This window comes from Pedobacter sp. BG31 (assembly GCF_042464845.1).
Taxonomy (GTDB): Bacteria; Bacteroidota; Bacteroidia; order Sphingobacteriales; family Sphingobacteriaceae; genus Pedobacter; species Pedobacter suwonensis.
Genome location: NZ_JBHNZK010000015.1, coordinates 114,378 through 157,638, shown reverse-complemented (window position 1 = coordinate 157,638; position 43,261 = coordinate 114,378). Strand labels below are relative to the sequence as shown.

Genomic DNA, 43,261 nt, shown 5'->3' with positions numbered 1-43,261 from the left:
TTAAACCTGATGGAAGCGGCAGCCCCGAAGTATGAGGGCTACAGCGCACAGCAGGACTACAGCAAGCGAAACGCACTAAACGTTCATTTCCAAAAAACCTTAATTAATGAACCAACATTATGACATTCAAGTATTAAACCAACTTCTTTATAATAAACAAATCAACCACCCCCCATGCGGGCACCCCTCCTTATTAAAGGAGGGGTGTAAATCGCTTCCGGAATAAAGATCTCCAAAAAAGACCTGATTGATGAGTCCAACATCATGACGTTTAAGTATTAAGCCAAATTCTTTATAATAAACCAATCAACCACCCCCCATGCGGGCACCCCTACTTATTAAGGAGGGGAGTAAATCGCTTCTGGAATGAAGCCACCCAGGTAGCACCAGCCTGGGTCTTTAAACCTGATGGAAGCGGCAGCCCCGAAGTATGAGGGCTACAGCGCACAGCAGGACTACAGCAAGCGAAACGCACTAAACGTTCATTTCCAAAAAACCTTAATTAATGAACCAACATTATGACATTTAACTATTAAGCAACCTTCTTTAGAATAAACCCATCAACCACCCCGCCCTACGGGCACCCCTACTTATTAAGGAGGGGAGTAAATCACTTCCGGAATGAAGATCTCCAAAAAAACTGATTGATGAAACCAACATCATGACGTTTAAGTATTAAGCCAAATTCTTTATAATAAACCAATCAACCACCCCGACCTGCGGCCACACCTCTTCATCAAGGAGTGGAGTAAACCGCTTCCGGAATGAAGCCCCCCAACTAGCACCAGCCTTTGTTATTAAACCTGATGGAAGCGGCAGCCCCGAAGTATGAGGGCTACAGCGCACAGCAGGACTACAGTAAGCGAAACGCACTAAACGTTCATTTCCAAAAAACCTTGATTGATGAACCAATATCACGACATTTAACTATTAAGTCAACTTCTTTATAACAAACTAATCAACCACCCCGCCCTACGGGCACCCCTCCTTATTAAGGAGGGGAGTAAATCACTTCCGGAATGAAGATCTCCAAAAAAACTGATTGATGAAACCAACATCATGACATTTAAGCAATAAGCCAACTTCTTTATAATAAAACAATTAACCACCCCGCCCTACGGGCACCCCTCCTTATTAAGGAGGGGAGTAAATCACTTCCGGAATGAAGATCTCCAAAAAAACTGATTGATCAAACCAAAATCACGACGTTTAAATATTAAGCCACCTTCTTTAGAATAAACCAATTAACCACCCCGCCCATCGGACACCCCTCCTCAATCAAGAGCGGAGTAAACCGACGCCAGAAAGGGCAGAACTTGATTAACCATCATCATAATGGCACCAAATCTTACAATAACCCAACATGCTAAAACCACCCATCAAACGTTATTTTAACGTATACAGGTTTTGGAAACCTGTAAGGTTTGACTAACTTAGCGGCCTAACCAAAAATTCATAAAATTTACTATACATGAAAGAAGTTGTAATTGTATCAGCTGTACGTACACCTATTGGCAGTTTTGGAGGCTCATTAGCTCAATTCTCTGCTACCCAGCTCGGAGGCTTCGCTATTAAGGCTGCTATTGAAAAAGCCGGATTAAAACCCGAACAGATTCAGGAAATATACATGGGCAACGTTTTGTCGGCCAATTTAGGACAGGCACCGGCTACACAAGCCGCAAAATTTGCCGGCTTACCAGATTTACCTTCCACCACTATCAATAAAGTATGTGCTTCCGGCACCAAAGCCATTATGCTGGCCGCACAAAGTATTACAAACGGCGACAATGAAATTATTGTAGCAGGTGGCATGGAAAGCATGAGTAATGTTCCCTATTATCTGGACAAGGCAAGAAATGGTTATCGCCTGGGCCACGGACAGATTACAGACGGCTTGGTAAAAGATGGCCTTTGGGATGTATACAATGACTACCACATGGGCTCTGCGGCCGAACTTTGTGCTACTGAATGCCAAATCAGTCGCGAAGCGCAGGATAATTTTGCCATCGAATCGTACAAGAGGGCGCAAGCCGCACAGCGTTCGGGTAAATTTACAGATGAAATTGTGGCTATTGAGGTTAAAGACCGCAAAGGAGAAATTACCCTGGTGGACACTGACGATGAACCTACATCGGTTAAATTTGATAAAATACCTTCACTGAAACCTGTTTTCAAAAAAGATGGAACGGTAACTGCTGCAAATGCCTCTACTTTAAACGATGGTGCAGCAGCATTGGTTTTGATGAGCGCTGACAAAGCAAAGGAACTGGGCTTAACGCCTTTAGCTAAAATTTTAGGTTATGCTGATGCACAACAAGCACCAGAATGGTTTACAACGGCGCCTTCAAAAGCAATTCCCTTGGCTTTACACAAAGCCAATGTAAATGTAAAAGATGTAGATTATTTTGAAATCAATGAAGCTTTCTCTGTCGTTTCCATCGCCAATAACCAACTATTAGAATTGAACGATAACCAGGTTAATGTTAATGGAGGTGCGGTTTCATTGGGTCATCCGCTGGGTGCATCGGGTGCTCGGATTGTAGTTACCTTACTTTCGGTATTGGCACAAAATAACGGCAAAATCGGTGTGGCAGGAATCTGTAACGGTGGCGGGGGCGCAAGCGCAATCGTTATTGAGAAACTATAATTTTTTGCAGCGTTTTTGTGCATTTAATGATATGAAAGTGATCAGGTTTTGTATTCTTTTCATCTGCGGAACGCTAAGCCTGGGCTTAAAGGCGCAGCAAACCCCGGGCGCGTTAAATGTGTTTCAGGATAGCTTGATTAAAATATCGGCAAGGGTTACTGCTGCGCAAAGCGATGCCCAAAAACTAGAGACAAATGGCAGTTTTGTAAAAACACTGGTGGAGGCTTTAAAAATGCCTCATTCTTTTTCTTACCCTTTCGACTCACTTAAAAATGTATCGGTAATTCAATCACCCGATCAGGCTTTTAGGATTTTAAGTTGGTATGTACTGCTCGAAAACGGTACTTACCGCTATTATGGTGCTGTGCAGATGAACACCAAGAGCGGACCGTTGAAACTTTATCCTTTGATTGATCAAACCGATAATATTAACGACCCTAATGGCATTACCAACAACCAGAAATGGTTCGGTGCCAGGTATTATGAAATTATTCCGGTAACCAGCGGGAGCCGTTTGCCTTATTACGTGCTTTTGGGATGGAAAGGCAATACGCAGATGACTACAAAGAAAGTAATCGAAATTCTTGCTTTTGACAAAGACAAGCTCAGCTTTGGGGCGCCTGTTTTCGATGGCAAAGCGCTTAAAGGAAAAAACAGGGTCATATTTGAGTATGCCAAATCCAACGCCATGACCTTAAAAACAGATATGAAAGCTGGCCTGATTGTTTTTGATCATCTGGCTTCATTTGATCCGGAAATTAAGGGAAAATTTGAGTATTATGGGTCGGATGGTACTTTTGATGGTTTCAAAATTATAGGCGGAAGACTAAAGCTGCAGGAGGATATCATGCTCAATAATGATCCAGATGAGAATGATGCACTTTATGCAGACCCAAAGAAAAATATTAAACCGATCAGGAAGTTTTGATTTTTAACAAATCATTTACCTTACTCCTCACTCAAAAACTTGTGAGTTTGCCAATCGCTCACTATATTGCGCCCTGCTAAACTAACTTAAACAACACACAAATTCTGAATTCATAAACTAAAACCAACAAATGTTTTATGCAAGCATCTAATGAAACCATTAGTATAGACCATGATAAGGAACTCGACCTTCATTTAGAAAGTCAGGGCGTATCCAAAGAAAAACTATTTAGCCACCCTGTTGGCCTTTTTGTGCTCTTTTTCACCGAGATGTGGGAAAGATTTAGCTATTACGGTATGCGGGCCATATTGGTTCTTTTCCTGATTAGTGACCTGAGTAAAAACGGTTGGGGCTGGCCACGGCCAGAAGCTTTACAGCTTTATGCCATTTACACAGGTTTAGTATATTTTACCCCAATATTGGGTGGTTTAATTGCCGATAGATTTACAGGTTATAGAAAAGCTGTTATCATCGGCGCTTTTGTTATGACGCTCGGCCATGCAGCTATGGCACTTGAAGGTTTCAGCAATAACTTTTTCTATGCCGGCTTGCTATTATTGATTATAGGAAACGGATTTTTTAAACCAAATATCTCTTCCATTGTAGGTAAGCTTTATCCCCCTATCAGCGATAAAAAAGACAGCGCCTATGCCATTTTCTACATGGGTATTAACTCTGGAGCCTTCATCGGGATGTTAATGTGTGGTTACATTGGCGAAAAAGTTGGCTGGCACTACGGTTTCGGTCTTGCCGGTATTTTTATGCTCTTCGGTATGTTGCAATTTTACTTTGGACAAAAAATTTTCGGCGTAATAGGCGCTTCGGTAGATAGAGCAAAAGAAGTTGAAAAAGCAGACCCAACAGTAGAAGAAATTCCTAAAAAAGTAAGGAGCCAGCGTTTATGGGTTATTGCCATCTTATCTGTCTTTACCATTTTCTTCTGGATGGTATTCGAACAAGCCGGTGGTTCGATGACTATTTTCGCTAAAGATTATACGCTTAGAAATTTAACCGGCGGTGCGGCAACCACTTTTAAGTGGGTAGACAGCGTTCTTACAATATTTCCACTGGTAGCCGTAACTTTTGTATTATTCTCATTAGCCAGAAAAATATTTAAAAAATATCCGGCAACCATTTTATTTACCTTATTAAGCTTTGCCATTATCTGGGTATTAGCCATCTGGAAAGTAAGTCGGGAACTGGGTTCGGTAAGCACCGAAGTACCTGCGTCATGGTTCAGCGTCCTTAACTCATTCTTTATTGTTTCTTTAGCGCCAATTGTTTCTAAAATCTGGGAAACTAAATTTAACCCAAGCGGTCCTGTAAAATTTGGTTTTGGTCTTATCTTCGTAGGTATTGGCTTCGCAGGATTGGCTTACGGAGGTTCTGCTATTCCACAGGGAGCTACATCGGCTCAAGTAAGTCTGTTCTGGCTTGTATTCGCTTATTTCTTTCATACTGTTGGCGAACTTTGCATTTCTCCGGTTGGTTTATCTTACGTAAGTAAACTTGCACCATCCAATTTAGTAGGTTTAATGTTTGGTGTATTTTTCACCTGTACCGCCATCGGTAATTACCTTGCAGGTGCCACCGGATCGCTGATTGATAAAATCAGTTCGGCTTATTCCATCTCAACCTTCTTTTTAATCTTCACCATCATTCCTATTGTAGCAGGCTTTATTATGTTCGCCATAAGTCCATTGTTGCGCAAATGGATGCATGGAGTTCACTAATTTAAAAAATACTTTTACTCAAAAGCCCGATATTTGTCGGGCTTTTCATTTTTAAACCTATTTAATGGAAAAAATAGTTTCAATAGAAGAAATTCAAAATTTTAAAGGCAAGTACCCAAAACAGCTCTGGCACTTGTCATTGGTTGAGATGTGGGAGCGTTTCTGCTTTTATGGAATGCGTGGCGTATTGGCTTTCTTCATGGTAGAGCAACTGGGTTTAAGCGATCAGAAATCTAACCTGCAGTACGGAGCTATACAGGCTTTTGTTTATGCATTTACCTTTATAGGTGGCATTTTCGCCGATAAGATTTTAGGCTTTAAAAAATCGTTGTTTTGGGGCGGTACTTTAATGATTATCGGGAACCTGATCCTGGCTTTCTCTCCACACGATCTGTTTTATGCAGGCATTACCTTATCTATTATAGGAACCGGTTTTTTCAAGCCCAACGTTTCATCAATGGTTGGCGAATTGTACCATGAGACAGACAATCGAAGAGACGCGGGCTACGGGCTTTTTTATGCCGGTATTAATGTTGGTGGCTTACTGGGCGGCGCCATGTGTATCTACCTTGGTAAATATTACAACTGGCATTTGTGTTTCTTATCGGCCGCATTGGTGATGATGTTTGGTTTAGGCACATTCATTTTTACTAAAAAACACCTCGGACCAATCGGTAGTTCTCCATTGCTGCACCTTAAAAAATCAAAACAGCAGCTGTATGAAACAGCCGTTTATGTAGGTTCGGTGTTGTGTATTCCATTGATTTACATCATGGTGAAAAATACCGATTTTACTGATTATTTTATGTATACGATCGGCATTATTGCCCTGGTATATTTCTTATACGAAACCTTTAAAATAAAAGATAAAAAAGTCCAGTATAAATTGTTGGCCGCTTTTGTATTCATCTTCTGTTACTTCATTTTTATGGCCATATCTGAGCAGAGCGGTGGTTCGCTTTCGTTATTTGCAAAGGACAACCTGGATCATAAAATCCTCTTCTTTAATATTGATCCTAATGTGGTAAACAACAGCGTTAACTCATTTTTTGTGATCGTTTTCAGTCCGGTTGTAGGTATTTTATGGCTCGGTCTGTATAAGCGTAAAATTGAACCTAATACGGTAGTGAAATTTGGATTGGGCTTCCTCCTGTTGGCTTTAAGTTTTTATGTCTTTTACGCCACCAGATTCTTTGCCAACGCCCAGGGGATTAGCTCCCTAAACGTATTTACCTTCGCTTATTTATTATTGACACTAGGCGAACTCTGTTTGGGACCGATAGGGATGTCGATCATTACCAAATTATCGCCAAAGAAGATGTTCGGCATGATGATGGGACTTTGGTTTTTATCAAGTGCTTTCGGGCAATTGGCTGCCGGTAAACTCGGTGCAGAAATGTCGAGTATTGATAATGCAACATTAACCACTAAATTGATGGCTTATACTGAAGGTTATAAAACGCTGGCATTATATTCTTTAATCGCGGGTTTGGCATTAATTATTTTTTCGCAACTGGTTAAAAAGTTAATGCAGGAGGTGAGGTAAGAAAGACATCGTTTCGAGCAGAGTGGAGAAATTTATCCGATAAATGATTGGCTATTGAGATATGTGGAGATTTGAAAATGAAGGGACAGTATTTCTTGGAGGCCTGATGCCCCGCTCTTTGTTTCAAGTCCTCGCCCTCATACTTCGGCCTCCGGGCTTCACACGCCGATCGGGTTTAGAAACAATAGTTTAGCAAATAAAATCTAATCTGTGCCAGAGCGCTGAAATTAGCGGGAAACCATAGAGGCTAAAATATACGGGAAATAATGGTATTAAAATAAATCCTGAGACAAGCCCAGAATAACGATCGAGGGGGACAAATCACCTGAATTCATGAAAATTCATGATGATTTCATATTAAATATTTACTTTCGCACGTTAAAAGCTAAGAAACGGTAAACCAAACAAAGGCCAAAGCTTATTTTATTTAAAAACCACAACACACGTGTCAGATAGTTTAGTCATCATTCCCACCTACAACGAAAAGGAAAACATCGAAAAAATCATTAGAAAGGTTTTTTCTTTAACACAGCCTTTTCATGTTTTAATTATTGATGACGGTTCTCCTGATGGAACTGCTGAAATTGTAAAATCATTAAAAAGAGAATACGAGGGGCACTTATTTATTGAAGAACGGGCAGGCAAACAAGGTTTAGGCACCGCATATATTTATGGCTTCAATTGGGCATTGCAACATGATTATGCCTATATTTTTGAAATGGATGCCGATTTTTCTCATAACCCTGAAGATTTACCGCGTTTGCGCGAAGCCTGTGTAAACGGCGCAGATGTAGCCATTGGCTCGAGGTATGTTAAAGGTGTGAATGTGGTAAACTGGCCAATGGGCAGGGTTTTAATGTCGTATTTTGCTTCCATGTACGTGCGTATCATTACCCGGATCAACATTCAGGATGCTACTGCCGGTTTTAAATGTTACCGCAGGATTGTGCTCGAAACTATCCCGCTAAACAAGATCAGGTTTGTAGGTTACGCCTTCCAGATCGAAATGAAATTTACCGCCATTAAATTTGGCTTTAAGGTAGTTGAAGTTCCGATCATCTTTACCGATCGTACTGAAGGAACATCAAAAATGAGTACCCGCATTTTTAGGGAGGCTTTTTTAGGTGTAATCCAGATGAAAGTTTCGAGTTGGTTCAGAAACTATAGCCGGAAAGCTTAAGTTTGAAGCTGGAAGTTTGGAGTTTAGCACTAAATTCAGGACTTTCCTTTAGACTCCCGTATCATTGTACCAAAATCCTGTCCTTTATCCATTGCCTTGACAGTCATTACTATTCTCTTGGTACGCGTAGCTTCTGTTTTAGCCTGGTTAATCCAATTGATATAATAGTTTTGGTGCGATTTAGGTTGTTTTAAAAAGTTTTGGATTAAATGCGCTTCTTCTGAAAGGCAGATTTCAAGATCTTCAGGCATTTCAATTTTAAAATCTTTATCTTCTTCCAAAGATAATTCTACAACTGCCCCGGCTTCTTTTTTAAGTTTTTTTCGTACATCGCTTTTTAAAGCTATAATAAAATCGCCCTCTCCCATTGGCAGAACTGCCATACCGATAATTTCCAACTGATCTATCTTTCCCTTCACCCTGAAACTCTTTTTACAGTTGGGTTTAATTCCGTTGGCTAAAGCAGCCGGAATAAATACATAACTCCAGCCCGTTTTTTCGCCCATGGTTTCGAAACGTTCTATTTCTGCTTTGAAATGGATCATGAGTTTAAATATAGAAATTCTATTGAAGAAAAAACATTAACGATACAATCGTTTAGCTATTACGCACGCGTTTAGATACGCGCGCAAACGAAAAGATTCTTTCGACTCCGCTTATCAGAATGACAAGAAAATAAACAACCCAATGAAATTGCTTTACTAAAAAGTCGGGGCAAGCTTTTGTTCCTGCCCCGACAATGATCTCAACTAATAGTTTCCTGTAACACCAATCTCTAATCCTCTGAGTTCGGCAAGACCTCTTAATCGCCCTATAGCCGAATAACCCGGATTGCTTACTTTGGCCAGGTCATCCAACATCTGGTGACCATGATCGGGCCGGAAAGGGATGGCCTGATCGCGTATTGCGTTTTCTTCAGTGAGCGCTTTCATGATCTCGTACATATTTACATCGCCACCTAAATGGTCGGCTTCATAAAAACTGCCGTCTTCATCTTTTTTGACGTTACGCAAATGTGCAAAATATACCCTTTCTTTAACCGCATTAAAAATTTCCAAGGTATTATTCCCCATACCGGCACCTAAGGAACCTGTACAAAAACAAACACCGTTAAAAGCCTGGTCCACTTCTTTAATAATGTAATTAAAATCTTCGAGTGTACTTGCTATTCTTGGTAAGCCTAAAATGGCATAAGGTGGATCATCCGGATGGATGGTCATTTTGATGCCTTCTTCGGTACAAACCCCGGCAATAGATGATAAGAAAAACTTCAGATTCTCTTTCAAACCCTGTGTTCCAATCGCTTTATACTCATTAATGCTGTTGCGCAGGGTTTCCAGTTCAATTTCTTTTTCGTTCGGGATGCCCATTAACACATTGATGCGGAGATCAACCAGATCCTGTTCAGTCAAACTGGCAAATTTAGCGGCAGCCCGATCTAAAACAGATTTTGAATAATCTGCCTCCGCCCCTTCGCGCTTTAAGATATAGAGATCAAAAATGGCCAGATCGATCCAGTTGAAATAAAGTGCCTTTGATCCATCGGTCATTTCGAGATCGAGCTGTGTACGTGTCCAATCTAATACCGGCATGAAATTATAACAAACGATCTTAATACCGCAGGCCGACAGGTTGCGCAAAGAACTTTTATAATTTTCGATATACTGCCCGGCATCGGCCCTTCGGGTTTTAATGGCTTCGTGTACGGGAACGCTTTCTACTACCGACCAGGTTAAACCTGCAGCCTCAATAATAGCTTTTCTTTCCCGGATATCTTCCAAAGGCCAAACTTCGCCATGCGGAATATGATGTAATGCTGTTACAATTCCTGTAGCACCTGCCTGTTTAACATCTTGCAGGCTAACCGGATCATTAGGGCCATACCAACGCCAGGTTTGTTCTAATTTTTTCATGATATATGATTACACTGATTTATATGATTGCACTGATGAGCTGATTTTAAAAATTTTCACGGTAAATCCATTCTTAAACGCCGGAGAATGCGGTAAATCCACCATCTACTTTAATATTTTCACCGTTTACAAATTTAGCGGCGTCACTCAGCAGGTATACCAATGCTCCGATTAACTCTTCGGGTGCACCAAAGCGTTTAAATGGGGTTTTTGCAATGATGGCCTTCCCCCTTGCGGTTAAAGAACCATCATTATTGGTTAATAATACCCTGTTCTGGTTGGTGATAAAAAAGCCAGGCACAATGGAATTTATCCTGATTTTATCCTGGTAACGGTTGGCCAGCTCAACAGCCATCCATTTGGTAAAACAATCTATTGAAGTTTTGGCGAGTGAGTAACCCAATACGCGTGTAACGGCCTGATTAGCGGAAACCGATGAAATATTGACGATACTTCCTCCATTTTTTGCGATTTCTCTTCCGAAAATCTGCGTAGGTAAAATGGTTCCGAATAAATTGAGGTCAAATGCCTGTTTCAGGGCTGAAATATTAAGGTCAAAAATATCGCTTCCGGGCTGGATTACTGCCTCGGCAATATTACCACCTGCTGCATTCACCAATGCATCTATCCGCCCGTATGTTTTGATGATTGTTGTATTCGCATCTATCAGTTGCTGTTCATCCAGTACATCGGCAATAATATAAATCGCTTTACCGCCTGTATCAATTACCTCTGCTACCCTTTGTTTAGCCACCTCTTCGTTTCTCCCGATCACCACGATGGTGGCTCCGGCTGCGCACAAACCATTAACAAATGCCTCACCCAAAACACCTGTAGCCCCGGTAACAACTACTACCTTATTTTCCAGTGAGAACAGGCCTCTAATTTCTTTTATCATATTTAATGTCTTATAATATTATATTCAATTCTGATCTATCTCTTCAATACTGCACAAGCATATATCATTCTTTCAAACAACCACCGCCGGGACTGGATTTTATTTTTTACTTCTAAGCAAAGCTTCCAGATAATAATAATCGGCATAATTGATCGGTACATCTATCTCGGATTTGGCCGGACGATGCCCCGTACTATGGGTTAAAATGAAACCATAGTTTGAACCAATTTTACCCGTATATTTTGTTGTGAGTGAGTGTAAGATCTTATCGGCTGCCGCTTTATATTTTTTAGCGTGGGCCCTGTACTTTGCCAGCTCATAAAGTGCAGAAGCGGTAATGGAAGCAGCAGATGCATCTCTTGATGTTTCAGGGATTTTCGGATCATTGTAATCCCAATAAGGAATTCCGTCAACAGGGGTAATTTTATTGTTCAGGATAAAATCTGCAATTCCATCAGCCTGAGTTAAATAAACCCTATTTTTAGTTTCGCGATAACACATGGTATAACCATATAACGCCCATGCCTGTCCCCTGGCCCAGGCGGATTCGTTTGCATAACCCTGTGCCGTTACTTTCTGAAGCACTTTACCTGTCAGGGTATCGTAATCGATAACGTGGTAAGAACTAAAGTCAGGTCTGAAATGGTTTTTTAAAGTGGTATTGGCATGCGTTACCGCAATTTTGTAAAAAGATGAATCGCCCGTTAACCTTGTGGCTTCGAACAAAAGTTCAAGGTTCATCATATTATCGATAATTACCGGATATTTCCATTTATCGCCATTATGATCCCAGGATTTGATCACGCCTGCGGTAGCATTAAACCTGGTTGATAAGGATTTTGCGGCCTGGATAATTACCGCACTGTAAGCCGGATCGCCTGTTAAGCGGTAGCCATTACCAAACGGGCAATAGATCATGAAACCCAGATCGTGTGTTCCTTTATTAAACTGCTCCGGCTTGATGTCTTCAGTATACTTTTTAGCCAATTGCAGCCATCTTTTATCCTTTGTATATTGATAGAAATACCAGAGTTCAGCCGGGAAAAATCCGCTGGTCCAGTCTCCGGATCCCACCATTTTAAACTGTCCGTTTTCTACCGTACGTGGCGAAACCAGGTTAGGCTTCACTTTCCGTGCCGAATCTACATTTTTGATCAATACATCGGTTTGTTTGGCAGCAGCTGCAAAAGCCTTTGCTACATTTAATTGCTGAGCCTTTACTATACTGAAAGACAGCATACTTAATGCGATTGTTATTAATTTCATCTTCATGTTACAACCAGATTAATAACTTACGGATAGTAAAGGGCTGCCTACTGCTTCCAATGGTATGCTTTGATCTCATTTTACCCTCCATAACTTTTTAAAACGGCCTGACACCTATTTGTATTTTACCTGCATCTGATCATAAAAATCCTTCAGCACAAAAAATGCTTTCTTTTTCTGACCTGTTTCACTAATCAACCCTTTACGGTTCCAAAAATTCTGATAGATCGGGTGCTGTCTCCGTGGCGACCTGAAATCGGTTAAGATCCATGGCGTCATGCCGCGCAAGGCACCGATTTTGCTCAACATCGTTATCTGGTTTTTATATAAGGCCTCCTGGTATTCTTCACTCCAGCGGGTATTTTCATCGGCATGGAAACCAGCCAAAGCGCCACCACCGAATTCTGAAATCACAACCGGCTTTTTATATTTGATATCGAAATTGTATTTGACAATTTCGGATGGGTTACCACCAGAGTACCAGCCAGCATATTCATTAAAACTAACCAGATCTATTTTTTCGCCCAGAGGATCATTTAATACCATATTATTTCCTTCGCGGTGTACCTCTAAAGCAGCGGCAATCAAACGGGTATCATCCAATGCCCGGGCAGCTTCAGCCAAATTGCTCATAAAACTCAAACGGGCATCGCTTAGCGGCGTTTCATTCCCGATCGACCAGACAATTACACTTGCCCTGTTTTTATCGCGTACAATTAAATCAGTCAGTTGCTTTTTGGCGTTAGCATAGGTTGCGGGATTGGTCCAGCTGATGGTCCAGTAAACAGGCACTTCGGCCCAAACCAGTAAGCCCATTTCATCAGCAAGGCGGATCATCTCTTCATTATGCGGATAATGCGCCAATCGCACATAATTACAATTCAGGTCTTTAGCCCATTGTAACATCATACGCATATCTCCTTCTGAGCGTAGACGCCCGGCTAAAAGCGGATTCTCATCATGGAGTGATATCCCTCTTAAAAAAACAGATTTACCGTTCAGCAGAATGCTATCGCCGTTGACCTGAATGGTTCTGAAACCAATTTTATCATTGATATTTTCTTTATCACTTTTAATATTTACCTCATATAATTTCGGTGTTTCCGGCGACCATAAACTTAAATTGTTCCAGATAAATTCGTCAGCTATTTTACCTTCGCTATCTGTTTTATATTTCCTTTCAAGCTTAAGTTCGGGGATGGACAGCGTAATTTCCTGACCGGCGGTTGCATCAGCCAGTTTTGCCGAGAAATTTAACAGGTTATTATTTCCCTTTACCAACTGCAGTTTGTAATCACTGATAAAATGCTCCGGAAACTCAGCTAAAAAAACATCGCGGGTAATGCCTCCATAATTCCACCAATCGGTATTTACCGTTGGGATTTCATCCTGCCTGCGGATATTATCGACCTTAAGTACAATGGAGTTTTCGCCAGTTTTTAAAGTATTTGTTACATCAAACTGGAACGGGGTAAAACCGCCTTTGTGCACGCCAAGTTTTTTCCCGTTAAGGTAAACATGTGCTTCGTAGTTTACCGCTCCAAAGTAGACGAAATATTTTTTTCCTTTTTCGGGTTTTGCCTCAAACTTTCTGCGCAGCCAGATATTACCTTCGTAAAGTTCTAATTTTTCTGATTGCGAATTCCAATCGCCCGGAACGTTCATTTGTGGCGAATGGTCAAAATCATATTCAATCAGTTCTGATTTGTCTTTCTGCACTTTATCATCATAAAAACCTCCGGATCCACTTTTAGACTGATCAAAAGGATCATGACGATAATCGTAATAACCATTTTCGTACGGATCTATAATATAATTCCATTTCCCATTAAGACTCTGTATTTTCCGGCCCTTAATGTTCTGTATAGCCGTAACCTGACCGTAACTGAATGAGGAAAGAAGCGAAAAGCAGATTAAAAATACGCTATAGGTTGTTTTTAGCATAACTTAAATTTTAATATGATTAATTGATCGTTTCAAAACTAACAATTAATTGCGGACGGTTTCGCTTACGCTGGCCTAAATTTGAGCATTATTATGTTTTTGCCTGGTTGTATTGCGCTAACGAATTTAGAAAAGCTAAATAGATTAATTGATTTCAAGTGAACCAAAACAGGCCAAAAACACATTGAAATCCTATTTCAAACGTTTGAAATAATGGCATTTTTTCTTAATTATGCATAGCGATCGGAAAAGATAATGAACAATACACCCATAACCCTGAAATTCTTGGCTGAAAAGTTAAAGATGTCAGTTTCTACGGTATCAAAAGCCCTTAATAATTACCCCACCATAAATGCATACACGAAGCAGCGTGTTCAGGAAATGGCACGCGAGCTACATTTTACGCCCAATAAATCTGCCATCAACTTAAAGGAAAAGAAATCACGTATTATTGGAGTAGTCCTGCCCAACCTTTTAGACCACTTTTTCACCAGAAGTATTGATGGCATAGAACAAGTAGCAACACAAAATGGATACAATGTGATCATCAGTCAATCGCATGATGAGCTGGCAAAGGAGATACAATCGGCAAATATGCTGTTAAGGAGTCGTGTTGACGGTTTAATTGTGGCCATTTCGAAACAAACACAGGATTTTGCACACCTTAATCAGTTTGAAAATATGGGCATTCCGGTAGTTTATTACACACGCAACCCGAGTTTTAATTTAAGCTGCCACAAGGTTTTGGGCAACACTTTTCAGGGTTGCTATGAGGCCACCAAATTTTTGATCGACAGGGGGCATACCAAAATTGCTTATCTGGGCGGCCCAAAAATGACCAATTTTACACACGACCGTTTTAATGGCTATATTCATGCCTTAAAAGATAATAATGTCCCTTTTTCAGCAAAATTTGTTGCTTATACTGATTTTGACAAGGAAAATACCATCGCTGCAATTAAGAATTTATTTGCCGATCCAGACCATATGCCTACTGCACTTGTGGCTTTTAAAGAACCCATTCTTTTTGATGCCATAAAATACCTGAAATCATCAAACCATCCTAACTTTGATAAAATTGAAAGCATAGGTTTTGGAAACAATGCATTTATCAATTACCTCGATTCGCCCCCTATCGCCTCGATTGAAGAGAACCCCGAATCGGTAGGTGAAAATGCCATTAAACTCCTGCTCCGGTTAATCAATAAGGAAATCGATATGAAAAACCATCAGAAGGTGATGGTGGACTGTAAGTTAGTGGTGCACGGGTAAGCGTTTGGTAAAAGGCGTTTGCCGTTTTGTTCGCAGCTTCTGTGCTTTCTGTACTGTCAGGTGTTACCATCTGACTGTTTTTTGCTTTCCTTTACACCTGATCTATTTATACAGTGTAAGATGGAAACATCTTACACCACTTAACAATACTAATTAAACGATATCGTACTGCTATTCACTTGACTTCTGTGCCGCTCGTTATACACAAATGCTACAACAATTAATAGCCCTGCAATTCCTTCAAAAGCAACCACCACCTGCGTACCGAAAAGATGAGCCAGATAACCCATCAACAAGCTGCCAATTGGCAACACGCCCTGATACGCCATAATATAGTAACTCATGGTCCTTCCCCTCATTGCATCATCGGCATGGGTTTGTAAATAAGTGTTAATAGATGAATTTTGGGCCATCAAACCCAGAGCAGCTAAACTGGTACAAACTAATGCGAGAATAAGTGATGGTGATATGGCGAGTGCCACAACGGAAACAGCCAGCAAAACACCCGACAACATGACAATTTTCTGCAGATTCTGACCTGCTTTTAATGTAGCCATATAAATGGCCCCAAAGAAAGCCCCAAATCCGGCAGCACTTTCGAACCAGCCAAATGTTGTAGCATTTCCGCTGAAAATATCTTTTGCAAAAACGGGTAACAAAGTAGTAAAGGGGATGACCAGTAAACTTGATGCAGCCATTGTTAATACCATGGCAGCCAGGTCCGGCGATGATTTAAGGTAATCATATCCTTTTTTAAGGTCAACCCAGATATTTTCCGTTGACTTTTGATGCTCGGTAAGTTTAAGCTTCATCATCACCATGCATGCTAATACTGCGATAAAACTGATAAAATTGATGATAAAACAGATATCCTCTCCTAAGGTACTTAAAATCACTCCTGCCAGCGCCGGACCAATTAGCCTGGCCGCATTAAACATAGAAGAGTTAAGCGCAATGGCATTGGGCAAATCTTCTTTATCATCAATTAAATTTACCATTAACGATTGGCGTGCCGTCACATCAAAAGCATTTACCAGGCCCTGAACCAGCGAAAGTGCTGCAATCCAGAACATATCGTACACTTTAAACCAGATCATTAACGCCAGGGCGCCAGCCTGCAACATCAGAATTACCTGGGTAATCACCAATATTTTATATTTATTGTGCCTGTCTACATAACTTCCTGCGTAGGGCGCCAACACCAGAGAAGGAATTAAACTTAAAAAAGTAATCAATCCCAATAAAAAAGCTGACCCTGTTAAACGGTAGACCAGCCAGCTAATGGCAACACGCTGCATCCATGTACCAATTAATGAAATGGCCTGACCTGTAAAAAACAGCCTGTAATTATAATGCCTTAACGAACGAAAAATACCCATGATTAAAATAGTAAAGTAACTTTACAAAAATACAAAACATGAAAACAATACTGAAGCCAAAAAATACAATTTTTATCATTTTAAAATCAAAAATTGAGCATTATAAAAAGCCGCCGCCATTTATGATTAAAAATAAAGCGCTATCTTTGTAAAGTATATTTACCAACAGAATGCCAACTCAAACACAAGAAATTGCTGCAAAGTTAAGAAGCACGGTTACCCGCTTAACCAGGGCGTTACGCAAACAGAACGTAAGTTCAGAATTTAGCAATGCAGAAATATTAACCATGTCGCTATTGGAGCAACATGGCAAATTGCTGTCTACGGAACTGGCTGACATGGAAAGGGTATCTAAACAGGCCGTTTCTCAGATCATCAACCGACTTTTCGATGCCAAATGTGTAGCACGATTCCCCAGCGAGGAAGATAAGCGAAAAGTTTTTATCGGATTAACCGAACTTGGAGAAAAACATCTTATTGCCACCCGAAAGATAAAAGAAGAGTGGCTGGTTCAAACTATGGAAAAAATCTTTTCTTCAGAAGAAATCAATTTGATACAGGCTTTCTTGCCATTACTTTCGCGACTGGTAGAACACAATGATGCAAAGACATAGTTTTTCTTTTTCCCGTTCGCTAAATAAGCCTTATCTTGCAACCTTAAATGGCACTGTATTTCACCTCAATTAATTCAGGCAGCAATGGCAATTGTTACTACATTGGTAATGATCATGAGGCTGTTTTGGTTGATATTGGCCTGACCTGCAAAGAGGTTGAAATCCGCATGAACCGTTTAGGGCTGTCTATCAGTAAAGTAAAAGCAATCTTTATCTCGCACGAGCATAGCGATCACATCAAGGGCTTAGCCGTTTTTGCTAAAAAATACAAACTCCCCGTTTACATTAGTACACCAACTTTAAGAAACAGCAGGCTTCTGCTCGACGCGAACAACACCTTTTCCCTTAGTCACCAGCAACATATTCAGATCGGCAGTTTAAAAGTTGCTGCTTTTTCTAAATTCCACGATGCAGCCGACCCCTACAGCTTTACGATTGAATGTAACGAAGTACGTGTTGGTGTTTTTACAGATATAGGCTCAGTATGCGATCGCCTGATTGCACATTTTAAAAATTGCCATGCCGCTTTTTTAGAGGCTAATTATGATGCACAAATGCTTGAAAACGGCAGCTATCCTTATTTTTTGAAGAGAAGGATTACAAACGGCCACGGCCACCTAAGCAATACGCAGGCTTTAGAACTGTTCATCAATCATAAAGCGCCGTACATGAGCCACTTATTATTGAGCCATTTATCAAAAGACAATAATGATGCAGCCCTTGTGGAAAAACTTTTCAAAAATGTAGCAGGCAATACTTTTATCAAGGTAGCTTCAAGACATGAAGAAACGGAGCTTTATTACGTTAGCAATAGCCAAAACACGCCGGAACCTTATTCTTTCGATCCAAGTCTTTACCAGCCGGCACAGCTCAACCTGTTTTAACATCTCGAATCAAAAACAACTGCACTTTTTTATAAATGATTAGACGGCTTCGACTATCTGAGATAGTCAACCACTATTCGACAATAAAACACCAATAAACCGTCAATAAATTTATTTTTTTCAAAAACTTTTTATCCGGGCAGGCGTTATATATATACTTCATAAATAGTTTGTTTGGTTTATTTGGGGCTTATGGATTTAAGCCCCTTTCTTTTTTTAACCGTCACATTACAGGCTAGCCATGGTTTCATGCTGAGTTTATTTTACAAGTATAAATCGTGGTTTCAATTGCCCTGTAGCTACCTCGCGGTCAGCATCTTAATTACAGCTAAGACTCTGAAATAAATCTGACAGTTATCGAATCGGGGTGACCACCAGCTTAAGCAAATATTAACCTAGAAGCTGCAAATACTAATTGAACTTCGGTTAATAAACAAAAAAAGGCAAAATGGCTATTTACCACTTTACCTTTTAATTATTTGTTGAACGAAAGATCAAATCAATCTTTCCCTTTTACATCATCCATTTTTCATCCCTTTATAGGAATTTGGTAATGGCTTCATCAGTAGGTTTTGTTTTTGAACGGAAACGGTGTACCAACTCACCTTTTTCGTTGATTAAGAACTTCTCAAAATTCCACTTGATATCGCCCTGCTCTTCGGTATTGGTCTGAGATGTTAAATATTTAAATAATGGACTGATATCATTGCCTTTCACGCTGCTTTTTTCGGCCAGCAAAAAGGAAACATTGTACTTTCCGGTACAAAATTCTTTAATTTCTGCATTGGTAGAAAATTCCTGACCGCCAAAGTTACCTGCAGGGAAACCGATTAGTACTACTTTTTTACCATATTGTTTCTGAAGTTTTTCTAAATCTTCATACTGCGGTGTGAAACCACATTTAGATGCGGTATTAACAATCAAGATTTTTTTGCCTTTAAATTTAGAAAGTTTAATTTCCTTGCCATCAATGGTTTTGAAGCTGAAATCGTAAACATTTTTTGGTGGCGACACCAATAAGTTTAATAGGATTAGAATAGTGCTGATCATCGTTTTTTTTAATTTTATATACGAATATAGCCACAAATAGTTTTTACAAGTGTGATTTGCATGTAAATTAATGTATTAGCTACCAATTATGTCAAATTCTTGCCACTATTGAGCTATTATATTATCGAACATTATTCCTGATGCGGAAATGGAAGTGCGGGTGTTCTGGTGGTAATTGGTCTTGCTACCGCTTATTTCCCCGTTGCGCAAAGGACTATTCCGCTATTATCAGACTAGTTAATAACAGGTTATTGTCTTTTGTAACCCAAGTTTGGCACAAAGCTGATAAAACCGCAATAGTAGTAAAAACCAGGCCACCTAAACCCAGTGGAGCGGAAAACCACGAGACCGGGGAATGGCGGTAGCGGATTTGAAGCAACAGCCGGGAGTAAGCCTTAGCTACCCACCACCGAAACTGCTTTTCAAAAAGAATTAAAATCAGATTAAAACCGACTGATAATCCTATATATTTTACCAACATTTAAGATTTTTTTTGTATTAAATTCTCATCGGGTTTGGATTTGTGCCCTAATTATAGCTTTATTTGCACAAAAACGTATTTCATGGCCAAAAATTTATTAATCGTCGAGTCACCCGCAAAAGCTAAAACTATTGAAGGCTATCTAGGTAAAGATTTCCTGGTGAAATCTAGCTATGGCCATATCCGTGATTTAGTTAAAGGTGATATGGCGATTGATATCAAGAATAATTTTGCCCAAACCTACGAGGTGCCTGCCGATAAGAAAAACGTGGTTTCTGAACTAAAAAAGCTAGCTAAAGAAGCCGAAATGGTATGGCTAGCATCCGATGAGGACCGCGAGGGAGAGGCCATTTCGTGGCACTTATTCGAAACTTTAGGTCTGAAAGTGGAGAAAACAAAACGTATCGTTTTTCATGAAATTACCAAACCGGCCATTTTAAAAGCAATTGATAGTCCGAGGGGAATTGATTATAACCTGGTAAACGCTCAACAGGCACGCCGTGTGTTAGATCGTTTAGTGGGTTTCGAACTTTCTCCTGTTCTATGGAAAAAAGTAAAACCATCACTTTCTGCAGGCCGCGTACAATCGGTAGCGGTACGTTTAATAGTAGATAGAGAGCGTGAAGTTTTAAACTTTAATGCTACTGCTGCCTATAAAATTACCGCTCAGTTCTCAACCGGAAAAGGAAAAGAAATGGTAAAGGCAGAACTTCCACAGCGTTTTGAAAATGAGGCTGAGGCAGAAAAGTTTCTGCACGACTGTGTAAATGCTAAATTCGATATCACCAGTTTGGAAACAAGGCCTGCCAAACGCAATCCTGCAGCTCCATTTACCACTTCTACCCTACAGCAAGAGGCCTCCAGAAAATTAGGTTTTTCGGTAGCACGAACCATGCAGGTAGCGCAAAGATTATATGAGGCCGGTAAGATTACCTACATGAGAACAGATTCGGTCAACTTATCAGAAACTGCTGTTAATGCCGCTGCCGCCGAAATTAAATCAGCTTATGGCGAAAAATATCATCAGCCAAGGGTATATAAAACCAAATCGGCAGGTGCACAGGAAGCGCACGAAGCCATCCGCCCTACTTATTTCGACAGACATACGGTAGATGGTGATATTTCAGAAAAGCGTTTGTACGATCTGATCTGGAAACGTTCTATTGCATCGCAGATGAGCGAAGCATTATTCGAAAAAACCACAGCCCAGATTACTGCATCAACCAGAAAAGAACACCTGGTAGCTGAAGGTGAAGTATTAAAGTTCGACGGCTTTTTAAAAGTTTACCTGGAATCTACGGACGATGATGAAAACGAAGAAAAAGAAGGTGGTGCCATTTTACCTCCTTTAGCAAAAGGTCAGGAATTATTTTTAAAAGAAATGCAGGCTACGGAGCGTTATTCCCGCCCGCCAGCCAGATATACTGAGGCCAGCTTGGTTAAAAAACTGGAAGAACTTGGTATTGGCCGTCCATCTACCTACGCTCCAACTATTTCTACGGTACAAAACCGTGGTTATGTAGTAAAAGAAGATAGAGATGGCAAAAAGCGCAATTTTACGGCTATTGTTTTAGCAGATGGAAAAGTAAAAAAAGAAATTAAATCAGAAATTACCGGTGCTGAGAAATCAAAACTCTTCCCAACTGATATTGGTGAAGTAGTAAACGATTTTTTAGTGGAGCATTTTAAAGGAATCGTCGACTTCAACTTCACCGCAAAGGTGGAGAAAGAATTTGATGAGATTGCACAGGGGTTACAGGAATGGACCAAAATGCTGCACTCGTTTTATAACCCCTTTCATACCGAGGTAGAAACAACACTCGAAACTGCAGAACGTGCCACCGGCGAGCGATTGCTGGGGGTAGATCCGGCAACTGGTAAAAATGTATATACCAAGGTTGGGAAATTTGGCCCTTTGGTTCAGATCGGAGAATTGGATGATGAGGAAAAGCCGCGATATGCCAGCTTAATGCGCACGCAGTCTGTCGCAACCATTACTTTAGAGGAAGCGCTGGAACTGTTTAAACTTCCTTTCCAGCTCCCTGATTTCGAAGGCAAAGAGGTAATGGTTGGGGTTGGCCGTTTTGGTCCATACGTTAAATGGGGCGAAAGCTTTATTTCTCTTCCTAAAAACGAAGAACCCTTATCGGTAACTTATGAACGCGCAGTTGAAATTATCAAAGAAAAAATGGATGCCGATGCACCTATTGCTTTTTACGAAGGTTTAGGCGTAACAAAAGGAAAAGGCCGCTTTGGTCCCTTTATTAAATGGAACGATCTCTTTATTAATATCCCTGCAAAAGGATACGATTTCGATAATTTAAGCCAGGAGGATATCAATACCTTAATTAGCAAAAAAGTAGAAAAAGAGGCCAATAGGTACATCAAAACCTGGGATGCCGAAAAAATTTCTATTGAAAATGGCCGTTGGGGCCCGTTTATCCGTTTTGGTAAACAGATGCTTAAATTACGGAATAATGAGGCAACCAAGCAAAAATATACACCGGAAGAACTGGCCGATATCGATTTGGAAACAGTTAAGAAAATGATTGTGGAACAAGTGCCAAACGCTTTTGAAACGAAGAAAAAAGCACCGGCAAAGAAAAAAGCGGCACCGGCAAAAAAGGCAGTTGCAAAGAAAAAATAGGCCAGGATTAAATGATTTTAGGATTCTCTCATCCAAAATAAATTATACAATTAACCAGTTTAAACAGTTAACCCAGTTGAAAGCAGATTTACCTGAAAATATAGTTGAAGATATTGCCATGGCCGTTGTTTTGATGGGTGAAACACCCGAAGTAAAAAACTGGACGGTTTATCTTGTTAATCTTAAAAACGAGCCCTTAACCAATGTATTGATCAGCTCTAAAGGTTATGGTGAAAAAGATGGCAAGCAGGTAAAAACTTCCATGTTAAGACACTTTATTGGCGATATGGAAGCCAATTCTTTTGCAGGAGTAGAAGCCATTGATCCGGAAGTTTTTGGCTTAACTAACGAATATTGGTTAAGTTATTACATCGGCAATACCATTTACGATAAAAAATTTATATTTCTGCCTGAAAGCATTATCGATTCTAATCTGATCAAAATACCTTTAGTGAATAAACCTGGAGTGATGATTAAATAGTTTGGGGTTTGGAGTTTCGACTCCCCAGTCAAATTCAGTAAAAAATTATTCTTATACACGCTTAAGTCGCTAGTAAATGACTTAGGTCTTAAGACTATTGACTAAATACTTCCAAACTATCCTAGGGTACCTTAACCGCCTGCCTTCCAAGCAGCTTCCATCCAGCCTTTTCCTTGCTCCAGATAAGGAGGATGTACAAATTTACGCTCCCTCTAATACCCTTATCATTGGTTTGAGCCATTAATTTATGTCTTACCAATGCTGTATTTCCCTGAATAATTGTTTTAGGATCGCCCAGAACAACATCATCTAAAAAATCAGATTCACCGGAAAGCAGCGAATGCATAAACTCTTGCTTAGTTTGTACTTTCCCGCTTGAATGACCATAACTTAAATTATTAAGTAATAACTTATCTAAGCCTGAGCTATCCGGATGGATCATTAAGTTTATAAGTTGATCTACCGCTTTGTTAACTTCCTTTTCTGCATTTGTCTTCTGCGCAAAACAAAAAGTTGTAGAAATTAGTAAACACGAAAAAATAAAGAGTTTTTTGATCATACCTGGTCATTTAAAGTTGAAGTTGTAAACATATCCAAAAGCCTTTACACGAGCAACATATTCGTTATAATTTTCCACATTATTCTGTTTAACGTTGAATTTAGTTAATTTTCTGATGAAATATGGTTTTAACGGTCAAAACAGATTAATTACGGCATAGCAATTGCTCCAACCGCAAGATTATATCTCATGTATCTTAACGAATTTCATTTATGGAACAACCATCTACCTACCAATCGTCCTCAAAAAAGAAATTTATTTTTATTGGCTTGCTTGCTGTTTCGATAGCGTCAATTGTATTTATTTATTTCAATAAAAAGAAGAAAAGCAACGAAGAAAACCAGGCTTACGCAAAATACATCGAAGCCTACACTTCTGGTACCATCTCTAAAAAGAGTTTCATCCGCGTACACCTGGCAAATGCTGCAACGGGTATGCAGGATCTGGGAAAAGCAGACACAAGGGAGCTTTTCGACTTCTCACCATCCATCTCTGGAAAGACCTATTGGATAGACCCTCAAACCGTTGAGTTCAGACCTGATGAAAACCTTAAACCAGGCAAAAATTATGAAGCCACCTTTAAACTTTCAGAAGTTTCTGATACAGAAAAAGGTCTGGAAGATTTCGATTTCGAATTCAAAGTCATTACTCCAGGGTTAATAATTTCTCAAAACGGATTGGTTTCCCAGAATAATACTTCAATGGATTACATGAAACTCACCGGTGAAGTGGCCACTGCTGATGTGGAAGAAACCAGTAAAATAGAAAAAACACTCTCACTGGATTTTGATCAGAAATTAAAAATTAAATGGCAACATGATCCAGCTAAAAATAGTTCGAAATTCACCATTGATAGCATTAAAAAGATAGGTAACGACCAAACATTAAAAATAGAATGGGATGGTGATGCCATTGATGCAGATCAAAAAGGTGAAGTAGAAGTTCGCGTTCCGGCAATCAACAAATTCGAAATCCTGGACATGAAGGCTATCCAGGGTGAAGAGGATTATGCCCTGGTTCAGTTTTCTGAACCGATTGGGCTTGGTCAGGATTTAACCGGTATGATTACCCTGGGCAATTTGGGTGATTTGAGGTATACCATTGATGCCAGTCAGGTTAAAGTCTATGCTGCAGAAGAGCTGAAAGGCAATTATGCACTTAACGTAAACGCCGGGGTTGAAAATATCAATGGGAAAAAATTGTCTGATGGCAAAATGGCGAATCTTGTTTTTGAAGATAAATTACCAGCGGTGACCATTGCGGGTGCCGGTACCATTTTACCGAACTCCGGAAAGCTGGTTTTACCTTTTGAAGCGATTAATCTAAAAGCCGTTGATGTTACGGTGATTAAGATTTATGAAAATAATATCCCCCAGTTTTTCCAGACCAATAGTTATAAGGATGGTAACGAGTTGCGACGGGTGGCTAAACCCATCCTGCAGAAAACGGTGCGTTTAGATGAAGACAAGGCACTTAACCTTCATAAAAAGAACCGTTTTACACTTGATCTGGATAAAATGATCCGTACGGAGCCCGGAGCTATGTACAGGGTTACAATTGCGTTCAGACAGGAGTATAATGCCTACAATTGTAAAGCCGGGGAAGATAAATCCGATGGTAGCGATGAAGAAAGCGAATACAGTGATGATGAAGGCTACGGTGAAAAAATTGATGAGGATGATGATTTCTGGCAGCGTTACAACAATTATTACCCGTCTGATTACAGATGGAATGATAAAGATAATCCATGTACACCATCATTTTATACCAGCCAGCGCTGGGCGAGCAGAAACTTAATTGCTTCAAACATAGGTTTGGTGGCTAAACGTGGTAATGATAACAGCATGCTGATTGTAGCAACCGATTTATTAACAGCCAAACCATTAAGTGGTGTAAACCTGGAATTAATGGACTACCAGAAACAGATTATTTTCACCACCAAAACTGATGGCGATGGTTTTGCCAGGTTTGACCTGAAACGCCAGCCTTTTTTATTGATTGCCAAAAATGGTTCGGAACGTGGCTACCTTAAATTAGACGACGGCAGCTCGCTGCCTCTAAGCAGATTCGATGTAGGTGGTGATGTTGTTCAAAGCGGATTAAAGGGTTTCATTTATGGAGAACGGGGAGTCTGGCGACCAGGCGATAGTTTATTTGTTTCCTTTGTTCTGGAAGATAAGCTCAAAAAACTTCCCGCTAATTATCCGGTAACCATGGAATTTTACAACCCTAAAGGTCAGCTTTACAAAAGGTTGATTAATGGCAAGCCATTAAACGGGTTTTATACCTTTAAAACTGCTACAGAAAGTACTGCACCAACAGGAAACTGGTTGGCCAAGGTAAAAGCAGGCGGTGCTACATTCACCAAAACTTTAAAAATTGAAACCGTAATGCCAAACCGTTTGAAAATTGATTTCAATATTGGCAACAGAACATATTTAAGTGCAGGAACGTCAGCCGCTACCCTATCGGCCAGGTGGCTTTTTGGTGCTGTTGCACAAAACTTAAGAGCAAAGGTGGATGTAAACTTAAATACTACCGAAACCAAATTTAAAGGTTTTGATGGTTTTAGCTTTGATAATCCAACGGTTAACTTCGAATCGCAGGTAAAAACCATTTTCGAAGGCACTTTAAACCAAAACGGCACTGCTCAGGTCAACACCAACCTGAATGAGAATAATACCGCGCCTGGTGTGTTAAGGGCAAATTTTACCACAAAGGTTTTCGAACCCGGCGGTAATTTCAGCATCGATAATTTTAGCATTCCTTATCATGTGTACAACAGTTACTTAGGTATCCGTACCGAAAAAGGCGACCGCCTAAGTGGTATGTTGGTTACAGGTAAAGATCATAAAGTGGAAATTGTTAATGTAAATACCGATGGAAAATTATTGACCGGAACCAAAACAGTTACCGTAGAATTATATAAAACCCAATGGCGCTGGTGGTGGGAACAGGATGACCAGTATACTTACGCCAACTTTACCCAAAATCAATACAACAAATTAGTTGAAAGTCATCAGGTAAATTTATTTAATGGCAAAGGAAGCTGGAATTTACGCGTTGATGAACCGGAATGGGGCCGTTATCTGATTCTGGTACGCGATGTAAACGGCGGACATATTACCGGAAAATCAGTTTATATCGATTGGCCGGGTTGGGCACAGCGAGAACAAGGCAGTAATCCAACAGAAGCCTCCATGTTATCGTTCACCGCTGATAAAGAAAAATTCACCGTTGGAGAGGATATTACTTTAACCATACCAACGGGTAAAAATGGAAGAGCGCTCATTTCAATTGAAAATGGAAGCCATGTGTTAAAAACGTTCTGGGTAGATACCAAAGCCGGCCAAACACAATTTAAATTCAAGGCAGAAAAAGAAATGGCACCTAACGTTTTTGCCAACATTACTTTATTGCAACCGCACGCACAAACGGTTAACGATTTACCGATCAGAATGTATGGCGCTATTCCGCTTGCTATAGAAGATCCGCAAACAATTTTAAAACCGACCATTAAAATGGCCGATAAGATTAAACCGGAAACCGAAAATAACATTACTGTGGGCGAAGAGAATGGCAAAGCCATGACCTATACCATTGCACTGGTTGATGAAGGTTTGCTTGACTTAACCCGGTTTAAAACGCCTGATCCACATGGTGTGTTTTATGCCCGCGAAGGTTTAGGCGTTAAAACATGGGATTTATTCGACTATGTGCTTGGCGCCTGGGGTGGGAATTTAGAACGAATTTTAAGTATCGGCGGTGATGGAAGCATCAACAAAAATTTAAACCCGGCAAAAGCCAACCGTTTTAAAGCGGTGGTTAAATTTATGGGGCCATTTGCTATTGGTAAAGGCGAAAGTAAAACCCACAAGTTTAAATTGCCACAATATATTGGCGCCGTAAGGGCTATGGTAGTTGCCGGACAGGATGCGGCATATGGTTTTGCAGAAAAATCAGTTCAGGTTAAAAAACCTTTAATGGTTTTGGCCACCCTGCCAAGGGTTATTGGCCCTGGAGAAAGTTTCACTTTACCGGTAACCGTATTTGCCACAGAGAAGAACCTCAAAAATGTATCGGTACAACTGCAGGCCAACAATTTAATTGTTCAGGGCAGTAACAGGCAACAACTTTACTACAAACAAACAGGAGAACAAATGGCCTATTTTGAGGTAAAAGCACCAAATACCGTGGGTATTGCCAAAGTGAAAGTAATTGCACAAAGCGGAGCCGAAAAAACAGTTTATGATGTGGAAATGGATATCAGAAATCCAAACCCATATGTAACCAATGTGGTCTCTGCAACCGTTCAGCCACATACCAAATGGGCTGTAAATTATTTACCAATCGGAATGACGGGTACCAATTCAGGTTCGCTGGAAGTATCTTCTATCCCGGCAATTAACCTGGGCAAAAGATTGAGTTACCTCATTCAATACCCACATGGCTGTATCGAGCAGACAACTTCGGGCATATTCCCTCAGTTATTCTTAGATCGGTTAAGCCCATTGAACCAACAGCAGAAAGCTAAGACGGAAAAAAACATCAAAGCTGGAATAAATAGGCTTAAAGGTTTCCAAACGACCGACGGCGGTTTATCTTACTGGCCTGGCGAAGGTACATCGGATGAATGGGGAAGTAATTATGCCGGTCATTTTTTAATTGAAGCACAAAATGCAGGTTATACCCTACCCGTTGGTCTTTTAGATGAGTTATTGCGCTTTCAAAAATCAAAGGCTACAAACTGGGCGCCAAACAGCAATAATTTTTATGGCGGCGATTTATCGCAAGCATATCGTTTATATGTGCTGGCACTGGCTAAAAGACCAGAGATGGCAGCTATGAACCGTTTGAAAGCTTTCCAATATTTATCTGTAGCTGCGAAGTGGCGTTTGGCAGCGGCCTATAAACTAGCCGGACAAAATGAGGTGGCTCAAAATATGATCAAAGGCCTGGATACATCCATTCAGCCCTATAAACAATTGGGAGGAACTTATGGCTCTGATGTGCGTGACGAAGCTATGATTTTAGAAACGTTGACGTTACTTGGTCAGAAAGCAAAAGCAGCAGGTTTATTGCAACCTTTAGCAGCCAAACTGGGTGAAAACACCTGGTATAGCACACAAACAACTGCTTATAGTTTATTGGCTATTGCTAAATTCTGCGGATCCAACCAGTCGGCTAGTAAGCTGCAATATCAATATGTATTGGATGGTAAGTCTGCTTCTGTCAACTCTACGCAATATATCAATAGTACGCCTGTAACCTTTAAAGGAAACACGGCTTCGGTTACCAATAATGGAAATAATGTACTTTTTGTACGTTTGGTTTTAGAAGGACAACCAGTTGCTGGTCAGAATAACTTTTTACCTAACCGTCCTGATGTTTTAGACATGAGCGTGAATTACAAACGTTTAAATGGAAAAGTTTTAGATCCCACTACCCTGAAACAAGGATCAGATTTTTATGCCGAAGTAACCATCAAAAATCCTGGCAGAATGGGTTATTACGAACAGATGGCATTAACACAGATTTTCCCTTCTGGATGGGAAATCATCAATACCCGTGTAAATGATAACCAAAGTATCCTGGCATCATCTCCTTTCACCTATCAGGACATTAGAGATGATCGTGTTTTCACTTATTTCAATGTAAGGGAAGGCGAAAGTTTGGTTTATAAGGTACTGCTTAATGCTTCTTATCTGGGTAAATACTATCTATCAGCCATTCAATGTGAAGCGATGTATAACAATGATATTTCAGCTACTGAACCTGGCAAATGGGTACAGGTGGTGAAATAGGCTTATTTTTAATAAGCCTCGGTTCGTGTCGCCACGAACCGAAACTTTATCTATTTATTGCTTACATTTTTTCCTAACTAGAAATTTAACATCAATGGATAAATTATTTGAAGCAAGAAGAAAGAATTATATTGAAATTGGAAAAATTTATTTTTGGACGGAATCTCTAAACTGGTCGTAGCGTCTCGCTACGACCCATATTATAAATACTGGCTTTAGCGTCTCTCTAAGGTCTTTTAATAGCTGTATCAAATGGGACGAAAGTATAGATTTCATGACAATTCTAAACTCTACTTTGTAACATTCACGGTTGTAGACTGGATAGATGTGTTTACAAGGCAAGAATACTCAGATATTATTTATGATAGTTTGATTTTTTGCCAAAAAGAAAAAGGATTAGACTTATATGCTTATTGCATCATGACAAATCACATTCATTTAATTATTGGAACTGAAAATGGAGTGCTAATAGATATTGTAAGAGATTTCAAGAGTTTCACTTCTAGACATATAAGAAAAGCCATAGAAAATAGCAATACTGAAAGTCGGAAGTCATGGATGCTGGAAATTATGAAAAAATTAGGAAGTCAAAATGAAAAAAATAAAGACTTTCAATTTTGGCAACAACATAATCATCCAATAGAACTTGATAATAATAAACTTTTAGATCAACGTTTAAATTATATCCACCAAAATCCTGTCAAAGCTGGATATGTAGAAAATGAAGAAGATTGGGTTAATAGTAGTGCCGGCGATTATCATCAAATTAGAAAAGGACAAGTTGATGTTATAATTATTGAATGACTATCCTGGCTGTAGATAATCTTTAAGTTTTAAAACAACACGGTGTCGTAGCGAGACGCTACGACTAGAATAGTTAAAAAATATTTAACAAACGAAACAATGTCGTAGCGAGACGCTACAACTAGAATAATTGTAAAGTAAATTAACAAATAAATTTCAAACCTATCAGGTTTTCTAAACCTACTAGGTTTTTTACACAAAATGAACAAAATCCCAAAAGCTTTCCTCATTTCCGATCTCATCTGCTTTACACTGCTTTTGGCTTTCCTTTTTTCATTGCCTTCAAAACTTTTCAAAACACCTACCTCCTATGTTATCGAGGCCAGCAATGGGCATTTATTAAGCGCTGCAATCGCCAGCGACGGGCAGTGGCGTTTCCCGGTAGCAGATCGTGTTCCTGTAAAATTTAAGGATTGCATTATTGCTTTTGAAGATAAACGATTTTATAGCCATTTCGGGGTAGATGTATTGGCCATGAGCAGGGCCATGCGGCAAAACCTGCGGGCAAAAAGTGTGGTAAGTGGTGGCAGTACGCTAACCATGCAGGTTATCCGGTTATCGCGTAAACAAGACCGGACCATTTGGCAAAAATTATTGGAGGTCATTTTAGCTTTCCGCTTGGAAATGAGATATTCAAAAGAAGAAATTATAGGTCTGTACGCGGCCAACGCCCCTTTCGGGAGTAATGTTGTAGGTTTAGAAGCTGCCAGCTGGCGGTATTATGGCCGCGATGCTAAAACGCTTTCATGGGGTGAGATGGCCACCTTAGCCGTTCTTCCCAACAGTCCCTCATTGGTTCATCCCGGCAAAAACTCAACCAGACTTATCAAAAAAAGGAATGATCTGCTGGATAAGCTTGCCCGGTTAAAATATATCGATCAGACTACAGCTAATTTATCTAAATTAGAGCCAGTTCCGGGCAAACCTATGCCCCTGCCCCAAAATGCGCCGCACCTGTTAAACCGCTTTAAAGCAGAACGTGTTAACCTTAACATCCCAAATACCAGAATTACTTCTACCCTGGATGAAAACATACAGCTAAAAGTTAATGCCATATTAAAACGATATAACAACCGCTATAGGGCAAACGATATCAATAATATTTCTGCCTTAGTACTTGACGCCAAAACCGGCCAGGTGGTGAGTTATGTAGGTAATATATATCAACCAGAAAATCCCGAGTTGCAAAGCCACGTAGACATGATTAGGGCACCGCGGAGCCCGGGCAGTACTTTAAAACCATTGCTATATGCCAGTATGCTTAATGATGGCTTTATATTACCGCATACCATAATTCCCGATATTCCTACTCAAATAGCCGGTTATTCGCCACAAAATTACGATCTGGGTTATGATGGCGCTATTGCTGCAGATAAAGCACTGAGCCGCTCTTTAAACATCCCCGCTGTGAAAATGTTGCAGCAGTATAAATATGAACGCTTTTATGATAAATTAAAAAAATTGGGGATAGGCACCTTGAACCAGCCGGCAGATCATTATGGATTGTCGCTAATTTTAGGTGGCAGTGAAGTTACCATGTGGGATCTGGCCAACACCTATATGGGCATGGTGCGAACACTGAACCATTTTAACACCTATAAAGGCCTTTACAATCCCGAAGATTATAAACAGGCTACTTACTTTAGCCATCAAACTGAAGAGGAAAAAGACTATCAGCGCAACTCGTTTTTAGATCACGGCGCCATATGGGCTACCTTTAATGCCATGGAAGAAGTAATGCGCCCTGGTGATGAAGGCTTATGGGAACAGTTTTCATCTTCGCAACGGGTAGCCTGGAAAACCGGTACAAGTTTTGGTTTCCGCGATGCCTGGGCCGTAGGCTTGACGCCAAATTACGTCGTATGCGTTTGGGTAGGTAACGCAGATGGTGAGGGCCGGCCTGGATTGGTGGGCATAGAAGCGGCTGCACCAGTGCTCTTTGATATTTTTAGATTATTGCCTAATGGTAAATGGTTCGAAACACCTGTAACCAAACTCAAAAAACTTAACATATGTAGACAAAGCGGTTATAAAGCCGGAGAATATTGTACTGATGTGATTCAAGAACTGGTTCCGGTTGCCGGAGAAAAGACAGCCGTTTGTCCTTTTCACAAATTGGTTCATTTAGACCAAACAGGTACTTTTAGGGTTACCGACAATTGTGAAAGTACCACTCAAATGCAACACAAAAGCTGGTTCATTTTACCACCGGCTATGGAATACTATTACAAAATAAAAAATAGCGGTTATAAATCCCTCCCTCCATTTAAAGCGGGTTGTGATCTTTCAGGTGGAAACAGTGTGATGGAAGTCATTTATCCTAAAAACAATGCAATTGTTTACATCCCATTGGAACTAGACGGAACCAGAGGTAAAATCGTAATTAATGCAGCGCACAGAAATCCGGGTGCTAAAATATACTGGCACATTGATCATGAATATATAAGCACCACCACTAATTTTCATCAATTGGCCATTAGTCCGCCGCCCGGTAAACATACCTTAACCTTGGTGGATGAGAATGGCGAACGACTGGTGCAAACTTTTACGATTTTAGATAAAGAAAAGAAGTAAGGTTTTTACAAATCTTGCGTTCCGGGTAACAAATTAAGGCATTAATGATTTATGGTTGAGTGTTTATTAGAAAATGAACGTTAAATGGTTCTTGGCGGCCTGCAGTCCCGCTATCGCTTATAGTCCTCTCCCGACGGAATGTCGGGATCCGGGCTATTCCGCTTTATCGGGTTTAAGAACAAGGGTTCTGCACCCTGCAACCCTACAAATGAAATACTGTTTTAGCCATTTAGCCCCGGTTGCAGCGGTACCCTGCAGCAACGAGGTACGAGGCAGCGAAGCGTATAAGCGGAAAACGGGAACAAACATGGTGTTGAGAACAGGTTTTGCGCTCTAGACGAAAAATTTAATGTATTAATAATTTAGGCTTTTAGGAAATGAGCGTTAAGTGGTTCGTGGCGGCTTGCAGTCCCGCTATCGCTTATAGTCCTCTCCCGACGAAATGTCGGGATCCGGGCTATTCCGCTTTATAGGGTTTAGCAACAAAGGTTTCTGCACCCTGCAACCCCACAAATGAAATGCTGTTTTAGCCATTTAGCCCCGGTTGCAGCGGTACCCTACAGCAACGAGGTACGAGGCAGCGAAGCGTATAAGCGGAAAACGGGAACAGACTTGGTGTTCAGTACAGGTTGTGCGCTCTAAACAAAAAAATTTAATGTTTTAATGGTTTAGGCTTTAAAAAATGAACGTGATTGGTTCGTGACGGCTTGCAGTCCGCTATCGCTTACATTCCTCTCCCGACGGAATGACGGGATCCGGGCTATCCCGCTTTATCAGATTGAGGTACAGAGGTTTGTGAATCTTAAAACCTGAGCATCAATAGATAAACCAATTGAGAAATGACCCAAACGATTCTAACGAATGAAAATAGCAACTGGTTTATCCTAAAAAAATTAAATCCTGCTTGCTATACTTCCGTTCTGGTAACTACCAACTGACGCGAAATTGTACCATACACCATTAAATACTGCGAAATCATATAAGTTGCCATAATTAATGCTCCGCTTTGTGGAATGGGCTGACTAAACTTGTTAACCGCCAAAATGCTATCAGAAAGCAAGAAAAACAATGCCGCATAAAAAACGAGCTTAAAGCTGAAAATGTTTACTTTACCATATCGATTGAAGGCCATAATGGCCATAACCGTGGCAATGATAGCATACATTAAAACGGGGAATTGCATGGGCCCCAGTTTAGGCTGCAGGTAGAAGAACAACCCTGAACAAAAGATGGCAAAAGCGCCTACAACCCATAAAAAATATGGCGTTTTGTGATTAGGGTTAGATTTATGATCAAGTGTAAATGCCCTGATGTAAAAAATGTGGCAAAATATAAAAGCGATTAATCCATAGATAAAGAAACTCGGTTTATCTTTTTGAAAAATCAGCAGCACATCGCCAAGCCAGGCAAAAATCAATCCTGCAAAAATCCGCTTGTGGAAACGCCCTCTTAAATTCGAGCCGACATAAAGCCAAACTAAGAGCACCACTACTATTAACGGCTTGGTAAAATTGCCCAGCAGCATATCATGGGTATATTCTGCATATAACTGAATTATGAATACGAGAAAAAATATAAAAGAAAATAACTTAGTCTTCATCAACGCCGGGATTTGCCTTTTGCAAATTTAAAAACCAAATTACGGATATTAAGTGGATCGTCATAAAAATTACCAGATAACCAACCAGCAATTTCAAAACAGGACCAACAAAGCACCAGAAAACGGCCTGAAATACTCGAATCTAATTTGCCATACTTTCGGTTCTAATGAAACTCCACAAGAAATTAACGCAGCAGGATCCAAACCTATATTCTCTTGGGCAATTTGGAAAACGGGACAGATCATTTAGTGTAATCTATACTCATATAAAATGCTTCGTCAGGCATATTTGCTTAGCGATTTTCTTCATCAGCGTAAAAATATATTACTGTAATATTTATGCTTGTTTGGCATTAGTTATTGATATTTAGCAAACGCAACCTTACCTTTGGGTGGTCAATTTAATGTCTTATTACATTTGATTGTCCATTAAATCATCCCACCTATGAAAAAATTGTCTCTCCTTCTTTCGCTAACTGCGGTAGCATTTTATGCAAAAAGCCAAACGATGATACTAGCCAAAGATGTAGCTCAATATGTCGGAAAAAACGTTTCCATCTGCGATTCGGTGTACAGCGCAAAAGCTTTAGATAAGTTAACCTTAATTAATTTGGGAGGTGCCTATCCAAAAGAGCTGATCACTATAGTGATCAATAAAGAAGATGAGCGTAAATTCCCTTCAGAACCTGCAAGCATGTTTATTGGAAATAATGTTTGTGTCACCGGAGTGGTTTCAGATTTTAAAGGCAAAAAACAGATTGTAGTTACCGATCCGAAACAGATTGTCGTAAAATAATCAATCGTCAGCTTGTGGTATGGCTGCCACTTTAGCAGCCTCTATATAAAGCATAACCTGGTTAACACAAGCATTTAAATGTTCGTTAACCTCATGTTCCCAAAACCGCATTACGGTATAACCTCTGGCGTTGAGCTGCTGATTTACATTTCGGTCGCGTTGTATATTTCGTTCAATCTTCGGAATCCAAAAACGCGAATTTGTTTTTATGGAGGCTTTCCTTTCATCCCATTTGTAACCATGCCAAAAATCACCATCAACGAATATGGCCAGTCTATATTTATTAATCACGATATCTGGTTTGCCGGGAATTTTCTTCGGATGAATCCTAAACCTCACATTTCTTACCCAAAGCGCTTTCCGAAGTTTTAACTCCGGCAAACTATTTTTTGCCTTAATTTTAGACATGTTCTGGCTTCGCTGCGTGGTGGTGTAAAAACCAGCACTTTCTTCAAAGCGCGGAACTTTAATATCTTCTTCTTTATATGGTTTGGGCGCCATAATTAAGTTAACCCAAAGTACGTTGAATTGTTTAAAAACGGCGGTAAATGGAATAAACGGAAACAACCTAAGCACCTCCTCTTTTAAAGGAGGTGCACTTGGGCCGAAGCGTTAATACAAAAAGTATAATTTGAGTAAATTGCCGAAAAGTGAGCTTTTTCAGTTGGCAGAAAATAATCCTGCCAACCTCATAAGCATAGATATCCTTATTATCTGACCCGAAGATTGGAAATCATTTCAACACCTCCCAACTTGTTATACAGATAGGTGTATTTCCTTGATGAATAGCCTGATTTTCTTGATGAATATTTTAAGGTTTTTATTTTATTAAGTACAGAAACCGAATTTCCACAACCCTTACTTTTAAATTATAGCATTTTAAAAGCTGTAAATTTTGCAGCTATCAGCATAAAATCCATAGTTTTGGCCCTGATCAATTTATACCTATGCCATTAAAACGAAATACGCTAATTTTTATACTCATCCTGTTAATTGCTGCTTTTGCCTGTTTAAGCCTCTTTATTGCAAAACATCCCATACTTGATTTTGACATTAAAACCTCTTTGTTTATTCAACAATACCATGCCGACTGGTTAGATCAATTAATGCTGGCCATCAGCTTTTTTGGCGAACTTCCCTACTCATTACTATCTGTAGTTATCGTGGCAATCGTATTTTATCAACAGCAGTACAAACGTGAAGGAATATTCATTTCGACTGTTTTACTATCGGGACTAATTATTCTAGGTATAAAAAATATAATCAACCGGCCACGTCCAACTGCATTTTACGTGCGACTGGTTGAAGTGAACCGATTTCAAAGTTATCCCAGCGGCCATGTACTTTCTTACACACTCTTTTTTGGGTTTTTAATCATTTTGATGAATACGCTGAAAGATGTGCCGAAGCTAACCCGGAATATCGTAACCTACATTTCAGCCTTTTTAATGATCGGCATTGCACCATCCAGAATTTACCTGGGTGCACATTGGCTTACAGATACGGTAGGTGGTTTTCTGTTAGGCTTAATCTGCCTTTTCCCGCTTTGCTACTTCTATTTTAAAAAAGGATAGACATTAAGCTTTTGCCTGCAGTTTTTCTTTCTTCCTTACCCTGCTTAAAGTTTCAATCCGCATGCCTAAATAGCTCGCCAGAAATTTTAGCGGAACTCTGGATTTTATAGCGGGAAAACCAGCTTGAAACTGTTTATACCTGATTTCAGCTGAAGGAATTCGTGATAAAACAGACCGTTCTTGCGAAGTATGATAATGTATAGCCAATAATTTTCTGGCCAAAATATTGGTTTCAGGAAATTTAGCATACAGATCATCGATAAAACGGTAAGGAAGTATAAGCAGCTCAGAATCTTCCAATGCCTGATATTGTTCGCGGTAGGTTGGCACGAGTGTCCCGGGATTTCTAATCTTCCCGATCATTTGATTTTCAGCTGTTAACCATGCGGTAATGTCCTTTCCTTCATCTAATATAAAAGCGCGTACCAATCCTTTAAGGATAAAGAACAAACAATCTCCGTTAATGTGGTTTAACTCAGGTAAAATCTCATTCTTCCGCACCACTATTTTAAATGTCTCTTTCTTTACCCGATCAATTATTTCTTTTCTTAATGGCTGCAGCTCATTTAAATACTTGATAAAAGCATCGCCCTCATCATAGGCATCGGTCATCATATCGATCATGGTTTTTATAACATGTGCAAGTTATTATTTGAACACAGGATTTCCAAAGGATAAAAACGCGCCTGACGGTTAAAAATTATATTTAGGAATATATGGTCTTATCGGTTGATTCTGACACAGCTTCAGGCATTTGTATTCTGGTTATTTGTTTTGACAAAGTATCTTTTAACTTAATGATAAAAATTATAATAATTTTGCCGCTATGATGAACGATAAACCCAAAGCTTTCCTTTTTGACCTCAACGGTACCATGATTAATGATATGGCTTTCCACAACAAAGCCTGGCACGATATTCTTACACACGATTTAGGTGCCAACATCAGTTTTGACGCTGTTAAGAAACAGATGTATGGCAAAAACCAGGATTTGCTGGAACGTGTTTTTGGCGTGGGCCATTTCACCCAGGAACAAATTGATCAGATTTCCATCGAAAAAGAACGCAGGTATCAGGCCGAGTATAGAGCGCATTTGGCATTAATAACCGGTTTGGGCGATTTTTTGGAAAAAGCAAAACAATCAGGTATCCAGATGGCCATCGGTTCGGCAGCCATTCCTTTCAACATCAACTTTGTGCTCGATAACTTAAATATCCGTTCTTATTTTAAAGCAATAGTAAGTGCCGAAGATGTGGCGAACAGTAAACCAGATCCTGAAACCTTTACCAAAGGTGCTGAAATTTTGGGTGTGGCCGCTAACCAATGTATTGTTTTTGAAGATGCACCAAAAGGTGTTGAGGCGGCGCAAAATGCCGGAATGAAATGTGTTGTACTTACCACCATGCACACCAGAGCAGAATTTTCCGCCTATCATAACATTATTGCATTTATAGAAGATTATACTGACCCTGTGCTACAGGAACTTTTCTAAAACGATACGGCCCGAATTAGTCAGGCCGCAAGTTTCATCATCATTTTCAATAAATCAATCACCAAACAGATTATTTACTGAATTTGTATATAGAGCTTGTTTTATAAATCTGGCCTGGTTTTAAAACCGTTGACGGAAAAGCAGGTTGGTTGGGTGAATCTGGAAAGTGTTGTGTTTCCATGGCAATCGCCGTTCTAAAATCATCTTTAGCACCACTTTTAAAGGTATTTTTACTTTGCATAAAATTTCCGCTATAGAATTGTAGACCTGGCTCCTGGGTATAAATGTCCATAATGATGCCCGACTGGTCGCCTTTTACCGTAGCCGCATGAAACATGCCCATAGCTTTGGTTTTATTAAGCACATAATTGTGATCATAACCTTTACCGAAAGTTAACTGCTCGTTTTTATCATTTATGCGTGCGCCAATAGTTGTTGCAGTGGTAAAATCGAACGGTGTGCCTCTAACCTTTTCTATTTTCCCCGTCGGGATCAGGGTAGAATCAACAGGTGTATATTCATCCGCATAAATCTTCACCTCATGGTTTAAAATTTCTCCACTTCCATCCCCATTTAAATTAAAAAATGCATGATTGGTTAAATTTACTACCGTAGTTTGATCGGTTTTAGCTTCATAATCCATCTTCAATTCATTTTCGTCTGTTAAGGTATAGGTCACTTTAACATCTAAATTACCTGGAAAATTTTCTTCTCCATCTTTTGACAGATAATGCAGTATCAACCTATTGGCAACATGTTGACTTGCATCCCAAACAACATATTGAAAGCCTTTTTTGCCTCCGTGGAGGGTATTCTGTCCGTTATTGGTAAAAAGCGAATAGCTTTTGCCCCCAAGTGTAAATTTTCCTTTGGCTATACGGTTACCGTAACGGCCAATGGTTGCACCGAAATAAGGTTCGGTTGATTTCTCGTAATCGCCAATGCTTTTAAAACCCACCACTACATCTACCAGCTTCCCATCTTTATCTGGCACCGTTAAACTAACCAGGCGACCACCGTAATTGGTAAAAACGGCCTCTGCACCGTTTTTATTTTTTAAAATGTACAAGGCAGTCTGTTTACCATCAATTTCTTTTTTAAAAGAATCGGCAACTAATTTTACAACTGCTAAAGGGGCACTTTTCAAAGTATCTGCTGAAGAAGATTTTTTGGTTCCGGATTGGCAGGAAGCTAATCCGATTGCAGCCGTTACGCACAGGCCTGCTAATGATTTTAATTTCATAAATTGGAATACTTGGTTTAGATTTTTATGATAAATATATCGCTTAATTTTACAAATAAAACGATTTAGATGAATTAAAAAACAAATATTAGCACCATTAAAACGTAACGATACGATTTGTAGAATACCCATTACAAAATGTAGAAGAACAATCGGAAAATCAGAATTTCAATAAAGGATTATGTTCATAATGATTTTAAGCCTTATAATTAAAGCGATCATCGTTTTGGATTTCAGTAAAACAAGCTACAACTTATTTGTTTCGCTTATGGTTACGTATGAAACTAAGAATATATTAACCATCAGCAGCGAAAATCCGTCAAAACTAATTATTATTGCAACAATCAAATGATAAGCATGAATCAAATTATTTCAACCGATCGCTACCACAAAATGCAATATCGCCGTTGCGGAAAGAGTGGACTAAAATTACCGCTCATATCATTAGGCTTATGGCATAATTTCGGACATGTAAACGTTTTTGAAAACAGCAGAAACCTTATCTATACTGCTTTTAACAACGGAATTACGCATTTCGATTTAGCTAATAATTATGGTCCGCCCCCTGGATCGGCTGAGGAAGTTTTCGGGAAAATACTGCACGAAGATTTTAAAGGCTATCGTGATGAAATGATTATTTCAAGTAAAGCCGGATATACCATGTGGGATGGTCCATACGGCGACTGGGGTTCGAAAAAATACCTGGTTTCCAGTTTAGATCAAAGCTTAAAACGAATGAAGCTGGACTATGTGGATATTTTTTATCACCACCGTCCAGATCCTGAAACACCATTAGAAGAAACGATGGGTGCTTTGAGTCTATTGGTGCAGCAGGGAAAAGCATTGTATGTGGGTATTTCGAATTATCAGGCTGAAGAAGCCGAAAAAGCAATCAGGATTTTAAAAGATAACGGTACGCCCTGTTTAATCCACCAACCCAAATATTCGATGTTTGAACGCTGGGTAGAAAATGGCTTACTTGATGTTTTATCGCAAAATGGCGTGGGTTGTATTCCGTTTTCGCCATTGGCGCAAGGTTTACTTACCAATAAATATTTACACGGGATCCCATCTGACTCAAGGGTAGCTACAAGCGGCATTTTCCTGAAAGAAAGCAACATTACGCCAGATAAATTGGCGGTAATTTCCAGATTAAATGATCTTGCTCAATCGCGTGGACAAAAACTGGCGCATATGGCTTTATCGTGGATATTGAAAGATAATCGAATCACTACGGTACTCATTGGTGCAAGTAAACCGGAACAGATTACGGATTCAGTTAAAGCATTGGATAATATCGCCTTTAGCGAAGCCGAACTCAAGTTAATTGACGAGATTTTAGCTTAAAAATTCGTAAACAGTCATGATGCTTCATTCTATAGCGATCGGATGGAGCATCGTGGAATCTATAAGTCTTAAAACTGTTGACGTTAAAAATCATTACACCAACAGGCAAAAACCGCATAGCGAATCGGCCAAGCTGACCTTAAACGTATTGTATTGAGATGAGCATTCAATGATTGAAATAGGGATTAACCCAATTTCATCATTTGTTCTAAAACCAAATGAGATTAAATGGGTTTAAGAAATGAATCTATTACATTTCTTAATTTATGGCAAGAGCCAATAATTCTATTTATAGTGCCTTAGCAGCCAATTTATTAATCGCCGTAACCAAATTTATAGCTGGAGCGTTTACCAACAGCTCATCAATGATTGCAGAAGGCATTCACTCTACGGTTGATACCAGTAACCAGCTTTTATTGCTTTATGGGCTAAAAAGAAGTGTAAAACCACCAGATAAATCCCGCCCGTTTGGTTATGGGAAAGAGCTATATTTCTGGTCGTTCATTGTATCCATTATGATTTTTGGTTTAGGCGGTGTCGTTTCAATTTCGCAAGGCATTGCACACATCCGCCGCCCGGAGGTTTTGGGCAATCCAACATGGAATTACGTGGTATTGGGTTTATCCTTTATTTTCGAAGGCATCTCACTAATCATTGCGATAAAAGAATTTAATAAAACGCGCAAAGGTTTAACCTGGTGGAAAGCGATCATTAAAAGTAAAGATCCATCTGGCTTTTTAGTGCTTTTTGAGGATGGTGCCGCAGTTTTAGGATTGGTAATTGTTTTTATTTTCATGGTACTTAGCCATAATTTAAATTTACCCTTTTTAGATGGACTGGCTTCGGTCTTAGTAGGCACACTTCTGATTTTTGTATCGTTTATACTGGCAAGAGAGAGCCGCAGTCTACTCATGGGCGAAGGTTTAACATCAGAAACACAGCAGAAAATTAAAAAACTGGTTGAAAATGATCCGGATGTAATTACCGTAACCGGTGTTTTATCACAATATCAATCTCCAAAGGAAGTTTTACTGGTACTCATTCTCACCTTCCATGCAGAATTAAACACCACCGATTTAACCAATGCAATCGACAGGTTGAGATCTAAAATTAAAGCAGAATTAAATGTGGTTAAGTTTGTGATTATCCAGCCGCAGTCTGCTGATGTAACAGAAAATGATTTCAGCACTGATATTCATCTCGAATAACACAGTTGAATTAGCTAAGCAAATGAACTGGTCCGTTTTAGCAGGCCAGGGAGAGATCTTTTAAGTATCTCCCCCCTCTTTACTGCAGCGCTGCTTTATAATTGATGCTAAATCACCTGCAAAACAATTTTTCCTCTTGTATGCCCTTGTTCACTTTCTATTTGGGCCTCTTTTGCACTGGTAAAAGGCAATACTTTATCAATAATGGGTTTAACTTTTCCTGAATCTATCAAACCGGCTATTTCAGTCAGTTGCGCTGGAATGGACTGTGCCATAAAACCAATCAGGTGAACTTTTTTATCCTTTGCTTCGGCCACAAATTCCGGCATTAAAGTATTAATTACGCGTCCGCCTTCTTTTAATATATTTAATGATTTGAGCTGCGTTTCTTTTCCAACTGTATCCAAAACAAGATCCACATCTTTTACCACAGACTCAAAATCTTCCATTTTGTAATCTATCACTTCATCAACGCCCAAACGCTTCAAAAAGTCGGTATTGGTATCTGATGCGGTACCGATGACATAAGCACCTTTCCATTTTGCAAATTGAACAGCATACGTACCTACGCCACCAGCTGCAGCATGGATCAATACTTTTTGTCCGGCTTTCAGCAAACCATGATCGAATAAACCCTGCCATGCGGTTAAGCCTGCCAAAGGCACAGCAGCTGCTTCGGTATGTCCTATACTCGTCGGTTTCAAACTGATGATATTGGCTTTTACTACGATGTACTCGGCATAGGCCCCATTTTTGGTTGGATCAGGTCTGCCATATACTTCATCACCTTTTTTAAAGGCACTTACTTTTTCTCCAACTTCCTCCACGGTACCGGAAACGTCCCAGCCCAATGTTAAAGGTAATTTTGCAGGAAATTTATCTTTACGTTGTCCCTCCCTGATTTTCCAATCAACCGGATTCACGCTGGTTGAATGCACTTTGATCAATACTTCGTCGGGAGCTGGTTGGGGGATTGGAATTTCGTCAATTGATAACACTTCCGGACCGCCATACTCATGGATTCTAACTGCTTTCATATTAGGATATTATTATTATTTGATATATACTGTTTTAATATTCACAAACTCATGGATACCAAACATGCTTAACTCTCGGCCGTAGCCAGACTGATTGATACCACCGAAAGGCAAAGCAACATCTGATTTTACGCCCTGGTTTACAAAACAGGAACCTGCCGCCAGTTTATTACGCACAATATCTTCTGCCAGTGCGTTGTTTTTAGTAAAAACAGCCGCCCCTAGTCCAAAATTGGTATCATTAGCAATATGGATGGCGTCATCGGCATCTTTTGCTGTAATGATGGCAGCTACCGGACCAAACAGCTCCTCATCATATGACAGTACGCCTTTTTTTACCTGGGTTAAAATAGTGGGTTG

The 43,261-nt window shown here is 39.9% G+C and carries 32 protein-coding genes (1 of these 32 running past the window's edge); 18 read left to right on the top strand and 14 right to left on the bottom strand.

Annotated elements, in window-relative coordinates; all coding sequences use genetic code 11:
* Window positions 1-1,471 precede the first annotated feature (1,471 nt).
* The 5 genes from ACFE6N_RS17560 (at window position 1,472) to ACFE6N_RS17540 (ending at window position 8,034) form a co-directional block, all read left to right on the top strand.
* Window positions 1,472-2,647: an acetyl-CoA C-acyltransferase gene (locus ACFE6N_RS17560; RefSeq protein ID WP_378938551.1), complete on the top strand. Its 1,176-nt coding sequence runs from the start codon at window positions 1,472-1,474 to the stop codon at window positions 2,645-2,647.
* Window positions 2,634-3,575 carry a hypothetical protein gene (locus ACFE6N_RS17555; RefSeq protein ID WP_378938549.1) on the top strand — a complete coding sequence of 314 codons (942 nt, stop codon included), beginning with the start codon at window positions 2,634-2,636 and terminating at the stop codon, window positions 3,573-3,575. Before ACFE6N_RS17560 ends, ACFE6N_RS17555 begins: the two co-directional genes overlap by 14 nt.
* A 137-nt stretch (window positions 3,576-3,712) precedes the next feature.
* The gene (locus tag ACFE6N_RS17550; RefSeq protein WP_090980012.1) at window positions 3,713-5,308 is read left to right on the top strand and encodes a peptide MFS transporter; all 1,596 of its coding nucleotides are present in this window, start codon (window positions 3,713-3,715) and stop codon (window positions 5,306-5,308) included.
* 64 nt (window positions 5,309-5,372) lie between these two features.
* Window positions 5,373-6,854 carry a peptide MFS transporter gene (locus ACFE6N_RS17545; RefSeq protein ID WP_378938547.1) on the top strand — a complete coding sequence of 494 codons (1,482 nt, stop codon included), beginning with the start codon at window positions 5,373-5,375 and terminating at the stop codon, window positions 6,852-6,854.
* Between the two features lie 445 nt (window positions 6,855-7,299).
* Window positions 7,300-8,034, top strand: a complete 735-nt coding sequence (locus ACFE6N_RS17540) for a polyprenol monophosphomannose synthase (protein WP_378938545.1) — start codon at window positions 7,300-7,302, stop codon at window positions 8,032-8,034.
* Between the two features lie 35 nt (window positions 8,035-8,069).
* Here the strand turns inward: ACFE6N_RS17540 and ACFE6N_RS17535 are convergent, their stop codons facing one another.
* From ACFE6N_RS17535 to ACFE6N_RS17515, 5 genes are all read right to left on the bottom strand, one after another.
* Window positions 8,070-8,579, bottom strand: a complete 510-nt coding sequence (locus tag ACFE6N_RS17535; RefSeq protein WP_378938543.1) for a YdeI/OmpD-associated family protein — start codon at window positions 8,577-8,579, stop codon at window positions 8,070-8,072.
* 204 nt (window positions 8,580-8,783) lie between these two features.
* The gene (gene uxuA / locus ACFE6N_RS17530) at window positions 8,784-9,947 is read right to left on the bottom strand and encodes a mannonate dehydratase (RefSeq protein WP_378938541.1); all 1,164 of its coding nucleotides are present in this window, start codon (window positions 9,945-9,947) and stop codon (window positions 8,784-8,786) included.
* A gap of 73 nt (window positions 9,948-10,020) precedes the next feature.
* Window positions 10,021-10,845, bottom strand: a complete 825-nt coding sequence (locus tag ACFE6N_RS17525) for an SDR family oxidoreductase (RefSeq protein ID WP_378938539.1) — start codon at window positions 10,843-10,845, stop codon at window positions 10,021-10,023.
* A 99-nt stretch (window positions 10,846-10,944) separates the two neighbouring features.
* The gene (locus ACFE6N_RS17520) at window positions 10,945-12,117 is read right to left on the bottom strand and encodes a glycoside hydrolase family 88 protein (RefSeq protein WP_378938537.1); all 1,173 of its coding nucleotides are present in this window, start codon (window positions 12,115-12,117) and stop codon (window positions 10,945-10,947) included.
* 108 nt (window positions 12,118-12,225) lie between these two features.
* Window positions 12,226-14,055 carry a glycoside hydrolase family 2 protein gene (locus tag ACFE6N_RS17515; RefSeq protein WP_167543437.1) on the bottom strand — a complete coding sequence of 610 codons (1,830 nt, stop codon included), beginning with the start codon at window positions 14,053-14,055 and terminating at the stop codon, window positions 12,226-12,228.
* A 255-nt stretch (window positions 14,056-14,310) separates the two neighbouring features.
* Between ACFE6N_RS17515 and ACFE6N_RS17510 the strand changes: the two genes are divergently transcribed.
* Window positions 14,311-15,327: a LacI family DNA-binding transcriptional regulator gene (locus ACFE6N_RS17510; RefSeq protein ID WP_378938535.1), complete on the top strand. Its 1,017-nt coding sequence runs from the start codon at window positions 14,311-14,313 to the stop codon at window positions 15,325-15,327.
* Window positions 15,328-15,476: 149 nt separating this feature from the next.
* Here ACFE6N_RS17510 and ACFE6N_RS17505 read toward each other — a convergent pair whose 3' ends face one another.
* Window positions 15,477-16,706 carry an MFS transporter gene (locus tag ACFE6N_RS17505; RefSeq protein ID WP_378938533.1) on the bottom strand — a complete coding sequence of 410 codons (1,230 nt, stop codon included), beginning with the start codon at window positions 16,704-16,706 and terminating at the stop codon, window positions 15,477-15,479.
* A gap of 170 nt (window positions 16,707-16,876) precedes the next feature.
* Between ACFE6N_RS17505 and ACFE6N_RS17500 the strand changes: the two genes are divergently transcribed.
* Together ACFE6N_RS17500 and ACFE6N_RS17495 are read left to right on the top strand one after the other, a co-directional pair.
* Window positions 16,877-17,320, top strand: a complete 444-nt coding sequence (locus tag ACFE6N_RS17500) for a MarR family winged helix-turn-helix transcriptional regulator (protein WP_293741348.1) — start codon at window positions 16,877-16,879, stop codon at window positions 17,318-17,320.
* 47 nt (window positions 17,321-17,367) lie between these two features.
* Entirely contained in the window at window positions 17,368-18,204 is an 837-nt protein-coding gene (locus ACFE6N_RS17495) for an MBL fold metallo-hydrolase (RefSeq protein WP_378938531.1), read from the top strand.
* Between the two features lie 537 nt (window positions 18,205-18,741).
* Here ACFE6N_RS17495 and ACFE6N_RS17490 read toward each other — a convergent pair.
* Window positions 18,742-19,254, bottom strand: coding sequence for a glutathione peroxidase (locus ACFE6N_RS17490; protein ID WP_378938529.1), 513 nt, complete (start codon window positions 19,252-19,254; stop codon window positions 18,742-18,744).
* Window positions 19,255-19,817: 563 nt separating this feature from the next.
* Here ACFE6N_RS17490 and topA point away from each other — a divergent pair.
* Together topA and ACFE6N_RS17480 are read left to right on the top strand one after the other, a co-directional pair.
* Window positions 19,818-22,382 (top strand): type I DNA topoisomerase, encoded by a 2,565-nt coding sequence (topA, locus tag ACFE6N_RS17485; protein WP_378938528.1) that lies wholly within the window; start codon window positions 19,818-19,820, stop codon window positions 22,380-22,382.
* 76 nt (window positions 22,383-22,458) lie between these two features.
* Window positions 22,459-22,863, top strand: coding sequence for a hypothetical protein (locus ACFE6N_RS17480; protein ID WP_378938526.1), 405 nt, complete (start codon window positions 22,459-22,461; stop codon window positions 22,861-22,863).
* Window positions 22,864-22,984: 121 nt separating this feature from the next.
* Here ACFE6N_RS17480 and ACFE6N_RS17475 read toward each other — a convergent pair whose 3' ends face one another.
* On the bottom strand, window positions 22,985-23,422 hold the full coding sequence (locus ACFE6N_RS17475) for a nuclear transport factor 2 family protein (RefSeq protein ID WP_378938524.1): 438 nt from the start codon (window positions 23,420-23,422) through the stop codon (window positions 22,985-22,987).
* A gap of 212 nt (window positions 23,423-23,634) precedes the next feature.
* Here ACFE6N_RS17475 and ACFE6N_RS17470 point away from each other — a divergent pair, with 212 nt between their 5' ends.
* The 3 genes from ACFE6N_RS17470 (at window position 23,635) to pbpC (ending at window position 32,604) form a co-directional block, all read left to right on the top strand.
* Window positions 23,635-29,226: an alpha-2-macroglobulin gene (locus ACFE6N_RS17470; protein ID WP_378938522.1), complete on the top strand. Its 5,592-nt coding sequence runs from the start codon at window positions 23,635-23,637 to the stop codon at window positions 29,224-29,226.
* 252 nt (window positions 29,227-29,478) lie between these two features.
* Window positions 29,479-30,030 carry an REP-associated tyrosine transposase gene (locus ACFE6N_RS17465; RefSeq protein WP_378938520.1) on the top strand — a complete coding sequence of 184 codons (552 nt, stop codon included), beginning with the start codon at window positions 29,479-29,481 and terminating at the stop codon, window positions 30,028-30,030.
* 201 nt (window positions 30,031-30,231) lie between these two features.
* Window positions 30,232-32,604 (top strand): penicillin-binding protein 1C, encoded by a 2,373-nt coding sequence (gene pbpC, locus ACFE6N_RS17460; RefSeq protein ID WP_378938518.1) that lies wholly within the window; start codon window positions 30,232-30,234, stop codon window positions 32,602-32,604.
* 907 nt (window positions 32,605-33,511) lie between these two features.
* On the opposite strand, the gene ACFE6N_RS17455 is transcribed toward pbpC, so the two are convergent.
* Window positions 33,512-34,204 carry a lysoplasmalogenase gene (locus tag ACFE6N_RS17455; RefSeq protein ID WP_378938516.1) on the bottom strand — a complete coding sequence of 231 codons (693 nt, stop codon included), beginning with the start codon at window positions 34,202-34,204 and terminating at the stop codon, window positions 33,512-33,514.
* Window positions 34,205-34,649: 445 nt separating this feature from the next.
* Between ACFE6N_RS17455 and ACFE6N_RS17450 the strand changes: the two genes are divergently transcribed.
* Window positions 34,650-35,000 (top strand): hypothetical protein, encoded by a 351-nt coding sequence (locus ACFE6N_RS17450; RefSeq protein ID WP_090980053.1) that lies wholly within the window; start codon window positions 34,650-34,652, stop codon window positions 34,998-35,000.
* Here the strand turns inward: ACFE6N_RS17450 and ACFE6N_RS17445 are convergent, their stop codons facing one another.
* Window positions 35,001-35,501: a very short patch repair endonuclease gene (locus ACFE6N_RS17445; RefSeq protein ID WP_378938514.1), complete on the bottom strand. Its 501-nt coding sequence runs from the start codon at window positions 35,499-35,501 to the stop codon at window positions 35,001-35,003.
* A 446-nt stretch (window positions 35,502-35,947) separates the two neighbouring features.
* On the opposite strand from ACFE6N_RS17445, the gene ACFE6N_RS17440 reads away from it, so the two are divergent.
* Entirely contained in the window at window positions 35,948-36,574 is a 627-nt protein-coding gene (locus ACFE6N_RS17440; RefSeq protein ID WP_378938512.1) for a phosphatase PAP2 family protein, read from the top strand.
* Between the two features lie 3 nt (window positions 36,575-36,577).
* Here ACFE6N_RS17440 and ACFE6N_RS17435 read toward each other — a convergent pair whose 3' ends face one another.
* Window positions 36,578-37,198, bottom strand: a complete 621-nt coding sequence (locus ACFE6N_RS17435) for a Crp/Fnr family transcriptional regulator (RefSeq protein ID WP_378938510.1) — start codon at window positions 37,196-37,198, stop codon at window positions 36,578-36,580.
* Between the two features lie 205 nt (window positions 37,199-37,403).
* Between ACFE6N_RS17435 and ACFE6N_RS17430 the strand changes: the two genes are divergently transcribed.
* Window positions 37,404-38,066: an HAD family hydrolase gene (locus ACFE6N_RS17430; protein ID WP_378938555.1), complete on the top strand. Its 663-nt coding sequence runs from the start codon at window positions 37,404-37,406 to the stop codon at window positions 38,064-38,066.
* 70 nt (window positions 38,067-38,136) lie between these two features.
* Here the strand turns inward: ACFE6N_RS17430 and ACFE6N_RS17425 are convergent, their stop codons facing one another.
* Complete coding sequence (locus ACFE6N_RS17425; protein WP_378938508.1) at window positions 38,137-39,309, bottom strand: aldose epimerase family protein; 1,173 nt, start codon at window positions 39,307-39,309, stop codon at window positions 38,137-38,139.
* Between the two features lie 357 nt (window positions 39,310-39,666).
* Here ACFE6N_RS17425 and mgrA point away from each other — a divergent pair, with 357 nt between their 5' ends.
* Window positions 39,667-40,656: an L-glyceraldehyde 3-phosphate reductase gene (gene mgrA / locus ACFE6N_RS17420; protein WP_378938506.1), complete on the top strand. Its 990-nt coding sequence runs from the start codon at window positions 39,667-39,669 to the stop codon at window positions 40,654-40,656.
* 266 nt (window positions 40,657-40,922) lie between these two features.
* On the top strand, window positions 40,923-41,864 hold the full coding sequence (locus ACFE6N_RS17415) for a cation diffusion facilitator family transporter (RefSeq protein ID WP_378938504.1): 942 nt from the start codon (window positions 40,923-40,925) through the stop codon (window positions 41,862-41,864).
* 107 nt (window positions 41,865-41,971) lie between these two features.
* Here the strand turns inward: ACFE6N_RS17415 and ACFE6N_RS17410 are convergent, their stop codons facing one another.
* A complete protein-coding gene (locus tag ACFE6N_RS17410) occupies window positions 41,972-42,901 on the bottom strand; it encodes an NADP-dependent oxidoreductase (RefSeq protein WP_378938502.1) in 930 nt (309 codons plus the stop codon).
* A gap of 15 nt (window positions 42,902-42,916) precedes the next feature.
* Window positions 42,917-43,261, bottom strand: partial view of an NAD-dependent succinate-semialdehyde dehydrogenase gene (locus ACFE6N_RS17405; protein ID WP_378938500.1) — the final stretch only. 1,029 nt of this gene lie beyond the right edge of the window; the window shows 345 of its 1,374 coding nt (coding positions 1,030-1,374); the start codon falls outside the window, past its right edge; the stop codon is at window positions 42,917-42,919.

What these genes read in the sequence shown, in the direction of transcription:
- ACFE6N_RS17560 (WP_378938551.1), top strand. Translation starts at nt 1,472, where the DNA reads ATGAAAGAAGTTGTAATTGTATCAGCTGTACGTACACCTATTGGCAGT.
- ACFE6N_RS17550 (WP_090980012.1), top strand. Translation starts at nt 3,713, where the DNA reads ATGCAAGCATCTAATGAAACCATTAGTATAGACCATGATAAGGAACTC.
- ACFE6N_RS17545 (WP_378938547.1), top strand. Translation starts at nt 5,373, where the DNA reads ATGGAAAAAATAGTTTCAATAGAAGAAATTCAAAATTTTAAAGGCAAG.
- ACFE6N_RS17535 (WP_378938543.1), bottom strand. Translation starts at nt 8,579, where the DNA reads ATGATCCATTTCAAAGCAGAAATAGAACGTTTCGAAACCATGGGCGAA.
- uxuA (WP_378938541.1), bottom strand. Translation starts at nt 9,947, where the DNA reads ATGAAAAAATTAGAACAAACCTGGCGTTGGTATGGCCCTAATGATCCG.
- ACFE6N_RS17525 (WP_378938539.1), bottom strand. Translation starts at nt 10,845, where the DNA reads ATGATAAAAGAAATTAGAGGCCTGTTCTCACTGGAAAATAAGGTAGTA.
- ACFE6N_RS17520 (WP_378938537.1), bottom strand. Translation starts at nt 12,117, where the DNA reads ATGAAGATGAAATTAATAACAATCGCATTAAGTATGCTGTCTTTCAGT.
- ACFE6N_RS17515 (WP_167543437.1), bottom strand. Translation starts at nt 14,055, where the DNA reads ATGCTAAAAACAACCTATAGCGTATTTTTAATCTGCTTTTCGCTTCTT.
- ACFE6N_RS17510 (WP_378938535.1), top strand. Translation starts at nt 14,311, where the DNA reads ATGAACAATACACCCATAACCCTGAAATTCTTGGCTGAAAAGTTAAAG.
- ACFE6N_RS17505 (WP_378938533.1), bottom strand. Translation starts at nt 16,706, where the DNA reads ATGGGTATTTTTCGTTCGTTAAGGCATTATAATTACAGGCTGTTTTTT.
- ACFE6N_RS17500 (WP_293741348.1), top strand. Translation starts at nt 16,877, where the DNA reads ATGCCAACTCAAACACAAGAAATTGCTGCAAAGTTAAGAAGCACGGTT.
- ACFE6N_RS17495 (WP_378938531.1), top strand. Translation starts at nt 17,368, where the DNA reads ATGGCACTGTATTTCACCTCAATTAATTCAGGCAGCAATGGCAATTGT.
- ACFE6N_RS17490 (WP_378938529.1), bottom strand. Translation starts at nt 19,254, where the DNA reads ATGATCAGCACTATTCTAATCCTATTAAACTTATTGGTGTCGCCACCA.
- topA (WP_378938528.1), top strand. Translation starts at nt 19,818, where the DNA reads ATGGCCAAAAATTTATTAATCGTCGAGTCACCCGCAAAAGCTAAAACT.
- ACFE6N_RS17475 (WP_378938524.1), bottom strand. Translation starts at nt 23,422, where the DNA reads ATGATCAAAAAACTCTTTATTTTTTCGTGTTTACTAATTTCTACAACT.
- ACFE6N_RS17470 (WP_378938522.1), top strand. Translation starts at nt 23,635, where the DNA reads ATGGAACAACCATCTACCTACCAATCGTCCTCAAAAAAGAAATTTATT.
- ACFE6N_RS17465 (WP_378938520.1), top strand. Translation starts at nt 29,479, where the DNA reads ATGGGACGAAAGTATAGATTTCATGACAATTCTAAACTCTACTTTGTA.
- pbpC (WP_378938518.1), top strand. Translation starts at nt 30,232, where the DNA reads ATGAACAAAATCCCAAAAGCTTTCCTCATTTCCGATCTCATCTGCTTT.
- ACFE6N_RS17455 (WP_378938516.1), bottom strand. Translation starts at nt 34,204, where the DNA reads ATGAAGACTAAGTTATTTTCTTTTATATTTTTTCTCGTATTCATAATT.
- ACFE6N_RS17450 (WP_090980053.1), top strand. Translation starts at nt 34,650, where the DNA reads ATGAAAAAATTGTCTCTCCTTCTTTCGCTAACTGCGGTAGCATTTTAT.
- ACFE6N_RS17445 (WP_378938514.1), bottom strand. Translation starts at nt 35,501, where the DNA reads ATGGCGCCCAAACCATATAAAGAAGAAGATATTAAAGTTCCGCGCTTT.
- ACFE6N_RS17440 (WP_378938512.1), top strand. Translation starts at nt 35,948, where the DNA reads ATGCCATTAAAACGAAATACGCTAATTTTTATACTCATCCTGTTAATT.
- ACFE6N_RS17435 (WP_378938510.1), bottom strand. Translation starts at nt 37,198, where the DNA reads ATGATCGATATGATGACCGATGCCTATGATGAGGGCGATGCTTTTATC.
- ACFE6N_RS17430 (WP_378938555.1), top strand. Translation starts at nt 37,404, where the DNA reads ATGAACGATAAACCCAAAGCTTTCCTTTTTGACCTCAACGGTACCATG.
- ACFE6N_RS17425 (WP_378938508.1), bottom strand. Translation starts at nt 39,309, where the DNA reads ATGAAATTAAAATCATTAGCAGGCCTGTGCGTAACGGCTGCAATCGGA.
- mgrA (WP_378938506.1), top strand. Translation starts at nt 39,667, where the DNA reads ATGAATCAAATTATTTCAACCGATCGCTACCACAAAATGCAATATCGC.
- ACFE6N_RS17415 (WP_378938504.1), top strand. Translation starts at nt 40,923, where the DNA reads ATGGCAAGAGCCAATAATTCTATTTATAGTGCCTTAGCAGCCAATTTA.
- ACFE6N_RS17410 (WP_378938502.1), bottom strand. Translation starts at nt 42,901, where the DNA reads ATGAAAGCAGTTAGAATCCATGAGTATGGCGGTCCGGAAGTGTTATCA.